Annotated in this window: 59 protein-coding genes (1 of these 59 running past the window's edge); 33 read left to right on the top strand and 26 right to left on the bottom strand. The window is 59.1% G+C overall.

Annotation, left to right across the window (positions count from 1 at the left end; all coding sequences use genetic code 11):
* Positions 1 to 747, top strand: the 3' portion of a protein-coding gene (locus ACRZ95_RS17590) for an SDR family oxidoreductase (protein ID WP_170680325.1). 78 nt of this gene lie to the left of the window's left edge; the window shows 747 of its 825 coding nt (coding positions 79-825); its start codon lies off the left edge, out of view; its stop codon occupies positions 745 to 747.
* 2 nt (positions 748 to 749) lie between these two features.
* Here ACRZ95_RS17590 and ACRZ95_RS17585 read toward each other — a convergent pair whose 3' ends face one another.
* Positions 750 to 1,211 carry an Lrp/AsnC family transcriptional regulator gene (locus ACRZ95_RS17585; protein ID WP_170374590.1) on the bottom strand — a complete coding sequence of 154 codons (462 nt, stop codon included), beginning with the start codon at positions 1,209 to 1,211 and terminating at the stop codon, positions 750 to 752.
* 102 nt (positions 1,212 to 1,313) lie between these two features.
* On the opposite strand from ACRZ95_RS17585, the gene ACRZ95_RS17580 reads away from it, so the two are divergent.
* From ACRZ95_RS17580 to ACRZ95_RS17565, 4 genes are all read left to right on the top strand, one after another.
* Complete coding sequence (locus ACRZ95_RS17580; RefSeq protein ID WP_170680328.1) at positions 1,314 to 2,729, top strand: aminotransferase class V-fold PLP-dependent enzyme; 1,416 nt, start codon at positions 1,314 to 1,316, stop codon at positions 2,727 to 2,729.
* A gap of 64 nt (positions 2,730 to 2,793) precedes the next feature.
* Positions 2,794 to 3,879, top strand: coding sequence for a histidinol-phosphate transaminase (gene hisC / locus ACRZ95_RS17575; RefSeq protein WP_170680330.1), 1,086 nt, complete (start codon positions 2,794 to 2,796; stop codon positions 3,877 to 3,879).
* Positions 3,876 to 4,796 (top strand): prephenate/arogenate dehydrogenase family protein, encoded by a 921-nt coding sequence (locus ACRZ95_RS17570; RefSeq protein WP_170680332.1) that lies wholly within the window; start codon positions 3,876 to 3,878, stop codon positions 4,794 to 4,796. Before hisC ends, ACRZ95_RS17570 begins: the two co-directional genes overlap by 4 nt.
* Positions 4,793 to 5,641, top strand: coding sequence for an extensin family protein (locus tag ACRZ95_RS17565; protein ID WP_170680334.1), 849 nt, complete (start codon positions 4,793 to 4,795; stop codon positions 5,639 to 5,641). Before ACRZ95_RS17570 ends, ACRZ95_RS17565 begins: the two co-directional genes overlap by 4 nt.
* Here ACRZ95_RS17565 and ACRZ95_RS17560 read toward each other — a convergent pair.
* Complete coding sequence (locus ACRZ95_RS17560; RefSeq protein WP_170492539.1) at positions 5,638 to 6,639, bottom strand: DUF2125 domain-containing protein; 1,002 nt, start codon at positions 6,637 to 6,639, stop codon at positions 5,638 to 5,640. The two genes, ACRZ95_RS17565 and ACRZ95_RS17560, sit on opposite strands and share 4 nt — an antisense overlap.
* A gap of 67 nt (positions 6,640 to 6,706) precedes the next feature.
* Here ACRZ95_RS17560 and ACRZ95_RS17555 point away from each other — a divergent pair, with 67 nt between their 5' ends.
* From ACRZ95_RS17555 to ACRZ95_RS17540, 4 genes are all read left to right on the top strand, one after another.
* Positions 6,707 to 7,237 carry a gamma-glutamylcyclotransferase gene (locus ACRZ95_RS17555; RefSeq protein WP_170643156.1) on the top strand — a complete coding sequence of 177 codons (531 nt, stop codon included), beginning with the start codon at positions 6,707 to 6,709 and terminating at the stop codon, positions 7,235 to 7,237.
* A 68-nt stretch (positions 7,238 to 7,305) separates the two neighbouring features.
* Complete coding sequence (locus ACRZ95_RS17550; RefSeq protein WP_170680336.1) at positions 7,306 to 8,484, top strand: biopolymer transporter ExbB; 1,179 nt, start codon at positions 7,306 to 7,308, stop codon at positions 8,482 to 8,484.
* 3 nt (positions 8,485 to 8,487) lie between these two features.
* The gene (locus tag ACRZ95_RS17545; protein WP_170680338.1) at positions 8,488 to 10,167 is read left to right on the top strand and encodes a peptidoglycan -binding protein; all 1,680 of its coding nucleotides are present in this window, start codon (positions 8,488 to 8,490) and stop codon (positions 10,165 to 10,167) included.
* Between the two features lie 111 nt (positions 10,168 to 10,278).
* Positions 10,279 to 10,920 (top strand): phosphotransferase, encoded by a 642-nt coding sequence (locus ACRZ95_RS17540; RefSeq protein WP_170680340.1) that lies wholly within the window; start codon positions 10,279 to 10,281, stop codon positions 10,918 to 10,920.
* Between the two features lie 83 nt (positions 10,921 to 11,003).
* On the opposite strand, the gene clpA is transcribed toward ACRZ95_RS17540, so the two are convergent.
* Together clpA and gloB are read right to left on the bottom strand one after the other, a co-directional pair.
* The gene (gene clpA / locus ACRZ95_RS17535) at positions 11,004 to 13,328 is read right to left on the bottom strand and encodes an ATP-dependent Clp protease ATP-binding subunit ClpA (RefSeq protein WP_170460457.1); all 2,325 of its coding nucleotides are present in this window, start codon (positions 13,326 to 13,328) and stop codon (positions 11,004 to 11,006) included.
* A 174-nt stretch (positions 13,329 to 13,502) separates the two neighbouring features.
* A complete protein-coding gene (gene gloB, locus ACRZ95_RS17530; protein ID WP_170680342.1) occupies positions 13,503 to 14,270 on the bottom strand; it encodes a hydroxyacylglutathione hydrolase in 768 nt (255 codons plus the stop codon).
* Between the two features lie 62 nt (positions 14,271 to 14,332).
* Here gloB and ACRZ95_RS17525 point away from each other — a divergent pair, with 62 nt between their 5' ends.
* From ACRZ95_RS17525 to ACRZ95_RS17495, 7 genes are all read left to right on the top strand, one after another.
* Positions 14,333 to 15,067, top strand: a complete 735-nt coding sequence (locus tag ACRZ95_RS17525) for a methyltransferase domain-containing protein (RefSeq protein WP_170680344.1) — start codon at positions 14,333 to 14,335, stop codon at positions 15,065 to 15,067.
* Between the two features lie 300 nt (positions 15,068 to 15,367).
* Positions 15,368 to 15,928, top strand: coding sequence for a F0F1 ATP synthase subunit delta (locus ACRZ95_RS17520; RefSeq protein ID WP_170374616.1), 561 nt, complete (start codon positions 15,368 to 15,370; stop codon positions 15,926 to 15,928).
* Entirely contained in the window at positions 15,929 to 17,467 is a 1,539-nt protein-coding gene (atpA, locus tag ACRZ95_RS17515; protein ID WP_170680346.1) for a F0F1 ATP synthase subunit alpha, read from the top strand.
* Positions 17,468 to 17,479: 12 nt separating this feature from the next.
* Positions 17,480 to 18,358, top strand: a complete 879-nt coding sequence (locus ACRZ95_RS17510; RefSeq protein ID WP_170374620.1) for a F0F1 ATP synthase subunit gamma — start codon at positions 17,480 to 17,482, stop codon at positions 18,356 to 18,358.
* Between the two features lie 18 nt (positions 18,359 to 18,376).
* Positions 18,377 to 19,801, top strand: a complete 1,425-nt coding sequence (gene atpD, locus ACRZ95_RS17505; protein WP_170460468.1) for a F0F1 ATP synthase subunit beta — start codon at positions 18,377 to 18,379, stop codon at positions 19,799 to 19,801.
* Positions 19,802 to 19,813: 12 nt separating this feature from the next.
* Positions 19,814 to 20,224: a F0F1 ATP synthase subunit epsilon gene (locus ACRZ95_RS17500; RefSeq protein WP_170374624.1), complete on the top strand. Its 411-nt coding sequence runs from the start codon at positions 19,814 to 19,816 to the stop codon at positions 20,222 to 20,224.
* A gap of 116 nt (positions 20,225 to 20,340) precedes the next feature.
* Complete coding sequence (locus tag ACRZ95_RS17495) at positions 20,341 to 20,691, top strand: H-type lectin domain-containing protein (protein WP_170374626.1); 351 nt, start codon at positions 20,341 to 20,343, stop codon at positions 20,689 to 20,691.
* Between the two features lie 43 nt (positions 20,692 to 20,734).
* Here the strand turns inward: ACRZ95_RS17495 and rpiB are convergent, their stop codons facing one another.
* Positions 20,735 to 21,175: a ribose 5-phosphate isomerase B gene (gene rpiB / locus ACRZ95_RS17490; RefSeq protein ID WP_170680348.1), complete on the bottom strand. Its 441-nt coding sequence runs from the start codon at positions 21,173 to 21,175 to the stop codon at positions 20,735 to 20,737.
* Positions 21,176 to 21,277: 102 nt separating this feature from the next.
* A complete protein-coding gene (locus ACRZ95_RS17485) occupies positions 21,278 to 22,297 on the bottom strand; it encodes a ribose-phosphate pyrophosphokinase (RefSeq protein WP_170637503.1) in 1,020 nt (339 codons plus the stop codon).
* 107 nt (positions 22,298 to 22,404) lie between these two features.
* On the opposite strand from ACRZ95_RS17485, the gene ACRZ95_RS17480 reads away from it, so the two are divergent.
* A complete protein-coding gene (locus tag ACRZ95_RS17480) occupies positions 22,405 to 23,007 on the top strand; it encodes a 2-hydroxychromene-2-carboxylate isomerase (RefSeq protein WP_170662254.1) in 603 nt (200 codons plus the stop codon).
* A 2-nt stretch (positions 23,008 to 23,009) separates the two neighbouring features.
* Here ACRZ95_RS17480 and ACRZ95_RS17475 read toward each other — a convergent pair whose 3' ends face one another.
* The 7 genes from ACRZ95_RS17475 to ACRZ95_RS17445 form a co-directional block, all read right to left on the bottom strand.
* Complete coding sequence (locus tag ACRZ95_RS17475; RefSeq protein ID WP_170680350.1) at positions 23,010 to 24,044, bottom strand: threonine aldolase family protein; 1,035 nt, start codon at positions 24,042 to 24,044, stop codon at positions 23,010 to 23,012.
* Positions 24,044 to 24,517 carry a YcgN family cysteine cluster protein gene (locus tag ACRZ95_RS17470; protein ID WP_170680352.1) on the bottom strand — a complete coding sequence of 158 codons (474 nt, stop codon included), beginning with the start codon at positions 24,515 to 24,517 and terminating at the stop codon, positions 24,044 to 24,046. Before ACRZ95_RS17470 ends, ACRZ95_RS17475 begins: the two co-directional genes overlap by 1 nt.
* Positions 24,514 to 25,446: a bifunctional riboflavin kinase/FAD synthetase gene (locus ACRZ95_RS17465; protein WP_170680354.1), complete on the bottom strand. Its 933-nt coding sequence runs from the start codon at positions 25,444 to 25,446 to the stop codon at positions 24,514 to 24,516. The genes ACRZ95_RS17470 and ACRZ95_RS17465 overlap by 4 nt, the downstream gene beginning before the upstream one ends.
* A gap of 181 nt (positions 25,447 to 25,627) precedes the next feature.
* Positions 25,628 to 26,071 (bottom strand): MaoC family dehydratase, encoded by a 444-nt coding sequence (locus tag ACRZ95_RS17460; RefSeq protein WP_074736482.1) that lies wholly within the window; start codon positions 26,069 to 26,071, stop codon positions 25,628 to 25,630.
* Positions 26,072 to 26,172: 101 nt separating this feature from the next.
* Positions 26,173 to 27,048 carry a TIGR01459 family HAD-type hydrolase gene (locus tag ACRZ95_RS17455; RefSeq protein WP_170680356.1) on the bottom strand — a complete coding sequence of 292 codons (876 nt, stop codon included), beginning with the start codon at positions 27,046 to 27,048 and terminating at the stop codon, positions 26,173 to 26,175.
* Positions 27,049 to 27,277: 229 nt separating this feature from the next.
* On the bottom strand, positions 27,278 to 28,198 hold the full coding sequence (locus ACRZ95_RS17450; RefSeq protein ID WP_170680358.1) for a manganese-dependent inorganic pyrophosphatase: 921 nt from the start codon (positions 28,196 to 28,198) through the stop codon (positions 27,278 to 27,280).
* 105 nt (positions 28,199 to 28,303) lie between these two features.
* Positions 28,304 to 29,284: a TraB/GumN family protein gene (locus ACRZ95_RS17445; RefSeq protein ID WP_170680360.1), complete on the bottom strand. Its 981-nt coding sequence runs from the start codon at positions 29,282 to 29,284 to the stop codon at positions 28,304 to 28,306.
* A 113-nt stretch (positions 29,285 to 29,397) separates the two neighbouring features.
* On the opposite strand from ACRZ95_RS17445, the gene ACRZ95_RS17440 reads away from it, so the two are divergent.
* The 6 genes from ACRZ95_RS17440 (at position 29,398) to ACRZ95_RS17415 (ending at position 35,196) form a co-directional block, all read left to right on the top strand.
* Positions 29,398 to 30,072 (top strand): DUF2161 family putative PD-(D/E)XK-type phosphodiesterase, encoded by a 675-nt coding sequence (locus ACRZ95_RS17440; protein ID WP_170680362.1) that lies wholly within the window; start codon positions 29,398 to 29,400, stop codon positions 30,070 to 30,072.
* 154 nt (positions 30,073 to 30,226) lie between these two features.
* Complete coding sequence (groES, locus tag ACRZ95_RS17435; protein WP_170352338.1) at positions 30,227 to 30,514, top strand: co-chaperone GroES; 288 nt, start codon at positions 30,227 to 30,229, stop codon at positions 30,512 to 30,514.
* Positions 30,515 to 30,570: 56 nt separating this feature from the next.
* A complete protein-coding gene (gene groL, locus ACRZ95_RS17430; RefSeq protein ID WP_170374649.1) occupies positions 30,571 to 32,214 on the top strand; it encodes a chaperonin GroEL in 1,644 nt (547 codons plus the stop codon).
* 179 nt (positions 32,215 to 32,393) lie between these two features.
* On the top strand, positions 32,394 to 33,230 hold the full coding sequence (locus ACRZ95_RS17425) for a DMT family transporter (protein ID WP_170680364.1): 837 nt from the start codon (positions 32,394 to 32,396) through the stop codon (positions 33,228 to 33,230).
* A gap of 44 nt (positions 33,231 to 33,274) precedes the next feature.
* Entirely contained in the window at positions 33,275 to 34,048 is a 774-nt protein-coding gene (locus tag ACRZ95_RS17420; RefSeq protein ID WP_170680366.1) for an alpha/beta fold hydrolase, read from the top strand.
* Complete coding sequence (locus tag ACRZ95_RS17415) at positions 34,045 to 35,196, top strand: alpha-D-ribose 1-methylphosphonate 5-triphosphate diphosphatase (protein ID WP_170680368.1); 1,152 nt, start codon at positions 34,045 to 34,047, stop codon at positions 35,194 to 35,196. Before ACRZ95_RS17420 ends, ACRZ95_RS17415 begins: the two co-directional genes overlap by 4 nt.
* 66 nt (positions 35,197 to 35,262) lie before the next feature.
* Here the strand turns inward: ACRZ95_RS17415 and ACRZ95_RS17410 are convergent, their stop codons facing one another.
* From ACRZ95_RS17410 to ACRZ95_RS17400, 3 genes are all read right to left on the bottom strand, one after another.
* Positions 35,263 to 36,330: a 5-(carboxyamino)imidazole ribonucleotide synthase gene (locus tag ACRZ95_RS17410; protein WP_170680369.1), complete on the bottom strand. Its 1,068-nt coding sequence runs from the start codon at positions 36,328 to 36,330 to the stop codon at positions 35,263 to 35,265.
* Positions 36,323 to 36,811, bottom strand: a complete 489-nt coding sequence (gene purE, locus ACRZ95_RS17405; RefSeq protein ID WP_170680370.1) for a 5-(carboxyamino)imidazole ribonucleotide mutase — start codon at positions 36,809 to 36,811, stop codon at positions 36,323 to 36,325. The genes ACRZ95_RS17410 and purE overlap by 8 nt, the downstream gene beginning before the upstream one ends.
* Positions 36,812 to 36,876: 65 nt before the next feature.
* Complete coding sequence (locus ACRZ95_RS17400) at positions 36,877 to 37,101, bottom strand: YdcH family protein (RefSeq protein WP_037308505.1); 225 nt, start codon at positions 37,099 to 37,101, stop codon at positions 36,877 to 36,879.
* A 163-nt stretch (positions 37,102 to 37,264) separates the two neighbouring features.
* Between ACRZ95_RS17400 and ACRZ95_RS17395 the strand changes: the two genes are divergently transcribed.
* The 4 genes from ACRZ95_RS17395 to ACRZ95_RS17380 all read left to right on the top strand — a co-directional run bounded on the left by ACRZ95_RS17395 (position 37,265) and on the right by ACRZ95_RS17380 (position 39,774).
* On the top strand, positions 37,265 to 37,678 hold the full coding sequence (locus ACRZ95_RS17395; protein WP_170374660.1) for an Hsp20 family protein: 414 nt from the start codon (positions 37,265 to 37,267) through the stop codon (positions 37,676 to 37,678).
* A gap of 5 nt (positions 37,679 to 37,683) precedes the next feature.
* Positions 37,684 to 37,908, top strand: coding sequence for a DUF1150 family protein (locus tag ACRZ95_RS17390; RefSeq protein ID WP_170374662.1), 225 nt, complete (start codon positions 37,684 to 37,686; stop codon positions 37,906 to 37,908).
* A gap of 109 nt (positions 37,909 to 38,017) precedes the next feature.
* Positions 38,018 to 38,905 carry a PhzF family phenazine biosynthesis protein gene (locus ACRZ95_RS17385; protein WP_170680371.1) on the top strand — a complete coding sequence of 296 codons (888 nt, stop codon included), beginning with the start codon at positions 38,018 to 38,020 and terminating at the stop codon, positions 38,903 to 38,905.
* Positions 38,902 to 39,774, top strand: coding sequence for a glycosyltransferase family 10 domain-containing protein (locus ACRZ95_RS17380; RefSeq protein ID WP_170680372.1), 873 nt, complete (start codon positions 38,902 to 38,904; stop codon positions 39,772 to 39,774). Before ACRZ95_RS17385 ends, ACRZ95_RS17380 begins: the two co-directional genes overlap by 4 nt.
* On the opposite strand, the gene ACRZ95_RS17375 is transcribed toward ACRZ95_RS17380, so the two are convergent.
* The 4 genes from ACRZ95_RS17375 to trxB form a co-directional block, all read right to left on the bottom strand.
* Positions 39,771 to 40,541 (bottom strand): hypothetical protein, encoded by a 771-nt coding sequence (locus tag ACRZ95_RS17375; protein ID WP_480555306.1) that lies wholly within the window; start codon positions 40,539 to 40,541, stop codon positions 39,771 to 39,773. The genes ACRZ95_RS17380 and ACRZ95_RS17375 overlap by 4 nt on opposite strands.
* A 206-nt stretch (positions 40,542 to 40,747) precedes the next feature.
* Positions 40,748 to 42,466 carry a bifunctional sulfate adenylyltransferase/adenylylsulfate kinase gene (locus ACRZ95_RS17370; protein WP_170680374.1) on the bottom strand — a complete coding sequence of 573 codons (1,719 nt, stop codon included), beginning with the start codon at positions 42,464 to 42,466 and terminating at the stop codon, positions 40,748 to 40,750.
* A 226-nt stretch (positions 42,467 to 42,692) separates the two neighbouring features.
* On the bottom strand, positions 42,693 to 44,363 hold the full coding sequence (locus ACRZ95_RS17365) for an adenylate/guanylate cyclase domain-containing protein (RefSeq protein ID WP_480555304.1): 1,671 nt from the start codon (positions 44,361 to 44,363) through the stop codon (positions 42,693 to 42,695).
* A gap of 79 nt (positions 44,364 to 44,442) precedes the next feature.
* Positions 44,443 to 45,384: a thioredoxin-disulfide reductase gene (gene trxB / locus ACRZ95_RS17360; RefSeq protein WP_170680375.1), complete on the bottom strand. Its 942-nt coding sequence runs from the start codon at positions 45,382 to 45,384 to the stop codon at positions 44,443 to 44,445.
* Between the two features lie 225 nt (positions 45,385 to 45,609).
* On the opposite strand from trxB, the gene ACRZ95_RS17355 reads away from it, so the two are divergent.
* Positions 45,610 to 46,110, top strand: a complete 501-nt coding sequence (locus tag ACRZ95_RS17355; protein ID WP_170637470.1) for an Lrp/AsnC family transcriptional regulator — start codon at positions 45,610 to 45,612, stop codon at positions 46,108 to 46,110.
* 117 nt (positions 46,111 to 46,227) lie between these two features.
* Here the strand turns inward: ACRZ95_RS17355 and ACRZ95_RS17350 are convergent, their stop codons facing one another.
* The 5 genes from ACRZ95_RS17350 to lgt form a co-directional block, all read right to left on the bottom strand.
* Positions 46,228 to 47,010, bottom strand: a complete 783-nt coding sequence (locus ACRZ95_RS17350) for a Hint domain-containing protein (RefSeq protein WP_170468290.1) — start codon at positions 47,008 to 47,010, stop codon at positions 46,228 to 46,230.
* 325 nt (positions 47,011 to 47,335) lie between these two features.
* The gene (locus ACRZ95_RS17345) at positions 47,336 to 47,464 is read right to left on the bottom strand and encodes a hypothetical protein (RefSeq protein WP_256439789.1); all 129 of its coding nucleotides are present in this window, start codon (positions 47,462 to 47,464) and stop codon (positions 47,336 to 47,338) included.
* A gap of 273 nt (positions 47,465 to 47,737) precedes the next feature.
* Complete coding sequence (pgeF, locus tag ACRZ95_RS17340) at positions 47,738 to 48,496, bottom strand: peptidoglycan editing factor PgeF (RefSeq protein WP_170680376.1); 759 nt, start codon at positions 48,494 to 48,496, stop codon at positions 47,738 to 47,740.
* Entirely contained in the window at positions 48,493 to 49,560 is a 1,068-nt protein-coding gene (locus ACRZ95_RS17335; RefSeq protein WP_170680378.1) for an SAM-dependent methyltransferase, read from the bottom strand. The genes pgeF and ACRZ95_RS17335 overlap by 4 nt, the downstream gene beginning before the upstream one ends.
* Positions 49,557 to 50,444: a prolipoprotein diacylglyceryl transferase gene (lgt, locus tag ACRZ95_RS17330; protein ID WP_170680380.1), complete on the bottom strand. Its 888-nt coding sequence runs from the start codon at positions 50,442 to 50,444 to the stop codon at positions 49,557 to 49,559. Before lgt ends, ACRZ95_RS17335 begins: the two co-directional genes overlap by 4 nt.
* A 97-nt stretch (positions 50,445 to 50,541) precedes the next feature.
* Here lgt and ACRZ95_RS17325 point away from each other — a divergent pair, with 97 nt between their 5' ends.
* The 5 genes from ACRZ95_RS17325 to ACRZ95_RS17305 all read left to right on the top strand — a co-directional run bounded on the left by ACRZ95_RS17325 (position 50,542) and on the right by ACRZ95_RS17305 (position 53,736).
* A complete protein-coding gene (locus ACRZ95_RS17325) occupies positions 50,542 to 50,790 on the top strand; it encodes an accessory factor UbiK family protein (protein ID WP_120632035.1) in 249 nt (82 codons plus the stop codon).
* A 310-nt stretch (positions 50,791 to 51,100) separates the two neighbouring features.
* The gene (locus tag ACRZ95_RS17320) at positions 51,101 to 51,601 is read left to right on the top strand and encodes a type III secretion system chaperone family protein (RefSeq protein ID WP_170468281.1); all 501 of its coding nucleotides are present in this window, start codon (positions 51,101 to 51,103) and stop codon (positions 51,599 to 51,601) included.
* 38 nt (positions 51,602 to 51,639) lie between these two features.
* Positions 51,640 to 52,455 carry a pyrroline-5-carboxylate reductase gene (gene proC / locus ACRZ95_RS17315; protein WP_170680382.1) on the top strand — a complete coding sequence of 272 codons (816 nt, stop codon included), beginning with the start codon at positions 51,640 to 51,642 and terminating at the stop codon, positions 52,453 to 52,455.
* Complete coding sequence (locus ACRZ95_RS17310) at positions 52,448 to 52,786, top strand: tRNA-binding protein (RefSeq protein ID WP_170680384.1); 339 nt, start codon at positions 52,448 to 52,450, stop codon at positions 52,784 to 52,786. The genes proC and ACRZ95_RS17310 overlap by 8 nt, the downstream gene beginning before the upstream one ends.
* Positions 52,786 to 53,736, top strand: a complete 951-nt coding sequence (locus tag ACRZ95_RS17305) for a 2-hydroxyacid dehydrogenase (RefSeq protein WP_170680386.1) — start codon at positions 52,786 to 52,788, stop codon at positions 53,734 to 53,736. The genes ACRZ95_RS17310 and ACRZ95_RS17305 overlap by 1 nt, the downstream gene beginning before the upstream one ends.
* Here ACRZ95_RS17305 and ACRZ95_RS17300 read toward each other — a convergent pair.
* On the bottom strand, positions 53,733 to 54,311 hold the full coding sequence (locus ACRZ95_RS17300; RefSeq protein ID WP_170680388.1) for a thymidine kinase: 579 nt from the start codon (positions 54,309 to 54,311) through the stop codon (positions 53,733 to 53,735). The two genes, ACRZ95_RS17305 and ACRZ95_RS17300, sit on opposite strands and share 4 nt — an antisense overlap.
* Between the last annotated feature and the right edge of the window lie 17 nt (positions 54,312 to 54,328).

Below are 54,328 nucleotides of genomic sequence, written 5' to 3'. Positions count from 1 at the left end.
TGGAATGTCATTGCCACCATGCGCAACCCCAGCAAGGAAGCTGAGCTTACGCAATTCGAGAATGTTCTGGTCACACGTCTTGACGTCACCGAGGAGGGTTCAATTGCGGCCGCAGTTGCCGGGGGGATTGAACGGTTTGGTCAGATTGACGTTCTTTTGAACAACGCCGGCTACGGCGCTTACGGCCCGCTAGAAGCCTTCCCGATGGAGCGTATCCGGCGGCAATTCGATACCAATGTCATCGGGTTATTGGCTGTGACAAAAGCCGTTCTACCGCATATGCGCGCAAATGGTTCGGGCTGTGTCGTCAATATCTCGTCCATTGGTGGACAAATTACCTTCCCCCTTGGAACGCTTTATCACGGCACAAAATTCGCGGTTGAAGGCCTGTCAGAGTCTCTGCACTACGAGCTTGCTGCGGCAGGTATCAAGGTCAAGATTGTCGAGCCTGGTCTGATTGCCACCGATTTTGGTGGCCGCTCGTTTGATTTCGTCAATGACGAGAGCATGGCCGAGTATCAACCTGTCGTGCAGGCCTTGTTCAGCGCGTGGGGCTCGGAAGAGATGGCAGCGCGAACGTCGCCGCCGAGTGTTGTCGCCGATGTCATTTTGACCGCCGTGACGGACGACACTGACACTTTGCGCTATCGGGCCGGCGAAGATGCCGTTGAATACCTGGACAACCGCAAGGCTTTGGACGACGCAACTTTTATCGGCGGCATGAAAGCGATGCTTGGTTTGGCATGAGTTCAGATCGGAAGTGGTCGCCCTTCGGCGATCGCTTCCATCGCAAAATAAGAGGTCACGCTGTCCAGCTCGACCTTCTCGATCAGGCGTTGGTAGACTTTGTCATATGAGGCCATATCCTGGGTCACGACTTTCAGTTGATAGTCATAGTCACCGCCGATCCGATGGAAATCCACAACCTCGGGGATGGTCAGAACATGGCGGCGAAACGCCTGCAGCCACTCGGCTGAATGATGTCGGGTGCGCAGCATGACGAAGACAACGAGGTTCAACCCCAAAGTCTCGCGCGCAATGCGCGCAGTTGACCCGATCAGAACCCCGTTTTCGTTCAGCGCTTTCAACCTGCGCCAACACGCGTTCTGGGACAGCCCGACCCGATCGGCCAGCTCGCGCTGCGAAAGGGTGGCGTCTTTTTGAAGCTCTCTCAGGATGTGAGTGTCTATTTGATCTAAGTTTTGACTCATATCTAATCATATGACACAAAATTTTTGATTTCTACGCAAAGAATGATAATGTTTCCACAGTTCGAATGGATCACATTGGACTTACAGTAAGGAGCCAATGCTATGACCCTGTCCAAATTTCGTGCGGATCTTTGTTCCACCACTCACAATTTCCACCTGCGCGACGGGCTGATCGGAGAGAATGTTCTGATCCCGGGTCTGCAGGGGGACGTGCCGCTTGTCTATGCGGATTACGTTGCTTCGGGTCGCGCGTTGCGACAGGTCGAAGGCTTTGTGGCCGATCACGTGTTGCCATTTTATGCCAACAGCCACACCGAAGCCTCCTTCTGCGGGTCCTACATGACCCGCCTGCGTCGCGAAGCGCGCGATGAGATAGCCCGCCTTGTTGGCGCGAGGGGAGAAGACGCGGTGATCTTTACCGGGTCCGGTGCCACGGCGGGGCTCAACCGGTTGGTCAGTCTGCTCGGGGTGGCGGAAGCTGATCAACCGGTTGTCCTAATCGGTCCCTATGAGCATCACTCGAACATCTTGCCATGGCGCGAGAGCAAGGCTCTGGTGGTTGAGATTCCGGAAGCGGCTGAAGGGGGCGTTGATCTGCGCGCGCTGCAGGAGGCGCTGAACACTTACGCCGATGCGGATCTGGTGATCGGGTCATTTTCAGCTGCGTCCAATGTGACGGGGATCATCACCGATCCCGATCCGGTGACGCGTTTGCTCAAGTCTCATGGCGCTTTGGCCGTTTGGGACTATGCCGGGGGCGGGCCTTACCTGCCGATGGACATGGGGCCTGCGGATGCGCGCAAAGATGCGATCGTGGTGTCTCCGCACAAGTTTCCGGGCGGGCCGGGGGCGTCGGGCGTGCTGGTCGTGAACCAGAGCGTTGTACAGCGTCGTTGTCCCAGTTGGCCAGGCGGAGGGACGGTGAGTTTCGTCTCGCCTTGGCGTCACGACTATAGCGAAAACCTGTCAACGCGAGAGGAAGCGGGAACGCCCAACGTGATCGGGGATATCCGCGCGGCACTAGCCTTCATCGTCAAGGATGTCGTCGGAACAGATGAGATCGCCTGCCGCGAAGCGCAATATAACCAAATGGCGCTGGAGGGGTGGAAGGACAACCCGAACCTGACATTGCTTGGGGTGGAAAATGCACATCGACTGCCGATCTTTTCCTTCCTAGTGCGCGACAATGCAGGGCTACCGGTGCACCAGCAACTGTTCACACGTATGCTCAGCGACATATACGGCATTCAGGCGCGCGGAGGGTGCGCCTGTGCTGGGCCATACGCGCATCGGCTTCTGGGTATAGATCGCGCCGCGTCAGAGGAGCTGCACGCCGCTCTGACCGCCGGTGAAGAGATGAAAAAGCCCGGATGGGTGCGTCTGAACTTCTCGTATCTGATGCGCCAGGAAACGGTTCAGTTCATCATCGACAGCGTCAATGACCTGTCCCGCCGGACCGAAGAATTCGCGCCGTTCTACAATGCCGACCCGGCGACTGCGCGCTTCAAAGCCGCATGATGGAATTGCTGCTTTTCTGAAAGCGTTGAGACAGGTATGAGAGGCCCAATAAACGGAGCCTCTCATGACCAAGATTACCCCTCAACCCGGCATTATGGACATTGCGCTGTATCAAGGCGGCCAGTCGCATGTGGCGGGTGTTGAGCATGTGATCAAGCTGAGCTCCAACGAAAACCCGTTTGGTCCAAGCCCCAAAGCGATTGAGGCGGTGCGCGACAGCGCCGCCACCTTGCATCGCTATCCCAGCACCGACCACGCCAGCCTGCGCAAAGCGGTGGGCGCTCGTCACGGTCTGGACCCGGCGCGGATCATATGCGGTGTGGGCAGTGACGAAGTGCTGCAATTCATCGCTCAGGCCTATGCAGGGCCGGGGGATGAGGTGATCTATACGGAACATGGGTTTTCCATGTATCCGATCATCGCACGGATGGCGGGCGCCACGCCGGTCATGGTGGCCGAGCGCGAGCGCAAGGTCGATGTGGATGCCATTTTGGCAGCCATTACAGCGCAGACGCGGATCGTGTTTGTTACCAACCCCGGCAATCCAACCTCAACCATGATCTCGCAGCAGGAACTTGAGCGTTTGGCGCAAGGTCTGCCGGATAGTTGTCTGATGGTAATCGACGGGGCCTATGCCGAGTTTGTCGACGGGTTCGATGGCGGGGCGTCTCTTGTGGATGACCATGAGAACGTCATCATGACCCGGACCTTCTCAAAGGTTTATGGGCTGGGCGGAATGCGCGTGGGCTGGGGTTATGCGCATCAGTCGATCATCGACGTGCTGAACCGGGTGCGCCAACCGTTCAACCTGTCTTTGACCGCGCTGGCTGCGGCCGAAGCGGCTGTGAATGATGTCGAATTCCTGTCCTTCTGTCAGGCTGAAAACGCGCGCCTGAGGGTATGGTTGTCGGATGAGCTGGCCAAGATTGGCGTCCCGTCGGATCCGTCTTTCACCAACTTCATCCTCGCGCGCTTTGCCGATCAGGCCGAGGCTGAGGCTTGCGATGACTACCTAAAATCGCAGGGTTTGATTGTGCGGCGCGTTGCGGGCTACAACCTGCCAAACGCGCTGCGGATCACCGTGGGCGATGAGGAAGCTTGCCGCCGTGTCGTCGCGGCCATCACCACATTCAAAGAGGGTGCAGCATGAGCCAGATTTACGACCGTGTTGCGCTGATCGGGCTGGGCCTGATCGCCTCATCCATGTTCTGGGCCATCAAACGCGCAGGTCTGACTGGTGAAGTTACCGGCTACGCGCGCTCTGAGGCCACCCGAGACACAGCCCGCAGGATCGGCTTGTGTGACCGGGTTTGCGACACCGCGCAAGAGGCGGTAGAGGGCGCGGATCTGGTCGTCCTCTGTGTGCCGGTCGGCGCGATGGGCGCGGTCGCACAGGACATCGCCCCGATGCTGAAGCCGGGGGCAACGGTGACGGATGTCGGCTCTGTCAAACGTAGCGTGATCGAGGCCGTGTCGCCCCATATCCCCGAAGGCGTGCATTTCATCCCGGCGCACCCTTTGGCCGGGACCGAGCATTCGGGGCCTGAGGCCGGGTTCGCCGAGCTTTATGACAATCGCTGGTGTCTGCTGGTGCCGGTCGAAGGATCGGACCCAGACGCAATCGCCCAGTTGCGGGCGTTGTGGGAAGGCATGGGGGCCAATGTCGATGAGATGGACGCGGATCATCATGATCTGGTTCTGGCCGTGACATCTCATGCACCGCACCTGATTGCCTATACGATGGTGGGTGTTGCCGATGATCTGCGTCGGGTGACCGATAGCGAAGTCATCAAATACTCGGCTGCGGGCTTTCGGGATTTCACCCGCATCGCGGCCTCGGACCCAACCATGTGGCGCGACGTGTTCCTGACCAACAAGGACGCGACGCTTGAGATTCTGGGCCGCTTCACCGAAGAGCTTTTCGCCCTGCAGCGTGCGATCCGCACCGGGGACGGAGAGCATCTGTTCGACTATTTCACCCGCACCCGTGCGATCCGGCGTGGGATTATTGATGCGGGTCAGGATACCGACGCACCGGACTTTGGCCGGGGAAAGGCAGGGTCATGAAACAGGTTTTGCGATATGCATTTGTGGCCGCGCTTTGGACCACATCCACCCAAGCCGCAGCACCCGAGCAATCGCTGTATCCAATTGCGCGCCCCAGCGCAGCAGTCGAAACTGCTGGCATCGTCGCGATCTCCAGCCGGGCCGCAGCGCCTCTGACCATCCCGAACCTGCGCCCCGAAACACGGCCCGAGTCGCCTCAGCTGATCGCTGCAGCAGCGCGTCCGGCGGATTTGCCGCTGCTCGGTCCCGATACCTCTTTGATGCCCTATCTCAGACCCAAATCATTGGAGCAGGAGGTGCTGTTCAAAAAGCGCAAACTGCGCAAAGGGTCGGTCTGCGGTGATATAGCGATACAAGGCAAACCTGTCGGGCGTGTCTCCAGCAAAACAAAGGCCTGCGGGGTCAAAGATGCGGTTCAGATCACCTCGGTCTCAGGGGTGACGCTGAGCCGGGCTTCGACGATGGATTGCGGCACGGCCATTGCGTTGAACAAATGGGTCGACAAAACCGTCAAACCGACGTTCAAGCGTCGTGGTCCTGTGGTCCAGCTGCAGGTTGCTGCGCACTATGCTTGCCGGACGCGCAACAACCAAAAAGGCGCGCGAGTCTCTGAGCATGGCAAGGGCCGCGCCATAGATATTTCCGGCTTTGTCATGGCGGATGGAGAGGTCGTGACCGTCCTAAACGGATGGCGCAAGAACCCCTCACAAAAGCAACTCAAGAAGATATGGCGCGGGGCCTGCGGGCCGTTTGGCACCGTGTTGGGACCCAATTCAGACAGGTATCATCGGGACCATTTTCATCTGGATACGGCGCGGTATCGCAAGGGCTCCTACTGCCGCTAGCGCAGGATGAGACGTGGGGCCGGGCCAAGAGGGAGCGGCCCCAGAGCCACGAACCCGTCACGGAAATTTAGTTGCAGGTCCAGCGCGTTCGGGTTGCCGCCCAGTCCGGCCAGAAAGTTGAGCGCGCGGGTCACCGGGTCAACGGCTTGATCGGGCAGGGCGCCAGCTGCATTTGCCATTGCGATCATGTCGCGCCAATTCTCGGCCTTGATCGCAATCTCTCCGGTCGGGATACCCTGTGAGTCTACATCCAACTCACCGGCTGCAAACAGGCGCAACTCACCCCATTTGACCTCGGCCAGGTTCAGGTCGATGGCGACGGGCTGAGGGCGGCTGTCCTCTAGCGCACTCCGGTCCCAAGGCTTGTCGAAGGTGGTCAGCATATCCAACTGCAACGTCTCGAACCGCTGGGGGAGCGAGGTCGCCGATTGCATCAGCGCACGCAAATCCTCACCGGGGGTGAATCCGTCAATTTGCGCCGTGATCGCATAAGCTTCGGGCGCAGTGGTCTGCTCCATGATGACGCTGAGGGTACCACCGCCCGCCAGTGCCTCATTGTCTTCGCTGATCAGCCAGGGGCCAGCGGTCAGGGCCATCTTCTCAAGCACCAATGCGACACCGGGTTGTAGTTCCAACTCGGCCTGCAAAGCCTTGGCCTCGATCGTCGCGGTCTGGTCGAAATAGGATAGGCGCTGAGGCGTATCGGCAAAGCTCAGGGTTTGACGACCGGGCCAGATTGCGGGGCTTTGAAACTCGATCCAATCGGCGCTCCAGGCGGTGCCGTTGACTGGATCGGCCAGCGCCGGGTTGTTTAAGCGGGTGGTGTGATGTGTCGGGTAGCCCGCCGTTTCAACGCCTGAGAATTCGGCTTGCCAGCCGCGCGCCTGCTGGGCATCGAACCAGCTGGTGATCGCATTGCGCAGACCATAGCCCGCGATGAACCAATAGGCGCTCCATGCGATGGCGATAAAAATGAACACTCGTATCAGACGACGCATGAGCATTGGCCCTTTTTCCTGCCTCGGATTTGATGTTTATAGGCCCAAACGGGCAAGGACCAGAGCAATGACGATGTGGGTTTTCGGATATGGATCGCTACTGTGGAACCCGGGCTTTCCCGTGGCACGCACCGAGCTTGCGATGCTGCACGGATATGCGCGCTCTTTCTGCATGAGTTCGATCCACCATCGCGGCACCGAGGACCACCCCGGCCTTGTGCTGGCTTTGGACGAACAGCCTGAGGCGCAGTGCAAAGGTTTGGCGCTGGCCGTGGAAGCTGGGCATGAGGACCGCACCCTACACGAACTGCGTGAGCGCGAGCTGATTTCGTCGGCCTATGTCGAAAAGATGCTGGACGTGCATTTGGACAATGGTGAGGTCGTAAATGCCGTGACCTATGTTATTGATGCAGATCACGTTCAATATTGCGGCGGCATGCCCTTGGAAGAACAGGCGCAGATCATCGCTCATGCCGTTGGCGGGCGCGGTCCCAACACTGAATATCTGTATAACACCACCGAGCATCTGGCCGAGATCGGCCTGCACGATCCCGATCTTGAGTGGTTGTCGCAACGGGTGCGCAGCATCACCGCATAAACCCTTGGCGTCATCGGCGTCTTTTCGCTAGATTCAGGCCAGAGCAGGCAGAACCAGGAATAACGCGCATGGCGCAGGCACAACAGGGCGCGAGACCGCATTTCTCGCAACCGATCAGGCAGATTCTTCTGATGCTGATCGCAATCGGCCTGTCGGGCCTCGGGGTGTTTCTTGCGCTGCCCTATGTGCTGCCGGTCTTCTTTGCGAATCCCTATCTGAACGGCTTCATCTTGCTGGTGTTCATCATCGGCGTGTTTGCCTGTTTCTATCAGGTCGCGCAGCTGATCGGCTCGGTTCGCTGGATCGAGGCCTTTGTGGGCGGCGTGGTGCATGAGGATGCGCGCACCCCTCAATTGCTTGCGCCATTGGCCTCGCTGCTGCGGGAACGCGGTGCGCGGTCGCAGATCAGTTCCACCTCGACCCGGTCCATTCTGGATTCGGTGGCGGAACGGGTAGAAGAAGAGCGTGAGATCACGCGCTACATCACCAACGTTCTGATCTATCTAGGCCTCTTGGGGACGTTCTTTGGCCTCGCTACCACGGTGCCCGCCATTGTCGACACCATCCGCAGCCTGAACCCGCAAGAAGGGGAAGAGGGGCTGGCCGTTTTCAACCGTCTGATGACGGGCCTTGAGGCGCAACTGCAGGGGATGGGCGTTGCGTTTGGCTCCTCCTTGCTGGGCCTTGCCGGGTCATTGATCGTGGGCCTGTTGGAGGTCTTCGCTGGCCACGGACAGAACCGTTTCTACCGCGAGCTTGAGGAATGGCTGTCGGGCATCACCCGGGTCGGATTCGCCTCGGGCGAGGACGGTGGGGCTGAGGTCGCCGTTCTGGCGCCTGTTCTGGACGCCATGTCGGATCAGATGAACGCACTACAGGATCTGTTCTCGGCGCAGGAGGCCGAGCGGGCCGACGTGTCCAATAAGCTTGGTCAATTGGTCACTGTCATAGGGCAAATGAACCAGCGTCAGGCGGATAACGAAGGCGTTGCTGCCGCGTTGGAGCGTGTTGCGTTGGGGCAGGACGCCTTGCTGGATCACATGCGCGAACATGGGGCGGGCGAGGGCGTCGATGCAGAAAGCCGGATGCGCCTGCGGTCGATGGATGTTCAGTTGCTGCGCATCCTCGAAGAGATCTCTGCCGGTCGTCAGGACAGCATGAACGAATTCCGCAAGGATATCGAACTGCTAGTGAAGGCTCTGACCCTGCCACGCGGCGCAGTTCGAACCACGCACGAGGGGGAATAACCAATGGCCCTCTCCCGCCGCACTGGTCAACGGTTCCAGGGCTCTGTCTGGCCCGGTTTCGTCGATGCGATGACGGGTCTGTTGATGGTTCTGACCTTCGTGCTGACCATCTTCATGGTCATCCAATTCGTGCTGCGTGAGACGATCTCGGGTCAGGAGGATGAGCTGACGACCCTCGCGGATGAAGTTGCTGCGCTGGCTGGTGCTTTAGGGTTGGAAGAGCGTGAGAATAGCCGCCTGCAAGCGCGGTTGGGGGCCTTGAATGCCACACTGACCGAAACGGAAGATAGTCTGGCTGAGGCGCAAAGCCAGATTACCGGATTTGAGGCTCAGGTTGCGGCGCTGTTGGCTGACCAGGCGCGGGCGCAAGACGCGATTGCGGCGCTTGAGACGCAACGGGCGGATCTTTTGGGCGAACGCGAAAGTCTGAATCAGGCCTTGGCGCAAAGCCGCGAAGAAATCGACGCCCAAGCCGAAGCCGCCCGCCTTGCTGCAGCCCGCCGTGAGGCGCTGGAGGCTCTGGTCGCAGATTTGGAACAAAGCGGTGAGGAACGCGCGGCGCAGATTGCTCAACTCGAAGATCAGCTAAGTGCAGAAGAGGCTGGCAGGCTGGCAGAGGCCGCCGCTGCCGAAGCTCTTAGGGATCGCCTGCAGAACGCCGATGCGGAACTGACCGCCATGACCCTAGCGCTTGAGGCGCAGCGCAAGGAGGCTGAGGATACCCTGACCCTTTTGGCCGCAGCAAATGCAGCCCGCGCAGAACTGGAACGACAGTTTGGCGAGTTGAATGCGGAAGAGCTGGAGGCCCAGTTGCAGGCCGCTCTGGCAGCGCAGGCCGAGGCGCAGGAAGACGCAGCATCCCAGCGTTCCTTGGCGGAACAGCGCGATGCATTGCTGGCCGTGGCTCGCGAGACGCTTTCGGCGGAACAAGCGGTCTCAGAAAAGGCGCAGCGCGAGGCCGCTTTGTTGAACCAGCAAATCGCAGCATTGCGCGGACAATTGGGATCGCTTCAGGCGCTGCTGGATGACTACGAGGACCGCAATACGGCCGCTGAAATTCAAATCCAGTCTCTGGGGCAGGACCTGAACGCGGCTCTGGCCCGCGCCGCATCCGAGGAACGCCGCCGCCGCCTGCTGGAAGAGGCCGAGCGTCAACGCCTAGAGGCTGAGGCCGAAGCACTGGCCGGACAGAATGAGGAACTCGCGGCGCAGGCCGAGGATTTGCAACGCTACCGGTCGGAATTCTTCGGCCGCCTTCGCGATGTGTTGGGTGATCAGGATGGCGTGCGGATCGAAGGCGACCGGTTCGTGTTCTCCTCTGAGGTGCTGTTCGCCACAGGTTCTGCCGTGTTGTCGCTGGAAGGCCGGCAGGAGGTCGCCAAAGTCGCTGAGATCCTCCGCACAGTTGCTGCCGAAATCCCGGAAGGTCTGAACTGGGTGATCCGGGTGGATGGCCACACCGACAACGTGCCCTTGGCCGGGTCGGGTCGGTATCGCGACAACTGGGAACTGAGCCAGGGGCGGGCGCTCTCCGTCGTGCGCTATATGGTCGAAGCGCTGGGCATTCCACCCAATCGCTTGGCCGCCAACGGGTTCGGAGAGTTCCAGCCTGTCAACCCGGAAGACACGCCCGAGGCGCGGGCACAGAACCGGCGAATTGAGTTGAAACTGACTGAGCGCTAAGGCCCTCGCGTGGCGAAAAACCGCCTTTGCGATCTGGATTTGCCGCCTGCACCCGATGAAACACACCCACCTCAAACCTAGATTACTGTCATAGGTTGAGAGGAGACGCGCGTGGCCCATAGGGTAGCAGACCTGTACCAAACGGTTGAAACGGTTTTGCGAGCTTCATACCGACGGGTGGTGTTGTGCCAGACCGCGGGCGGAGACAAGTTCTGGCTTAAACGGGTTGAGCGCTTTGCACCCCTTCTCTGGCTGGTCAAAGGCTGCCCTCAGGCGGCGTTTGCCAGGGATCGGACGTCGCATCGCTATTTGTGGAACAAAGGCGTGCCGGTGCCGCGCATCTTGGCCGAGGGTTCGGATTTCATCGCCGTCGAGGATGCGGGTCTCAGCCTGACCCGGTTTTGCGGTGATCGTTCCCGTGAGCTTTTCAAAAAACAAACAGCCTGTCGCGCCGCAGGCCGGGCCTTGGCGCGGCTTCATGCGTCAGATATTGCCCATGGCCGCCCTGCCTTTCGCGATATGTGCTGGGACGGGCAGCAGATCAGGTTCATCGATTTTGAGTACTTTAGGCCGACCAAAGCGGGGAGGCTGCGTAAAGCCCGCGATCTGAGCATCGCTGTGCTGTCGGCGTTGTTTCAAGGTCAGCTAGGAATGCGCCATGCGTCCAGCCTGCTATCCGGCTATTGGGCGGTTCGGGGAAAATGGGCCGTCGCCAATACTGCTTCAGCGCGTCAAATCCAAACTGGGCTGTGACAAACGGACTTTGACCACAAGGGTTTTCGACATGAAAAAACCCGCCAAACACTGGCGGGTTTTTCTGATTCGATGATCTGCAATCAATCCGCCGTCAAAAGTGGAGGCTTGTTGCCCGGAATACGCGGCTGATCGGGGCCGAGGATATCCAAGTGTAGATCGCCTTTCTTGACCGAGACACGAACAACACCGCCCTTGGCGAGTTTGCCAAACAGCAACTCTTCGGCCAGAGGCTTCTTGATGTGTTCCTGGATCACGCGGCCCAGAGGACGGGCGCCCATCTTGTCGTCATAGCCTTTGTCGGCCAGCCATGCGGCGGCCTTGGGCGTCAGGTCGATAGTCACGCCGCGATCCAGAAGTTGCGCCTCAAGCTGCAGAACGAACTTCTCGACCACCTGCAGGATGACCTCTTTCGGTAGCGGCGCGAACGAGATCACCGCGTCCAGACGGTTGCGGAATTCCGGCGTAAACGTCCGCTCGATCGCGGCGGTGTCTTCGCCCTCGCGACGGTCACGGCCAAAGCCGATGGCGGCCTTCGCCTGTTCCTGTGCACCCGCGTTCGAAGTCATGATCAGCACCACGTTACGGAAGTTCACTGTGCGGCCATTGTGATCGGTCAGCTCGCCATGGTCCATCACCTGCAACAGGATGTTGAACACGTCCGGATGCGCCTTCTCGATTTCATCGAGCAGCAGTACACAATGCGGATGTTGGTCGACGCCGTCGGTCAGTAGACCGCCCTGGTCGAACCCGACATAGCCCGGAGGCGCCCCGATCAGACGGCTGACCGCGTGTTTCTCCATGTATTCCGACATGTCGAAGCGCAAAAGCTCCACGCCCAGATTGTCGGCCAGCTGTTTGGCCACTTCGGTTTTACCCACACCGGTCGGACCGGCGAACAGGTAGTTGCCGATGGGCTTTTCAGGTTCCCGCAGCCCGGCGCGCGCCAGTTTTATCGCGCTGGCCAAGGCCACAATGGCGTCATCTTGTCCGAAGACCACCCGTTTCAACGAAGCTTCGAGGTCTTTCAGAACCACCGCATCGTCCTTGGTGACGTTCTTCGGCGGGATACGGGCGATCTTGGCGACGACGGCCTCGATTTCCTTCACACCGATTGTCTTGCGACGCTTGCTTTCGGCCAGCAAATGCTGCGCGGCACCCGCTTCGTCGATGACGTCGATCGCCTTGTCCGGCAGTTTACGGTCATTGATATAGCGCGCCGAGAGTTCCACAGCGGTTTTGATCGCATCCGCTGTGTATTTGATGGCGTGATGCTCTTCAAAATAGGGCTTCAGACCGCGCAGGATCTTCACGCTGTCTTCAACCGAAGGCTCGTTCACGTCGATTTTCTGGAACCGACGGCTCAACGCGCGGTCTTTTTCGAAGTGTTGACGGAATTCTTTGTAGGTAGTCGAACCCATAGTGCGCAGCTTGCCCCCCTGAAGCGCAGGCTTCAGCAGGTTGGATGCGTCCATGGCCCCGCCCGAGGTCGCCCCGGCACCAATCACGGTGTGGATTTCGTCAATGAACAGCACCGCATCGGGGTGATCTTCCAACTCGGTCACGACCGCTTTGAGACGCTCTTCGAAATCGCCGCGATAGCGGGTTCCGGCCAACAAAGCGCCCATATCGAGCGAGTAAATGGTGGTGTTCGACAGTACATCAGGGGCTTCGCCCGCAACGATCTTATGCGCCAGACCTTCGGCAATCGCCGTCTTGCCCACGCCGGGGTCGCCTACCAACAGCGGGTTGTTCTTCCGGCGGCGGCACAGCACCTGAATGCAGCGCTCGACCTCATCGGCGCGACCGATCAGCGGGTCCACATCGCCTGCGCGCGATTTGGCGTTCAGATCGACGCAATATTTACCCAAGGCGCTTTCTTTTTGATCTTCGTCGCTGGCAGTGGCTTGCACTTCATCTTCGACCTGATCCGCGCCTGAGACCGAGCGGCTTTCACCATAGGCCGGGTCTTTCGCGACGCCGTGCGCAATGAAATTGACCGCGTCATACCGGGTCATGTCCTGTTCCTGCAGGAAGTAAGCGGCGTTGCTTTCGCGTTCGGCGAAGATGGCGACCAGTACGTTCGCGCCTGTGACCTCGGTCCGACCCGAGCTTTGCACGTGAATGGCCGCGCGTTGGATGACGCGCTGGAATGCTGCCGTTGGCACGGCCTCGGACCCGTCGATATCGGTGACGAGGTTCGACAGATCCTCATCAATGAATTCGACCAATGTGCTGCGCAATTCGTCCAGATCGACGCTGCAGGCTTTCATGACCCGGATTGCGTCAGGCTCTTCCAATAACGCCAGTAGTAGATGCTCTAACGTAGCAAACTCATGTCGCCGTTCATTCGCCGCTGCCAGAGCTGCGTGAATGGCTTGTTCCAAAGTGCTCGAGAATGAAGGCACGCGGGTGCTCCTCTGTCTTGGGTCAGAAGGGGGCAGGCTTGCGGCCGGATCCCCATCCCAACCATGTCCTCATACTATTAGAGTTTGGTTGATCGACGCCCGGCTTCAAGGGTTTTCTTTCACTTGACAGTCACATTTGTCGTGAGAGTGGCCGTGAGGATGGTCAAATAGGCATCAAAATTTGTCTTTTCTACCCCTGATCTCGGCAAAAACAGCAACCGGGTCCGCGCCTTCCATGCCCAAATGGGCCAGAATCGCCGGATCTTCGGCTCGAAGGAACGGGTTGGTTGCTTTTTCCAGACCCAGTTTCGAGGGCACCGTGGGCTGCCCCGCGGCGCGCGCGCGGTCGATATCGACGACGCGCTGTTGTAGCGCCGTGTTGGTTGGGTCGACAGTGACGGCGAATTTGGCGTTAGACTGGGTGTACTCGTGGCCCGAACAGACCAGCGTGTCATCCGGCAGCGCCGCAAGCTTGCTGAGTGATCGCCACATCTGCTCTGGCGTGCCTTCGAATAAGCGCCCGCATCCCAGCGCCATCAGGCTATCCGCAGTGAAGACAGCGGCACTTTGCGGCATGTAATAGGCGACGTGACCCAAAGTGTGCCCCGAGACATCTATTACCTGAACTGGCTCACCTGCGATCTCAAAGTTCTCACCGTCGCTGACTTGTTGGTCGAGCGGGGGCAGGCGGTGTGCATCAGCTGCTGCTCCGATCACCTTGGCCGGGTGTTTTTCAAGAATTCCGGGCAGCCCATCGACGTGATCCCAGTGGTGATGGGTCAGCAAGACATGGCTGAGGGCCCAGCCGCGCGCCTCCAACTCGGCCAGGATGGGCCCGGCTTCGGGTGCGTCGATCAGCGCGGTCGCGCCGCTCTGGGCATCATGCGCAAGAAACGCGTAATTATCGCTGAGACATGGGATGGTTACGATCTCAAGAGGCATGGCCTTTTGCCCTTTCGTTGCTAGACTGCGCCTCAGCTAAGCCGATTGACCGGGTGTCCGCAATGCATCTTGATGTGCAGGATCTGAGGAATTTCTACTATCGCAGCACGCTGGGCCGTGCGGCGCAGGCTGCGATTCGTGGTCGGCTGATCGACCTCTGGCCCGAGGCGAAGGGCCAGACGGTGGCCGGATTTGGCTTTGCGGTCCCTCTTCTGCGGCCCTACCTCGCCGACGCGCGGCGGGTTGTCGGATTGATGCCGGGTCCTCAGGGGGTGATGCCCTGGCCTGCCGGGATGCCCAATGTCTCGGTCCTGACCGAAGAGACGCTTTGGCCGATTGAGACGGGCCACGTGGACAAGCTGGTGGTGATGCACGGGCTTGAGACCTCGGAACAGCCCAGCAAGGTGCTTGAGGAATGCTGGCGCGTGTTGGGGCCGGGGGGCAGAGCGCTTTTTGTAGTGCCGAACCGGGCGGGGCTGTGGTCGCGGTCCGACCGGACACCGTTCGGATTTGGTCACCCATATTCGGCCACGCAACTCGAGAACCTCCTGCGCAGCCATCATTTCGTGCCTGAAAACCACTGTTCCGCGCTGTATCTTCCGCCCTCGTTCCGGCGGTTTTGGCTAAAATCGGGTAGCCTGATCGAAAAAACCGGCCAGCGCATTCCCACCGTAATGGCCGGAGGCGTGCTGATGGTTGAGGTCAGCAAGCTGATCCGCCCGCCAAGCGGTACGGTCACCAAAGACAAGGTGAAACGTCCGATCAAAGCGCTGGACGGTTTGCTGAAGCCGGCGTGACGATTCCGCGCAGTCATCGGGAAAAAATGCGGGAAAAAAGTCACAGGAATCGCAAAAACCTGCAAATCAGTAACATTTTTCAACTGCGCCGAGGGGTCCAAACGGTCGCACTTGGGTTAAGCTTATGAAAACTAACGATTTGTGGATAATTCAGTTACCGCTATCGCGTATTGCTTGGTGGAAGCACCTCTGATACATCCCCGGTGATTTTGATCCCCGCCCTTCAAGGACGGGGTATCTTCACGCCCCCGGGTTGGCTGCGCGCGCGGTTTTCGGGGCCTAAGTATCGGAAGGGTGGACGTGTCCGAACCAGCTTCGATTTCCACAGGCATCGCCGAGCGCTATGCCACCGCGATTTTCGAGATCGCAAAAGAGAACAAAGACCTTGCAGGTCTGGAATCCGGCATCAATGATCTTGCAGCAGCACTGGGCGAAAGCGCCGATCTGCGCGACCTGATCGCATCTCCGCTGGTTTCCCGCGCCGAACAGGAAAACGCCATTGCCGCTGTTGCTGACAAGATGGGGCTGAACGCCATCCTGCGCAACACGCTGGGTCTGATGGCACAGAAGCGTCGCCTGTTCGTCGTGCCGCAGCTGGTGCAGGTCCTTCGCGACATGCTGGCCGAAGAGCGCGGCGAAGTAACCGCCGATGTCGCCTCGGCCAAGGCACTGACCAAGACGCAAATGGAAAAACTGTCCAAAACGCTGTCTGAGCGTGTGGGCAAGACCGTGACTATCAATGCGACCGTGGATGAAAGCCTCATCGGCGGTCTTGTCGTTAAAGTGGGCTCGAAAATGATCGATAGCTCGATCCGTTCGAAGCTCAACTCCCTACAGAATGCAATGAAAGAGGTCGGATAAATGGGAATCCAAGCTGCAGAGATTTCTGCAATCCTGAAGGACCAGATCAAGAATTTTGGTCAGGAAGCCGAAGTGGCCGAGATCGGCCGCGTGCTGAGCGTCGGTGACGGGATTGCCCGTGTATACGGCCTGGACAATGTGCAAGCCGGTGAGATGGTAGAATTCCCCGGTGGCATCATGGGCATGGCTCTGAACCTGGAAAGCGACAACGTTGGTGTCGTTATCTTCGGTTCTGACCGTGACATCAAAGAAGGTGACACTGTTAAGCGCACCAACTCGATCGTGGACGTTCCGATCGGTGATGAACTGCTGGGCCGCGTTGTGGACGGTCTGGGCAATCCGCTGGACGGCAAAGGCCCGATCAATGCTTCCAAGCGTGGCATTGCAGACGTTAAAGCCCCTGGCATCATCCCGCGTAAATCGGTGCACGAGCCGATGGCAACCGGCCTGAAATCGGTCGACGCGATGATCCCGATCGGCCGTGGCCAGCGGGAACTGATCATTGGTGACCGTCAGACCGGCAAAACTGCTGTGGCTCTGGACACCATCCTGAACCAGAAAGTCTATAACGACGCAGCAGGCGACGACGAGTCGAAGAAACTGTACTGCGTTTACGTTGCGGTTGGTCAGAAGCGTTCGACCGTTGCACAGCTGGTGAAGAAGCTGGAAGAGTCTGGCGCGATTGAATACTCGATCGTTGTGGCCGCAACCGCGTCCGACCCGGCGCCGATGCAGTTCTTGGCACCTTACGCTGCGACCGCGATGGCAGAATACTTCCGTGACAATGGCCGCCACGCGCTGATCATCTACGATGACCTGTCGAAACAGGCTGTGTCCTATCGTCAGATGTCCTTGCTTCTGCGCCGCCCGCCGGGCCGCGAAGCGTATCCGGGTGACGTTTTCTACCTCCACTCCCGTCTGCTGGAGCGTTCGGCGAAGCTGAACGAAGATTTCGGTGCAGGCTCGCTGACCGCTCTGCCGGTTATCGAAACTCAGGGTGGTGACGTTTCGGCGTTTATTCCGACCAACGTGATCTCGATCACCGACGGTCAGATCTTCCTGGAAACCGAACTGTTCTACCAGGGCATCCGTCCTGCTGTGAACACCGGTCTGTCGGTTTCGCGTGTGGGCTCCTCGGCTCAGACCAACGCGATGAAATCGGTTGCTGGTCCGGTTAAACTGGAGCTGGCTCAGTACCGCGAAATGGCTGCGTTTGCGCAGTTTGGTTCTGACCTCGACGCCGCAACTCAGCAGCTGCTGAACCGCGGTGCGCGTCTGACCGAGCTGATGAAACAGCCGCAGTACTCGCCGCTGACCAACGCGGAAATCGTCTGCGTCATCTTCGCCGGCACCAATGGTTACCTCGACAAGATCGACGTATCGGATGTTGGCCGCTATGAGGCCGGTCTGCTGGCGCACCTGCGCGGCAAGCATGCTGACCTGCTGACATGGCTCACCGACGAAGATCCGAAGATCAAAGGTGAAGCGTCCGACAAGATCAAGGCAGCGATCGACGAATTTGCCGCGACCTTCGCATAAGAGGAGGTTCCGATGCCTAGTCTGAAGGACCTTAAAAATAGGATCGAGTCGGTCAAATCGACCCGCAAGATCACCAAGGCCATGCAGATGGTCGCGGCTGCAAAACTGCGCCGCGCCCAGGAATCTGCCGAAGCCTCGCGCCCCTATGCCGAGCGGTTCAATGCCGTGATGGCGGGGCTGGCGGCTTCGGTCGGGGGCAGCGATAGCGCCCCCAAGCTGCTCCGTGGTACGGGCAGTGACGATGTCCATCTGCTGGTTGTGATGACAGCTGAACGCGGCCTGTGTGGCGGCTTCAACGCGAACATCGCCAAGCTGGCCCGCGCCAAAGCGGAAGAGCTGCGCGGCAAAGGCAAAACGGTCAAAGTTCTGACCGTTGGCAAAAAAGGCCGCGACGCGCTCAAGCGCGATCTGGGCGATTTGTTCGTAGGTCATGTCGACCTGAGCGAAGTCAAACGTATTGGCTACACCAATGCGCAAGACATCGCGAAGGACGTCCTGTCTCGCTTCGATGCGGGTGAGTTCGATGTTGCCACGATCTTCTATTCGAAGTTCGTCAACGTTGTGACCCAGATCCCGACGGCACAGCAGGTTATCCCCGCCTCGTTCGAAGACGAAGCGGCAGGTGACGACAGCGGTGCCATCTTCGACTACGAGCCCAGCGAAGAAGCCATTCTGGCCGACCTGCTGCCCAAGGGGGTTGCGACCGCGATCTTCTCGGCTCTGCTCGAAAACGGAGCGTCTGAACAGGGTGCACGGATGTCCGCGATGGACAACGCGACACGCAACGCGGGTGAAATGATCGACAAGCTGACGATCCAGTTCAACCGCTCGCGTCAGGCCGTGATCACCAACGAGCTGATTGAAATTATTTCCGGCGCCGAAGCGCTGTAAGAAAACCGGAGACGAAACATGGCGAATGCAAAAGGCAAAGTCACACAGATCATCGGGGCCGTCGTCGACGTGCAGTTCGAAGATCAGTTGCCTGAAATTCTGAACGCGCTGGAAACCACCAACAACGGCAAGCGCCTAGTGTTGGAAGTTGCTCAGCACCTGGGTGAAAACACTGTCCGCACCATCGCGATGGACGCGACCGAAGGTCTGGTCCGTGGCGAAGTTGTAACCGACACCGGCGCACCGATCTCGGTTCCGGTTGGTAACGCAACTCTGGGCCGCATCCTGAACGTTGTCGGCGAGCCGATTGACGAAAAAGGCCCGGTTGAAGCAACTGAAGCCCGCGCGATCCACCAGCCCGCACCTGAGTTCGACGAACAGTCGACCGAGTCGGAAATCCTGGTCACCGGCATCAAGGTTGTTGACCTGCTGGCCCCCTACGCCAAGGGCGGTAAAATTGGCCTGTTCGGCGGTGCCGGCGTTGGTAAAACCGTTCTGATCATGGAACTGATCAACAACATCGCAAAAGTGCACTCGGGCTTCTCGGTGTTCGCGGGTGTTGGTGAACGGACCCGTGAAGGGAACGACCTTTACCACGAGATGATCGAATCGAACGTTATTAAGCCTGACAACCTGTCGGAATCGCAGGTTGCGCTGGTTTACGGTCAGATGAACGAACCTCCGGGTGCGCGTGCACGTGTTGCTCTGACAGGTCTGACCCTGGCCGAGCAGTTCCGCGACCAGTCCGGTACCGACGTTCTGTTCTTCGTCGACAACATCTTCCGCTTCACGCAAGCGGGCTCCGAGGTTTCGGCTCTGCTGGGTCGTATTCCTTCGGCGGTGGGCTACCAGCCGACACTGGCGACCGACATGGGTGCTCTGCAAGAACGCATCACCTCGACCAAGTCGGGCTCGATCACCTCGGTGCAGGCGATCTACGTTCCTGCGGACGACCTTACCGACCCCGCGCCGGCCACCTCGTTTGCTCACTTGGATGCGACCACCGTTCTTAACCGTGCGATCTCGGAAAAGGGTATCTACCCGGCTGTTGACCCGCTCGACTCGTCGTCGCGTCTGCTGGACCCGGCCATCGTTGGTGAAGAGCACTACGCGGTTGCGACCGACGTTCAGCAGATCCTCCAGCGCTACAAGTCGCTGCAGGACATTATCGCCATCCTCGGCATGGACGAACTGTCGGAAGAAGACAAACTGACCGTTGCCCGCGCCCGTAAGATCGAGCGCTTCCTGTCGCAGCCGTTCGACGTTGCCGAAGTCTTCACCGGTTCGCCGGGCGTTCAGGTTCCTCTGGACGTGACCATCGCATCGTTCAAAGCTGTTGTGGCCGGCGAATACGATCACCTGCCCGAAGCGGCCTTCCTGATGGTTGGTGGGATCGACGAAGTGATCGCCAAAGCGGAGAAGATGGCCGCAGAAGCCGCCTAAGGAGTATCCCTGATGGCAAATACAATGCAATTCGACCTCGTCAGCCCCGAGCGGAGCCTCGCTTCGCTCGCGGCCACCGCGGTCCAGCTACCCGGCGCGGACGGGGACATGACGGCAATGCCCGATCATGCCCCTACGATCACGACGCTGCGCCCGGGCATCCTGAAGGTCGACGCGCCCGAAGGCACCAGTGAATATCTGGTGACCGGCGGGTTTGCTCAGATCAACGGTGATGGCCTGTCGGTTCTGGCCGAAAAGGCCATTCCGGTTGCCGAAGTGACCCGGTCGCATCTCGATGACCTGATCGCCGACGCGCGTGCCTCGCATGATGCGGCCAAGGAAGGCGATGATCAGTCCATCGTCGACGAAGCCGCCAAGCTGCTGGCCGATATGGAAGCCCTTGGAACGCATATGAGCCTGTAACAGGTTCACCTGCAGAAGAATTGAACGGCCTCGCTTTTGCGGGGCCGTTTTTTTGTCGTGATTGTGAGATAACTGTGGAATAAGTTCCGGTAATTACGAGTTAAAGACGTAATAATATGAAGACTTTTCGAACCCATCCTATAGGTATTGACCAAGGCGAGACGGTTCTGTTCTCGGACTTTTCGAACGGCGGCGACATGTGGACGGGCAATGGTCCGCGTGAGCGTCGTTCCCCGGTGAAATTCAGCCAGTCGTTCCGGTCAGCTCCGTTGATCCAGATCGGAGTGTCTTTGTGGGATGTGGATACTTCCTCGGCCCTGCGCGCCGAGGTGCAGGCCGAAGAGATCACGGCCGAAGGGTTCACGGCTGTGTTTCGAACTTGGTCCGACACGAAGATCGCGCGTATCCGGGCCTCATGGACGGCTATTGGTGAAGTTGCCCATGAGGATGATTGGGACATCTCATAAGGCCGGTGCCATGGCCCGCAGGTCATGCGGGCCAATGCTTTGATCAGTCTTCGATCATGTCCACGCGTGTTGCATGGCGGCCGCCTTCGAACTCGGCCGTCAGAAACGCGTCTACGATATCGAGGGCCTGACCCTCGCCAATGACGCGCGCACCGATGGACAACATGTTGGCGTTGTTGTGCTGGCGGATCATCCGGGCCGAGAACGAATCCGAGCAGACGCCACAGCGGATACCCGGAACCTTGTTCGCTGCCATCATGATCCCCTGGCCTGTGCCACACAGCAGAATACCCAACGCACAATCGCCCGAGGCGACACGTTCAGCCGCAGCCTTGCCGTGCAGAGGGTAATGCGTGCTTTCAGGCGTGGTGGGGCCGATATCGACGACCTCCCACCCGGCTTGGGCGATATGTGCGGCTAGGGTCTGACGCAGGTCGATGGCGGCGTGGTCGCTGGAAAGAACGACGCGTTTGGTGTCAGTCATAAGAACGCTGTCCCGCTGTATGGTGGTAGAGAAAGGGCAGGGGCGTCCTAATCTGCCGCTGCTAAAAAGAAAAGGGCGGCTATCGCAAGCCGCCCTGTCAGGTCAGTCCATCTGGTACATGGATTCGTAGATCGGGGTCAGGGTCTTGTCCTCGAACAGGGACGAGACGCTGGTACCGTTCCAAATGTTCAGGATGGCCTGGGTAAAGATCGGCGCGGTCGGCACGATGCGGATGTTTTTGGCTTTCAGGATCGCATCTGTCGGCTGGATCGTGTCGGTCAGAACCAGAGATTTCATCACCGAATTCGTCACACGTTCAACCGCGGGTCCGCTCATGACGCCGTGAGTGATGTAGGAGTGGACCTCTTTCGCGCCGTTGTCCAGCAGCACCTGCGCCGCTTTGCACAGGGTGCCAGCAGTGTCGCACATGTCATCGACGATCAGGCAGATCTTGTCTTTGACATCGCCGATGACGGTCATCTCAGCCACTTCACCGGCCTTTTCGCGGCGTTTGTCGACGATCGACAGGGGGGCTTCGATCCGCTTGGCCAGTTCGCGTGCACGGGCCACGCCGCCGACGTCGGGTGAGACCACCATGATCTCATCCATATTGTCTTTGAACTGGTTTTTCACATCCAGGGCAAAGATCGGCGACGCATAAAGGTTGTCCACCGGGATGTCGAAAAAGCCCTGGATCTGGGCCGCGTGCAGGTCCATGGTCAGAACCCGCTCGATCCCTGCGCCGGTCAGCATGTTGGCGACCAGCTTGGCCGAGATCGGTGTGCGCGCTTTGGTGCGGCGGTCCTGACGGGCGTAGCCAAAGTAAGGGATCACGGCGGTGATGCGCTGCGCAGACGAGCGGCGTAACGCGTCGGCGATGATCAGCAGCTCCATCAAGTTGTCATTCGCCGGGTTTGAGGTCGGCTGGATGATGAACATATCCTCGCCACGGACGTTCTCGAATACCTCGACGAAAATCTCGCCGTCGTTGAAGCGCTCGACGCGGGCATCGACCAGGCCCTGATCAACGCCACGATACAGGCTCATGCGGCGTGAAATGGTTTCGGCAAGCGGAAGGTTAGCGTTCCCAGCAATCAGCTTGGGTTCGTGGAGTGTCGGCATCGGCTGGAGTCCCCGGGCAGCGTTGGCAATGTGACAGATTCGTGATGTTGACACCGCTTAGCATGGCCTTACCGTTCCGCAAAGACAACGCAGCGGAGAAAGTGCATATGACCCAGATTGACTACTATTTTGCGACAATTTCACCCTATACCTATCTGGCGGGCACACGGCTGGAGGAGATCGCAGCCAAGCATGGCGCGACGATCAATTACAAACCGCTGGACATCATGGCGCTGTTCGGGCGCACGGGCGGGACGCCACCAAAAGACCGGCATATTTCCCGTATTGAATACCGCGCACAGAATTTGGTGCGGGTCGCGAAAAAGTTAGGCGTACCGTTCAACCTGAAACCGGCGCATTGGCCGACCAATATGGCTCCGTCCTCTTACGCTGTGATTGCGGCGGCCAAAGATGGATCGGGGGATGTGGGTAAACTATGCCAATCCCTGCTGCGGGCCTGTTGGGCTGAAGAGAAAGACGTTGCGCAGGACGACGTGATCCGTGACTGTCTGACGCAAGCCGGGTTCGATGCCAATCTGGCCGATAGCGGTCTTTTGGTGGGGGCCGAGACCTACGCTGCCAATTTGGAAGAGGCTGTGGAGAGCGGCGCTTTCGGCGCTCCGTTCTACATCACGCCGGATGGTCAGCGGTTCTGGGGGCAGGACAGCCTTGACGACCTCGACCAACATTTGGCCGAGTTGAAAGGCTGAGCCTACAGATGGGATAGAAACTGGTCGATCTGTTCATGGCTGATCGACCAGTCGCAGACCAGACGGCAGGGCAGAGGCTCTGACTCATCTTCGCCTTCCAACTGCGCCCCCCACAGGTGATAGACCGCGCCCGCCGCATGAAGCTGGCGGTGTTTGGCGCGCGGGAAGGAGGCGAAGATCATGTTGGCCTGCGGCTCATGCAGGAAATCGGCTCCTTTCGCCCGAAGACCCTCAGCCAGACGAGCACAGTTTGCATTCGCCTGACGGGCAGATGTCAGCCAAAGATCATCGTCCAGATAGGCTGCCATCTGGGCAGACAGATACCGGTGCTTCGAGAACAAATGCGCCCCGCGTTTGCGGCGCAGCTCGAACTCCCAGGCTTTGGATTCGTCGAAGAAGATCACCGCCTCGACCCCCATCAACCCGTTCTTGGTGCCGCCAAAGCTGACCGCATCCACGCCAGCCTTCCATGTCATCTCGGCCGGTGAACATCCCAACGCGACCAGAGCGTTCGTGAACCGCGCCCCATCCAGATGCACCGGCAGGTCATACTCCTTCGCAACCGCACACAGCGCTTGCAATTCGTCCAGCGAATAAACCGACCCTCGCTCGGTCACTTGTGTGATGGACACCGGTCCTCGTTGCGGTCCATGCACACCACGTGTTTCTTCTACCGAAATCGTTCGGTGCAGGGCCTCGGGGGTCATCTTGTCGGAGCCGGGTACTAGGGTCAGCTTCGCTCCGCTATAGAATTCGGGCGCATTGCATTCATCCTCGTGGATATGCGCGACCGGAGAGCAGAAGATCGTCTCCCACGGGTTGGAGAGGGTGGCCAGCGCCAGTGAATTCGCTGCCGTTCCGGTCGCCACCAGATAGACCGCCGCGCCGGGGGCTTCGAAAATGCTGCGAAGGCGGTCTCGGACCTCATTCATCAGCGCGTCAGCCCCATAGGCCATCTGATAGCCCTGATTGGCCTCGGCCAGTTTTGCCAGTACCTGCGGATGGACAGGCCCGGAATTATCGGAAGCGAAATACATCAGGTCGGCTCCTCAATGATATAGTCTTCCCACTCTTCCATGGGGGTCTCGAACTCGGACACGGTACGCCCCTGAACCGAGACGCCGGCGGCATGAACGCTATCGGCTGTGCCAGACAGCAAGGGGTGCCAATCATAGAGAGGCTTACCCTCCCACAGTAGGCGATAGGCGCAGGTTTGGGGTAGCCAGTAGGCGTGCGAGTCGATGTTTTCTGGCGTCATGACGATGCATTCGGGCACGAACTGGTGCCGGATGTCATACTGGGTGCAACGGCAGCTTTCATCGTCCAAAAGACGGCAGGCAACACAGGTCAGCGCGACCTCGCCCGTGTCTTCGTCTTCCAGCTTGTTCAGGCAACATTTGCCGCACCCATCGCAGAGCGCCTCCCACTCGCGCTGGTTCATCCTGCGCAGTGGTTTGCGCTCCCAAAAACGCGGGGGCAGGTCCGCGCGGTTGATCGGATCCACGCTCATCGAGCCGCCAGAATCTCGCGCGACTTCGCGCAATCGGCATCCATCTGGGCGATCAGCCCGTCCAGACCATCGAACTTCATTTCAGGCCGCAGGAACTCGACCAATCCGACCGAGAGGGTTGCACCGTAAAGATCGCCGGAGAAATCAAACAGGAAGGTCTCTATATTGGGGACCTCACCATTGAACATGGGCCGCACGCCAATCGACGCCGCGCCTTGGTAGGAGCCCTTGTTGGGGCCGTCCAAAACATCAACCAGTACCGCATAAACACCGAATTTCGGCGGGTGCAGGCCCTCGATCGACATGTTTGCAGTGGGAAAGCCCAGCTCGCGCCCGCGCTGCTCGCCGCCGATGACCTCGCCTTCGATGCGGTGCCAATGGCCCAGCATCGTCGCCGCATCGCCAGGTCGGCCTTCGCTGAGCGCGGTGCGGATCGCGGTCGAAGAGACGACGTTCTCGGAACGCTCCATCAAGGGGGCGATGGTCACACCGAACCCCATTTGCTCGCCAAAGCGCACCATATCCTGCGCCGTTCCAACCCGCCCTTTGCCAAAGCAGAAATCGGCACCCACAACGATATGAGACAAGCCCAAACCGTCGCAGATCACATTGCGCGCGAATTCCTCGGGGGTCAGCCCGGCCAAAGCGGCATTGAAGGGCAGTTCATAGAGCTTTTGCACACCCAGCTTCTCAAGCCGGTGTGCCCGCGCGTTCCCGCGCATCAATCGAAACGGAGGCGTATCGGGCGCAAAATACTCACGCGGATGCGGTTCAAACGTCAGCACGCCCAGAGGTGCATTCGGAGCCGCATTGCGCGCCAGCTCGATAACCGACTGATGCCCCACATGGACGCCATCAAAGTTCCCGATCGCCACGCTGGCGCCGCGATCTTCTGGCTCGATATACTGGAAGTCCCGGATGATTTGCATGCGCTTTGGGTACTGTTCATCAACAGTATGTTCAAGCGTGACCTTCGAGAATTTCGGACAATTCGTCCCGCTTAGATGGTGAGTGGCAGAGCGTCATTCGGTTCAGCGATGACCGTTTCAGCGCGCTAGTCATCGCTGCAGGGATTAAAACCCTCTGCGACAGGGATGCGTGTCTACTCGTTCAGTCGAACTTACGCGATGGGGCAAGGACCATGGCTTCGCCGACCAGAACCTTCTTGCCATCGACCGCGCAGTGACAATCCAGCTTCACGCGGCGTTTGGCAAAATCAATGTCGATCACCTTGACCTCGGCATAGACCATGTCGCCAGGGCGCACGGGGGCCAGGAACTTCAGCGACTGACCCATGTAGACCGTCCCGTGACCGGGCAATTGCTCGCCAATCACGGCCGAGATCAACCCGGCCGTCAGCATTCCATGCGCAATGCGGCCTTCAAAGATCGTATCGCGGGCGTAGTCATCGTCCAGATGCACAGGGTTCCGGTCTGTCGAGACCTGGGCGAACATCTCGATATCTTCATCCGTCACCACTTTGCGCAGGTGGCGGGACATGCCCATCTCGATGTCTTCAATACAGATCGTTCCGCGTGGAAGATTGTCCAACATGGTGCCCTCACTTGAAATCTGCCGAGTAATAAAAGTCTACCACCGGACATTAGTTGGCAACTTTATTACTTCGCAACTGCAGAAAATCAAGTGAAAAATGACTAACGCAAACGCCCGATTGTATAGGTGGGATTGATCTTTTCCCTTTCTATGTAGTCGTTTAGGGATTCTGCGTGGGGGTGGTGCGACGTTTTCGTCTCGGCCGCGGCTAACCCGCCTGAAATAAAGAGCGTATCGATTCCCTCTCCCATGCCGCCAAGGATGTCGGTATGCGGGCCGTCACCGATAGCCAGAATGTCGCTGTCCGAGACGTCAACATCCATTTCCTGCACACGCCGACGCGCCAGATCGTAGATCGGAGGATGGGGTTTGCCGAAATACAGGCTCTCGCCACCCATCTCGGTGTAAAGCTTCGCCAAAGCGCCCGCGCACCATTCCCGTACTTCGCCTCGATCGACCACGATGTCAGGGTTCGCACATAGCAGCTTCATGCCTTTTTGCTTGGCATAGAGAAAGTCCGGACGATTGACGTCAGGGTCCGCCATCGTGTCGAACGGCCCGCAGCATACGATCCCCTCGGCCTGATCCAGAGGGACGCGCTCGATATGAACAGGATGGTCCAACAGCTTCAGAGGCTCAAAAAACCCCGCATCGCGGTCCCATTCGCCCATGAAGTAGACCTTCTCGCCGACCGTTCCGCGGAACATGGCTGAACGGGCTGAATCTCCGCTTGTGGCGATGGTGTCATAGGCGTCGGCGGGGACGTTGAACTGCGAAAGCTGCGCGGCGACGCCCGCGCGTGGCTTCGGAGAGTTTGTCACCAGAACAACGAAACCGCCTTTCGAGCGGTAGGTCTGCAGCGCGGCAACCGCTTCTGGATACGCAGTGATCCCATTGTGAACACAGCCCCAAAGATCGACAAAAAGTACTTTGTAACGGTCGGAGATCTCGTGGAGGGCGGAGATGATCTGGGTCATGGGATTCCCTTTGGCGTGGTCTGCGGACAGCCAAGCCTATGGCAGAGCTTGGCAGGTTTTGCCAGAGGGGGCGCTGCCCCCGCCGCGGCAAGCCGCGACTCCCCCGAGGTATTTTGAAACAGAAGAAGCAGGGGATCCGCACTTCATCTGGCTAAAAATATCCCGGAGCGCGAGGCAGAGCCTCGCACAAAGAAAAAGGCGCCCGCTTGGGGCGCCTTAGAGTAAGGTCTCAGACCTTGAGGTTCGGAATGATCTGCTTTTTCCGGCTCATGATGCCGGGCAGGACCACAGCGTCGCCGTCGACCGATGCACCGAAGCTTTTCTCGGCAACGGTTTTGACCAATTCATTTGGGACCAGCAGGGTGGCTTCTTCGTTCAGGATGTCGACGACGAACAGCAGCACCTGATCGACGCCGTCTTCTTTTGCTACGTTAACCATCGACGCGGCCAAGCTGCCCTTGCGGTCCAGAACAACGCCCGGAGCAGTGGTTTCCAGAACCGAGACACGGAACTTGGTGCCGTCAACTTCGTATTCCTTGCTATCCATGCGGATCAGTTCGGCATCCGAGAACGAGGACACATCCGATTTTGCCGCGAACATGTCCGCCGCATAGGCCGAGACATCCAGACCCAGTTCTGCGGCCAGTTTCTCGGCCACTTCGCGGTCATGCGCGGTGGTGGTGGGCGAGCGGAATTCCAGCGTATCGGACAGGATGCAGGTCAGCGCTGCGCCTTTGATGGCTTCAGGCATCTTGGCGGCGTCGTCACCCATCAGGTCGACCATGATGGTCGCAGTACAGGCCAGAGGGCGAACGGTGATATCGATAGGGCCTTTGGTTTCCAGACCTCCAACCAGTTTGTGGTGGTCGATGATGGCACGGATGTCGGCGCTGTTGACGCTGGCGGGCAGCTCGGCCGGGTTGTTGGTGTCGACGATAATAACCGGAGCGTCCGCTTCCACGTCTTCGATGATGCGCGGCTTGGGCAGGTCCCAGCGCTGCAGCATGAAAGCGGCTTCGGTGTTGGGCTCGCCCAGCAGCACGGGTTCAGCCTGCTCGCCTTTGACTTCGTTCAGGTACCACGACCACAGGATCGGAGAGCCGGTGGAATCGGTGTCGGGAGATTTGTGACCAAATACTAGGGTTGTCATGTCAGCGTCCTGCGGATTGGAAATTTGCGCGCCTTATAGGGCGCAAGTCATGGCTTGTCACCCGCTTGCTGGCCCATGCGACTGAAGGTCTGACATGCTGAGAATTCAGAACGGCGCCCTCGTCAGTGTGTAGCCTTCCTTTTCCAGAAGCGAGAGCAAACCGTATGTCTGGCTGAGATGCCCGGCACCAACAGCGATCACGGCCGTTTGGTCTTGAATACGCAGGATGTGGTCCATCCAACTGTTATTGCGATCTACCAGCAATTGTTGTTCGAACTGCGCCCATTCGGCGTCGTAATCCTTTTGCGACAGGCCGGAGGCTTCAAAACCCTGAATCCGGGCTAGTTGCAGGATCTGCGCGTGTTTCTCCTCGAGATACGCATTGGCCATCGTGGCGAGGTGGTTTGCATCGGCCTGCATTGCTCCGGACAGGCGGACCAGCGAGTCGACCTGTTGTTCCAGTGAAAGCGTGTCGAACATCGCCATCAGGTCTTCGATCCGCTCCAGCGAGTGTTGCGGAATCCCGTGCGCCTCGGCCACGTCCGTTAGGCGGGCATCCATTCCATGGTTCGCATCCGGGTTCTGCATCAGGCAGGGCGGGATGCCCAGCATCATGCTCAGAAACCAGGGCCGCATTTTGGCTGCCATCCAGCTGGGAATGCCGCGCTCGGCCAAAGAAGTCGAAAGGGCCGCCCAGTCCTCGGCGCTCATCAGGTCGATCAGGGTGGGACCCTCGGTGATCATCACGGGGCTCAGGTCATTGGCCAGGCCTTGCTCGAACGCTTCCATTTTGGCCTCGGTGACCTCGAAATAGATCGCGTCTGCATGGGCTACGATGGGTGTCAGCCGTTCGACGACCGGCCCCATCCGTGCATCGTTTGTGTGCAGTGTTCCGATCAGGTGCAGGGTCGTGTCGCCCTTGGTGGCGATCCAGTGATTGCCCGTGGGGTAAGGGACCGAGGCAAGGGATTGTTGCAGGGCGGCCTGATCCTCTTCCGACATCAAGGGCCGCAGGTCGTGACCTTCGCAGGCGGCATGTGCGGTCAGGGGCAGAAGCAATAGTCCAAAAAGGGCCATCAGGCGCATAGGCGGTCCTTCCTCGGTTGGTCAAACAGACGACATAAGATTTAGGCATCCAAATACAGCATATTCAAGGCGACCCATCTGGTATTTCGACACGAAACGCATAGCATTGGGCCATGGAGCGCGAGCAGGATCTTTATCCCCCCATCAAGGCATTGTTCGAGAGGCAGGGTTATACCGTGAAAGGTGAGGTTGGCGCAGCCGACATCATGGCGGTGCGCGACGGGTCTGAGCCGGTGATTGTCGAGTTGAAGCTGCGCTTTTCGCTGGCTTTGTTCCATCAGGCCGTCGCGCGACTCAGGATCACGGATCAGGTCTATCTAGGGGTGAGCAAGCCAATCGGACGCACCGCGCGTCGTGCGTTGCGGGACAATCTGGCGCTCTGCCGCAGGTTGGGCTTGGGCCTGATCACCGTGCGCGCGGACGGAGCGGTCGAGGTGCAATGCGATCCCGGCTCCTATGCGCCGCGCAAGAACAAGGCCAAAGCGGGTCGGATGCTGCGAGAGTTTGATCGGCTGCAAGGCGACCCGAACTCTGGCGGCGCGACGCGGCACGGCATTGTCACCGCCTATCGCCAGGATGCTTTGAAATGCGCGGCCCATCTTGCCGAACATGGCGCCTGCAAAGGGGCCGAGGTCGCGAAGTCGACAGGCGTAGCCGAGGCCACTCGGCTGATGCGCACCAATCACTACGGGTGGTTCGACAAGGTCGAAAAAGGTGTTTATGCCCTGACGGATGCGGGGCGGGAGGGCTTGAAGCACTGGGCCTATAGTTGGGACCAGCCTGATTGAGGGTCTTGGTCGAAAAAAATCCATCACAGCTTGTTGACTCGGGGAATTGCACCCCCTAGCTATGCGTCGTTATCACTCTCTACCCTTGAGTGCTAACGCCTCGCCAGTCGGCGGGGGGAGGATAGATAAACTTTGAGCCCAAGGAGCTGCAAAGATGGCATTGAAACCGCTTCATGACCGTGTGCTGGTTCGCCGTACAGAAAGCGAAGAGAAAACCGCAGGCGGCCTGATCATTCCTGACAGCGCAAAAGAAAAGCCCAGCGAAGGCGAAGTCGTCGCAACCGGCGAAGGCGCACGCAAGGACAGCGGCGAGCTGATCGCGATGGCGGTCAAAGCTGGCGACAAGATCCTGTTCGGCAAATGGTCGGGCACCGAGGTTCAGGTCGACGGCGAAGAGCTGCTGATGATGAAAGAAAGCGACATCATGGGGATCATCGAGTAAGCCGCCGCGCTTCACTCTGATCTTCATTTACAACTTATTTCTCAAGGAGAAACGACATGGCTGCAAAGGACGTCAAGTTCGACACCGATGCCCGTAACCGCATGCTGGCAGGTGTGAACATCCTGGCCGACGCTGTTAAAGTGACCCTGGGCCCCAAAGGCCGCAACGTGGTTCTGGACAAATCCTTCGGCGCACCGCGCATCACCAAAGACGGTGTATCGGTTGCCAAGGAAATCGAACTGGAAGACAAGTTCGAAAACATGGGCGCGCAGATGGTGAAAGAAGTCGCCAGCCGCACCAATGACGAAGCCGGTGACGGCACCACCACCGCAACCGTTCTGGCCCAAGCCATCGTTCGCGAAGGTCTGAAGCAGGTTGCTGCTGGCCTGAACCCGATGGACCTGAAGCGCGGCATCGACCTGGCGACTGCCAAAGTTGTTGCAGGCATCAAAGACGCGTCGCGTGAAGTCAAAGACTCGGCCGAAGTTGCTCAGGTTGGCACCATCTCGGCCAACGGCGAAGCTGAAATCGGCCAGCAGATCGCAGACGCGATGCAGAAGGTTGGCAATGAAGGCGTTATCACCGTCGAAGAAAACAAAGGTCTGGAAACCGAGACCGATGTTGTCGAAGGTATGCAGTTCGACCGTGGCTACCTGTCGCCTTACTTCGTCACCAATGCAGACAAGATGATCGCAGAACTCGACGACTGCATGATCCTGCTGCACGAAAAGAAACTGTCCTCGCTGCAGCCGATGGTTCCGCTGCTCGAGCAAGTCATCCAGTCGCAAAAGCCGCTGCTGATCATTGCCGAGGATGTTGAAGGTGAAGCGCTGGCAACTCTGGTTGTCAACAAACTGCGCGGCGGTCTGAAAATTGCTGCTGTCAAGGCACCGGGCTTCGGCGATCGCCGTAAAGCCATGCTGCAGGACATCGCAATCCTGACCGGCGGTCAGGTCATCTCGGAAGATCTGGGCATGAAGCTCGAGTCCGTCACAATGGATATGCTGGGCACCGCCAAGAAGATCGAGATCACCAAAGACGAAACAACCATCGTTGACGGTGCTGGCGAAAAAGCCGAGATCGAAGCACGTGTTGCTCAGATCCGCACTCAGATCGAAGAAACCTCGTCGGACTACGACCGTGAGAAGCTGCAAGAGCGCGTTGCCAAACTGGCAGGCGGTGTTGCTGTTATCCGCGTCGGCGGCATGACCGAAGTTGAAGTGAAAGAGCGTAAGGACCGTGTGGACGATGCTCTGAACGCGACCCGCGCTGCTGTGCAGGAAGGCGTTGTCGTCGGCGGTGGTGTTGCTCTGGTTCAGGCCGGCAAAGCACTGGAAACTCTGGAAGGTGCAAACGCTGACCAGAACGCCGGTATCAACATCGTTCGCAAAGCGATCGAAGCGCCGCTGCGCCAGATCGCCGAGAACGCAGGTGTTGACGGTGCGGTCGTTGCGGGCAAAGTCCGTGAATCCGGCGATGTATCGTTCGGCTTCAACGCGCAGACCGAAGAATATGGCGACATGTTCTCGTTCGGCGTGATTGACCCTGCCAAAGTTGTCCGTACCGCTCTGGAAGATGCGGCGTCGGTTGCTGGTCTGCTGGTCACCACCGAAGCAATGGTTGCTGACAAGCCCGCCAAAGAAGGCGCGGCACCTGCTGGCGGCATGCCCGACATGGGCGGCATGGGCGGCATGATGTAAGCTGCTTAGGCCATAGTGCTTACGAGCGGGGTCGCCTTTTGGCGGCCCCGTTTGCGTTTGGAATGCCCGCTGCGCGGTCATGCCTCCGGCGGAGGTATTGTTGAACAGAAGAAGGGTGAGCTTTGCACTTAGCTGGAAAGTGAGTGTGCAAAGCGTGGCCAACGCGCTATGCGGGATTCATGAGACTTTTTCTTCTGACCTCACTGACCATGTGCGCCTTTGCGGCCAATTCGATTCTGAACCGGCTGGCGATTGAGAGCGAGGCGAGTGATCCTGCGGGGTTCGCCGTCGTCCGTGTTCTTGCGGGGGCGGTGGTTCTGGCCGTGTTGGTTCTTTTGAAAGGCGCGGTTCTGCCCCTTCGCTCACCACGTCGGATCATTGGGGCGGGTTCACTGTCTCTCTATATGATTGGCTTTTCTGTGGCTTACCTGACGTTGGACGCTGGGTTAGGGGCGTTGATTCTGTTTGGTGTCGTTCAGATCACCATGTTCGCAGTCGGGGCTATGACCGGAGCGACCCCGACGGTGCGCCAATTGGCAGGCGCAGCGGTTGCGCTGGGAGGGTTGGCCTATGTGCTTTGGCCATCGGGGACCGTTCAGGTGGACGCCTTGGGGGCTGCTCTGATGGTCGCGGCGGGGATTGGCTGGGCCGCTTATTCATTGGCCGGGCGGTCTGAGCCGAACGCCTTGGAGGGCACCGCGGCCAATTTTGTTGTCGCATTGCCCGTCACGGCTATGGCCTTGCTGGTGACAGGTGGTACTTGGCAGATGACCGGATTTGGCTATTTTCTGGCGGCTCTGTCCGGGGGCGTGACCTCGGGCCTTGGCTACGCGCTTTGGTATCGCGTGTTGCCGCAGCTTGCCCCTTCGGTCGCGGCAGTCGTACAGTTGAGCGTCCCTGTCATCGCAATCGTGGCGGGTATTTTGCTATTGGGTGAGGTGGCAAGCATGCGCTTGATCATCGGCGCGGCACTGGTTTTGGGCGGGATCGCGCTGGCAGTACAGCGTAGAACCTGAGGTCACATCTTTCCCCGAACCAAAATAGGCCTTATCTGGCGGGTATGAGAGTTCTGCTTGCCATATTTATTCTCCTTCTCCCGGCTGCGGCCCAGGCGAAATGCGTGATCCTGCTGCACGGGCTGGCTCGGACCGAGGCGTCCTTTTCGGTGATGGAGCAATTGTTCGAGGTGCATGGCTACACGGTCATTCGCCCAGGTTATCCGTCGACCGATTTGGGCATTCCGGAACTGGCCGAGCAAACTCTGCCCGATGCGTTCGCCGAATGCGGGGACGACACCGCAAATGTCGTGGCGCATTCCATGGGGGGCATCCTGTTGCGCTATTGGCTGCAGGATCACGAACCAGAGAATTTGGGTCGCGTTGTCATGCTTGGGCCGCCTAATCAGGGCAGCCAGTTGGTAGATGAATTGGGTGCATGGGAGGTGTTCGGCTACCTCAACGGTCCGGCAGGATTGCAGTTGGGCACAGGCCCCGAGGGGATCCCGCGCCAATTGCCTCCGGTAGAGTTCGAGCTTGGGGTGATCGCGGGTGAAAACTCTCTGAACCCGGTCTTTTCGTCGATGATTGATGGGCCAGACGATGGCAAAGTGTCGATCCTGACGACCCGGGTCGAAGGTATGGCGGATCACATCGTTCTGCCTGTGACGCATACTTTCATGATGAACAATCCCCGCGTGATGGCCCAGGCACTGCACTTTATCGAATTCGGAAAGTTCGACCCGCAAATCACTTGGCTTGACGGGGTGATGGACGCAATTGACGAGATCTGTATCGGGCAGGATTGCTCGGAGCCGGACTCGGAGCGCACGGAATGACCGCATTGGAACTGACGTTGACCGGAGCAGAGGTTCTGCTGCCGGAGGCCGGGTTGTCGCGTGCCGATTTGTCAATTGCCGAAGGGGAGGTGCAGGGCGACCGGACGGGCCGGCAGGTTGATCTGTCTGGCTATTTGGTTCTACCCGGCATCATCGACCTGCATGGGGACGGGTTTGAACGTCACATCGCCCCACGCCGCGGTGCCATGAAGCAGATGAACGAAGGCATCCTGTCGGTCGAGGCCGAGCTTGCAGCCAACGGGATCACCACCGGCGTTCTGGCCCAGTTTTACAGCTGGGAGGGCGGGGTCCGCGGGCCAGACTTCGCCTCGCAGGTGTTCAAGGCGATTACCGAGGTCAAGGACCGCACCGTCACGGATCTGATCCCGCAATTGCGGTTCGAGACGCATATGCTGGACGATTATGACGGGCTGGCCGAAAAGATCGCGGATTGGCAAGTACCTTATGTCGTCTTCAATGACCACTTGCCGCATGACCGCCTGGCCGAAGGGCGTAAACCTCCGCGTCTGACGGGGCAGGCCCTGAAAGCGGGGCGTAACCCCGATGCGCATTTTGAGATGCTGCTATCCATGCATGCCCGCAGCGATGAAGTCCCTGACGCACTTGACTTGCTTTGCGCTCAGTTGACCCAAAGCGGCGTGCGCTTGGGCAGCCATGATGATGCCACGCCTGAGACCCGTGCAGGATGGCTTAAACGTGGTGTTTCGATCGCTGAATTCCCCGAAACCCTCGCCGCAGCAGAAGCCGCTCACGCGGCCGGAGATCACATCATCCTTGGTTCACCGAACGTGGTGCGCGGAGGCTCCCATAAGGGCAACGCCAGCGCGCTGGACCTGATCGCGATGGGGTTGTGTGATGCTCTGGCCTCGGACTACCATTACCCCAGCCCGCGCCGCGCCGCGTTGATGTTGGCAAAAAGCGGGTTGCTGGATTTTGCGGCGGCCTGGGCGCTGGTCTCGTCCGGCCCCGCGCGGGTTCTCGACCTGAAAGATCGCGGCACGCTGCTGCCGGGTCAACGCGCCGATATCGTCATCCTGGACGCAAAAACCCACCGCGTCGCCGCCACCTTTGCGGGCGGGCGTGTCAGCCATATGTCCGGCGATATCGCGGCCAGATTTTTCGCCTGACCGCCCCATCTTCTTCTGTTCAAAAATACCTCCGCCGGAGGCATCGCGCAGACTGCGCGATCTCCCTCAGCGCGCGATGCGGTTGAAGTGACCCATCTTCCGGCCCGGCTTGACCTCGGCCTTGCCATACAGGTGTAGGGCAACGTCCCGCTCCTGCGCCAGTTCCGGCACGCGGTCCATATCGTCGCCAATCAGGTTCTCCATCACCACGTCCGAATGCCGCTGCCCGTCTCCCAAAGGCCATCCGACCACGGCGCGAATATGCTGCTCGAACTGGTCGACGGCGCAGCCATTCTGCGTCCAGTGGCCCGAGTTATGCACCCGAGGCGCGATTTCGTTAACGATCAGGCCCGAAGGTGTGACGAACAGCTCAACCCCCATCACGCCCACATAGTCCAGAGCATTCAGGATATTGGCCGCGAGCAGAACGGCATCCGTCCGCTGCGCCGGGCGCAAGCTGGCAGGGACCGTTGTGGTGTGCAGGATGCCGTTGCGGTGGACATTCTCACCGGGGTCAAAGCAAGCGACCTGACCATCAAGCCCGCGGGCCGCGATGATCGAGACTTCGTGTGAGAAGTCCACAAACCCCTCAAGGATCGCAGGCGCGCGCGCCATATCGGCCAGAGCAGCCTCGGCATCCTCAGGCGCGCGCAGGCGGGCCTGACCTTTGCCGTCATAGCCGAACCTGCGCGTTTTCAGGATCGCGGGTGTCCCGATGTCCTCAATGGCCGTATTCAGGCTTGCCAGATCGGTGACGTCTGCAAAAGGCGCGGTGTTGAGGCCCAGACCTTGCAGGAAATTCTTCTCGGTCAACCGGTCCTGACTGACCCGCAGCGCCTCGCGTCCCGGACGGATCGGGCGGTGGGCTTCTAGCAGGTCCAGCGCCTCGGTCGGGATGTTCTCGAACTCGTAGGTGATGACATCGACCGAGTCGGCGAAGGCGCGCAGCGCGTCGGCGTCGTCATAGGGCGCGGTTGTCACGCGGTCGGCGACTTGAGCGGCGGGAGGGTTGGCGCCCGGCTCATAGATATGCGTCACAAACCCCAAGCGGGAGGCAGCGACCGACAGCATCCGGCCCAATTGGCCTCCGCCCAGAATACCGATCCGGGCGCCGGGTTTCAGAGCGTCACTCATCAACTGGCTCCTCCGGGATCGAGGCGGACAGAGCCTCACGCCACGTGTCCAGCCGTTCAGCCAGTGCGCTGTCTTGTAAGGCCAGAATACCGGCCGCCATCAGACCCGCATTGGCCCCACCGGCCGAGCCGATTGCCATGGTCGCCACAGGAAATCCTTTCGGCATCTGAACGATCGAGTACAGGGAGTCGACACCCGACAAAGCCCGCGTCTGAACCGGAACACCAACAACGGGCACGCGAGTTTTCGACGCCATCATGCCGGGCAAATGCGCAGCTCCGCCAGCGCCTGCGATGATCACATGCAAACCGCGCGACGCGGCGGTCTTGCCGTAATCCCATAGACGGTCAGGGGTGCGGTGGGCCGAAACGATGCGTTTTTCATACGCGATGCCCAATTCATCCAAGATATTGGCGGCTTCTTTCATCGTGGGCCAATCCGATTGGCTGCCCATGATGATCCCCACTTTCACATCGCTCATCCGCTTGCGTCCCTGCCGTTCGAAAGAGCGCGCACTATAGCCAAATCCGCATGCGTGGCAATGCGTCAGGCGATGATGTCGGGGGTCAGGCGATCCTCGATCAGGCGGATGATGTCTTTCAGCCGCAGTTTCTGCTTTTTCAAGCGTTTGATCGTCAATTGATCGGATGTGCCGGTGGCCTGCAACGCCTCAATTGCCTCATCAAGATCACGGTGCTGACGGCGAAAAACCTCCAGCTCAACCCGCAGAACTTCGTCGGTTTTCATGGAAAGGTCAGTGGGCGCGTTCATTGGCGACTCGGGCTTGTTGTGGTGCGTCCCCAACAAGATAGTGTGCAAGACGTTATCGCGCCAGACCTTGTGGACTTCCCGGTTTCTTCCCATATTCTATCTTGTGCGGTTGCCGAAATGGGGCCGCCCAAAACGTCGCTTTGACATAAAAGGACGAGAACACGTGTCAAAACTTACCTTGGGCTCATACCCGCATCTGTTGGGGTTCGAGCAATTGGAACGCCTTCTGGAACGGTCTGCAAAGGCTGGCAATGAAGGATATCCGCCCTACAACATCGAACAGACCTCGGACTATTCCTACCGCATCACTCTGGCGGTGGCCGGGTTCGCGGAAGAGGATCTGTCGATCACCATCGAGGACCGCCAACTGGTGATCCGGGGCCGTCAACGCGACGACAGCGAGGGGCGCATCTTTCTGCATCGCGGCATCGCGGCGCGTCAATTCCAGCGCATGTTCGTGCTGGCCGACGGTGTCGAGGTGGGCGAGGCGATTATGGAGAACGGTCTGCTGCATGTGGATCTGACCCGCGCCGTGCCGGAAACCGTGGTGCAGACAATCAACATACGGAAGGGGTAAGAGCAATGAACACACCGATTGAAATCAACACCGAAGGCGATCGTATCGTCTATGTCAAAACGGTTGAGGTTGCCGATCTGCCCAGCGATCTGCGCGATCAGGCGGGTGATCTGGATCAGCTTTACGCCGTTCATGACTCAGACGGGCAGCAACTGGCGCTTGTCGCCGACCGCAAGCTGGCCTTTGTGCTGGCCCGCGAGCATGACCTCTCGCCGGTGGCCGTTCACTGAACGGCCCCAGCCACACGCGTTTGCGCGTGACATTCCGCCCGACACCAGCGAAACATGCACAAGCTCCGGATCGCATCCGGGATGACATGTTCATGTAAGGAAACGGTGGATGAGCTGGTTCGATTTTGACTGGGTGGATGCCTTTACTGACAAAGCCTTTGGTGGAAATGGCTGCGCCGTAGTCCATGGCGCGGCCCACCTGTCGGATGAGGTCTGCATGGCCTATGTGCGCGAAACCTCTCTGGTCGAGTGTACTTTTGCAGGCCAGTCGGATGTTGCCGATATCCGGGTGCGGTATTTTCTGGCCAGCCGTGAAATCCCCTTTGCCGGTCATCCGACCATCGCAACGGTCGCGGCACTTCGGTCGCGCGGTCTGGTTGAAGGCGACTCTCTGACATTGGAAACCGGGGCGGGGCTTGTTGCCATTCGTCTGAACGGTGATGAGATCGAGATGACGCAGGTTGCGCCGGAATTCGGAGCCTATGTGCCTGCTGATCTAGTCGCCAGTGCGATATCGTTGCCCGAGGACGCGATTGTTTCTCCGCCGCGATTTGTCTCTACCGGGTTGCCGTTCTGTATCACCGTGCTGCGGGATCACGACGCCTTGCGCGCAGCGCGGCTGGTCGAAGGTCCTTTGCGCGAGGTGGCAGCATTAGCGGGATTTTCTGGTTCCGATATGGCAGAGCCGTTTTTGGTCACCTTGCAGGGAGCGACGACACAAGGGGATACGTTCTCACGCCTGCTGCTGGCACCGCCCAGCCCACCCGAGGACCCTTTCACAGGTTCTGCGACGGGCGCGATGGCGGCCTATCTTTGGAAATACGGGCTTATGGAGAAAGACCAATTCATCGCTGAACAGGGTCACGACATGGGGCGTCCGGGGCAAGCAACGGTGACGCGCGTCGGCCCAAGCGATGCCATGACCGGGATCAAGGTGGCGGGGCAAGGCTATGTTCTGATGCGCGGACAGGTCGACTTGCCTGAGACGGATCAATGACCCAAGCGATTGCTGTTTTACCCTACGGCCACCGTCTGGGCCCGAAACTGGCCGAGGTGCCTTTGTCCGAGCTGATCTGGCACGAGGGCTGCCCGGATCGTTTGCTGGGCAAAACAGTTGGCGACCTCGCGCCGACGGATCATCTGATCATATATCCCAATTCGACGGTTCACTGGCGGTTGCGGCGGGGCACAAAGGCGCGGATTTCGCTGATGATGGGTGAGCCTTCGGCCATCCACGCCAAACATGACCGACAGTTGCGCCTGACATGGCGGCGGTTCTTTCGGGTGTTCACGTTTCACGATGTTCTGCTGGAAAACCTGCCCAATGCTGTGTTTCTGCCCTATGGCGTGACCATGGTGCCAGATTGGCAGGAGCTACAGGCTGAGAAAGTAAAATCCTGTTCGCTGATTGCCTCGGCCAAGCGGGACCTCGTAGGCCACCAGCTGCGGCATGACGTGATAGATTGGATCCGCGAAACCGGGGCAGATGTGGATATCATGGGGCGCGGATACACGCCTTTCGACCAGAAGTCGGATGGTCTGGCCCCTTACCGCTATTCGGTCGTGATCGAGAACGTGCGAGAGCGGAACTACTTTTCAGAGAAACTGATCGACTCGATCCTGTGCGCGACAGTTCCGATCTATTGGGGCTGCCCAAATATCGAGGATTTCATGGACACTTCGGGGATGATCCTCTGCGAGACACAGGCAGATATACAGGAAGCGATTCAATCTGCATCCGAAGAAGACTATGCCCGGCGTCTGCCCCATCTGAAGGCGATTCAGGGCACAGCTGCAGATTACGGTCAGTTCGAAGAACGCGCCGTGCGGGCTTTGCGGCATGAGCTATCGGGCGCGTCCGGTTAAAACCCCATCCAAGCCATCTGTGCGATCGGGTTGTCTTGTGGGTCAATCCCGTGACGCGCGCATAGCGTGCTGAGAAACGATCCCCGCACCGGCAGGCCCGCAGTCTGTTGGGCCATAAATTTCTTCTGATGCCCAAATACATGCACGGAATTCACCCCGTCCCGTTCTATTGCATTTAGCGGAATCCTTGGGTCGTGCAGCTTCCAAAACGCCTCGTTTGCTAGGGGGTAGAACGTATCAGCAGGCATAGCGTGGATGTCCTCTCCGGTCTCACACAGAAAATGCCCCAGCGCCTTGGGGCCGGAGCATCCCCATGGCAGCGCCTCGATCCCCCAGGACTCACCCGCCGCGATACGCTTCTCGTTGTGCCTGCGCAGCTTGGCCCCGCGCCATGGTTGGGTCGGGTTGGCCGAGGTGACAAATGCCAGCATCTGCGCAAGCGTTTGGGATTCTCGGGGCAGGCGGAGCACCCCATTGGGAAATTTGCCGGATTGAGAAGGGGCAAAGACATACGGGGACGCAAAATCAAAGGGCTTCAGACAGAGCGCATCCAGATCAACCCAGATGAAATCTGTACGTTCCAATAGTCTCAGCCTGAAGATGTCGGAAAAAACCGCGACGCCCAGCCGGTCTTCGGGCCGTAACGCGAAAGGGGCGGGCCACAGTATCTCGGACGCGTGCCGCAGGTCGACGCCATTTGGGATATTCGCGATGTCATGAGCCGCATAGAGGGTGAAGGAATGGCCGTGGTCTAGGTACGATTGCATGCATAACGCCTCAAGCCAGCTGAGATCGGAACCAAACCAGAAGCTGGCGATGTGAGGAAGAGAGCGCATCTTGTATTGACTGTAGCGAACTTGACTGGGCCGACTGCATCAATGCCACGCATCTTTGTCAATCTCGGTCGTTGTTTTGCACGAAAAACGGCCCCCGGTGACCGGAGGCCGTTTCCAATCTGGTTTAGCTCAACCGCCTAGTTCGCAGCGATCAGGCCCATGCTCTCGAGCTTCAGCAGAACCTGATGCGCGCAGTTGTCGACCTCGACATTCTCGGTCTCGACGCTCAGTTCAGGATTCTGGGGCACGTCGTAAGGGTCCGAGATGCCGGTGAACTCTTTGATCTTGCCTTCACGGGCCAGCTTATAGAGGCCCTTGCGGTCGCGGCGTTCGCATTCCTCGATGCTGGTGGCCACGTGAACCTCGCAGAAGGCACCGAACTGTTCGATCTCTTCGCGCACGGCCCGACGGGTGGCGGCATAGGGCGCAATCGGCGCACAGATGGCGATACCGCCGTTCTTGGTGATCTCGGAGGCCACGTAACCAATGCGGCGGATGTTCAGATCGCGGTGTTCCTTCGAGAACCCCAACTCGGACGACAGGTTCTTACGCACAATGTCGCCATCCAGCAGCGTCACGGGGCGGCCGCCCATCTCCATCAGCTTGACCATAAGCGCGTTGGCGATGGTGGATTTTCCCGAACCCGAAAAGCCGGTGAAGAACACGGTAAAGCCCTGCTGGCTGCGCGGCGGTTTGGTTTTGCGCAGCTCGGCCACGACCTCGGGGAAGCTGAACCATTCAGGGATTTCCAGACCTTCGGCCAGACGGCGGCGCAGTTCGGTGCCCGAGATGTTCAGAATCGTTACATTGTCTTTGTCGAGGATCTCGTCATTCGGCTCGTACTGGGCGCGTTCCTGCACATAGACCATGTGCTTGAAGTCGACCATCTCAACGCCGATTTCATCTTGGTATTTGCGGAACAGATCCTGCGCGTCATAGGGGCCGTAGAAATCTTCACCTTGGCTGTTCTTGCCGGGGCCAGCATGGTCGCGGCCAACGATGAAATGAGTGCAGCCGTGGTTGGCGCGGATCAGACCATGCCAAACGGCCTCACGCGGGCCTGCCATGCGCATCGCCAGGTTAATCAGCGACATCGAGGTGGTTGAGGCCGGGTACTTGTCCAGAACCGCCTCATAGCAGCGCACGCGGGTAAAGTGGTCCACGTCGCCCGGTTTGGTCATGCCGACAACCGGGTGGATCAGCAGGTTGGCCTGCGCCTCTTTCGCGGCGCGGAAGGTCAGTTCCTGGTGGGCGCGGTGCAGTGGGTTGCGGGTTTGGAACGCAACAATGCGGCGCCAGCCCAGTTTGCGGAAGTAGGCGCGCAGCTCGTTCGGAGTATCCCTGCGGCCACGGAAATCATAGTGAACGGGCTGCTGAATGCCGACAACGGGACCGCCCAGATAGACCTTGCCTGCCACGTTATGCAGGTAGTTGACGGCCGGGTGCTCATCGTCATCCGCGCCAAAGACCTTCTCGGCTTCGCGCGATTTGTCGGGGGTCCAGCGGTCGGTCACAGTCATGGTGCCGAGGATCACGCCCTCTTGGTCTCGTAGGGCAATGTCTTGGCCCAGTTCGATGCTTTCGGCGAATTCTTCGCTGACATCCAGCGTGATCGGCATCGGCCACAGCGTGCCGTCAGCCAGACGCATGTTCTCGACCACACTGTCATAGTCGGCTTCGCTCAGAAACCCTTTCAGCGGATTGAAGCCGCCATTCATCAGCAGTTCCAGATCGCAGATCTGGCGCGGAGACAGGTCATGGCTGGTCAGATCCGCAGCCTCAACCTTCAGCTTCTGGGCCGAGTCATAAGATACGTAGAGTTCGGGAATGGGGGCGAGGTTGCTTAACATTGTCATCGGAATTCTCTTGTCGATGTGATGATGCGCCAGTGTGATCTTGGCATTTGAAACGGCATGTGCCCCGCCACTGAGTCAGAGTCCACAGGGTCAGATAAAACTAAGGAGGATATGAGCGGTTTTTCTTGTGATTGGAAGAATTTTCCAATTGGGTGGGAAACCGGCGATCAAAGTTCCGGTAATCTAGCGCAAATGTGCCACAGTAAGTATGCGTGTTCCTGTTGTCTTAGGCCTTTTCAAATTCCGAGGCGCGGGGCACCGGCAGGGCTGGAACGGGCTTGGATACGCCGCGCAGCTCGAAGTTTTGGATGCGGTCGCGCGAGATATCCATCTCGGCGGCCTGTAGCAGCTCGGCCGAAACCAGAAGCTCAACCCCCAGCGGTTTTGTTTCGGCCTCAAGGCGGCTGGCGACATTCACCGCGTCGCCGATGATGGTTTGCGCGGCATGTCCGGCCGCGCCAATTTCCCCAAGCACCAGATCGCCCAGATGCAGCCCCATGCCGATACGGATATGCGGGCTGTCTTCGGATGAGAGCTGTCGGTTGAACTGTTCCAGCGCATGGCTGATCTCAATTGCCGCTTGCAGACCGGATCGGGCGGATTGCTGGGGGTCGGGTTTGTCAAAAACCGCCAGCAACCCATCCCCCATATATTTGTCGACGACCCCGCCCTGGGAGGTGATCGAAGGCACAATCGCGTCAAAGAACCGGTTTAACAGGAAGACGATGTCATAAGGCAATTGCCCAGCGGTACGGGCGGTAAAGCCGCGCATGTCCAGAAAGAGAACGGCCAGCTGACGTTCCTGCCCCTGACTGGCATGAGCCCGGTCGTGCTTGCCGTCGGGACGGAAAACACGAAAGACCTTTACCGGCTCGGTCGGGCGCATCTGACAGGCCAGGCGCGTCTGGGCCGAGGCCCCAACAGCGGCCAGACTGCGGGCTTCGATCTCGCTGGGCGGGGACAGGTGATCTCCGCCATCTTCGACGATCACGCGGCAGGTGGTGCAGCGGCCCTTGCCGCCACATAGGGCGGCATGCGGAATTCCGTTGGCCTGAGACATCTCAAGCAGCGTCATGCCTTTCTCGGCAAAAACCTCGGGCCCTCGGGCATAGGTGACCTGCACGGAATGCCGACGTCTCCACAGCTTGCGGCCAAGATAGAAGGCCGCCGTGGCACCAAGCGCGGCCCAAAAACCCGTCATGGCGTTGTCTTCGACGCGGAACATGGCCTCAAAGGCCTCGGCCGAGGGCCAGTTATAGTGTTCGATATACTGTGCGCGCAGGAAGTCATCGGCAAAATCGGCCCAAATCCGGCGCCCCTCGGTCAGCACACCAGCCAGGGCGAAACAGGGGACAAAGACCGCAATACCGATCAGGTAGGGCAGGGTCTTGCCCCACCACCGGGTCAGCCGCAGCCACATGTGCAACCCGATGCAGCCATGTACCCACACGATCAGCAACAGAAGGCTTTGCATCCAAATCGCAGAGCTTGGCCACATCAGGATGATGATATAGCCCATTTCGTCATTCACATCGTAGATCTCATGCGCGTATCGCGTGTGAATGATGTGGACAATCAGCTGGATCGGGATCAGCAGCCCCAGCACGACCTGCAGGGCCGAGCTGAACGGCATGCGCAAAGTCCGTCGTTGTATGATCGACGTTAGCGCAAGGCCCGAATGCACGATCAGCGCAAGGTAGAGAAGCGCGCTCATGGCGTCGTGGCGCGTGACGGCCTTTCGACCATCTTGCATGCCATGCAGATAGTCGGTGTGAAACAGGCCCAGGCCGATGTTCAGAAAATGGAAGAAGGCAAAGACAAAAAGGACCAGCCCGCTGCCGATCCTAAGGCGGGTTGACCACCCGCCACGCCAAAGAGCGTTGTCCGTTGTGACCACGCGCGACCCTCATGTTTTGCCCCAGTGTGAGGCCGCGCGGGGACAGGGTCAAGCCGGTCTGGCCTGACCCTGTGGCCCCTCAGTCTTGTTCGGCCAGGAAGCGTTCGGCATCCAAGGCGGCCATGCAGCCCATGCCTGCGCTGGTGACGGCCTGACGGTAGATGTGATCTGTCAGGTCTCCGGCTGCGAAAACGCCCGGAACCGAGGTCTCGGTTGATCCCGGCTTGGTTACGACATAGCCGCCCATATGGGTTTCCAGCGTGTCCTTGACCAACTCGTTGGCCGGGGCATGGCCGATGGCGACAAAAACGCCCTTGCACGGGATTTCTGAGATTTCACCCGTTTTCACGTTCTTGACGCGCACGCCTTCGACGCCCAAGGGCGCGTCGGTCCCGATGACTTCGTCCAGTTCATGGAACCAGAGAGGTTCGATCTTTTCATTCTTCATCAGGCGATCCTGCAGGATCTTTTCGGCCCGCAACTCGTCGCGGCGGTGGATCAAGGTCACCTTGCTGGCGAAATTGGTGAGGAATAGCGCTTCTTCCACGGCGGTGTTGCCGCCACCGATCACAACGATCTCCTGCCCGCGATAAAAGAACCCGTCGCAGGTCGCGCAGGCCGAGACGCCGAAGCCTTTGAATTTCTCTTCGGACGGCAGGCCAAGCCATTTGGCCCGTGCGCCGGTCGCCAGAATGACCGCGTCAGCAGTGTAAACCGTGCCGCTGTCGCCTTTTGCGGTGAACGGACGTGTTGAGACATCCAGATCACTGATGATGTCGCCGATGACCTCACAGCCCATCGCCTTGGCGTGGTCCTGCATGCGGACCATCAGATCGGGGCCTTGTACCTCGGTGTCGCCGGGCCAGTTTTCGACCTCGGTGGTGGTTGTCAGCTGGCCGCCGGGCTCGATCCCTTGCACCAGAATGGGTTCCAGCATCGCGCGGCTTGCATAAACCCCGGCTGTATAGCCTGCGGGCCCCGACCCGATGATCAGAACCTTGGTGTGTCGTGTTTCGGCCATGGTACCCCCGCTCGAACTGCCTGAATTGGGCCTTTTGCCCGTCGCAAGGATATAGCGATGGCCGGGCAGGGCTTAAAGCCCCTTCATGAAGGGAAGCTGATATGCCTTATTGGAATGACTCTGCGCAAATGAGCGATTTGAAAACAAAGAAAATTGCGCAGCTACGAAACATTATTGCGCGTGGGCTGGGTGCTGATATAAGAACCGAAAAATCAGGAGCGTTTTATGGTCACGACCCGGCTGGATGAAATTGATCGCAAGATTCTGGCGGAATTGCAGGCGGACGGTCGCATGACCAATGTGGAGCTGGCCAAAAGGGTCGGTATCTCGGCCCCTCCGTGCCTGCGCCGCGTCCGTACATTGGAGGAATCGGGTTATATCACCGGCTACCACGCCGAAGTGAACGCTCGCGAGCTTGGTTTCGAGGTTCAGGTCTTTGCGATGGTTGGATTGGATAGCCAAGCTGAATCGGAACTCAGCGCGTTCGAGGCGCAGTGCGGGCTATGGCCGCTGGTCCGTGAGTGTCACATGCTGAACGGCGAGGTCGACTTCATCCTGAAATGCGTCGCGCCCGACCTCAGCAGTTTTCAGCAGTTCCTGACCGGAGAACTACTGACCACGCCAAACGTGGCCAGCGTCAAGACATCGCTTGTTATCCGCGGCGCAAAAGACGACCCAGGCGTCCCGTTCGATGTGCTGGAAGACCGAATGAACCGCTCGGCCTAAACCACATCCGTCGTGTTTCTGTTGGGCAAGGTGGCAGCATAGCCACCACCGCCAGGGTCAAAGCCCATCCTATCAAAATCTGCATAAAGCCCCCACTCTGCAGTACTCGTTAACACGTCACGCCGATATCGCGTCGATCTCTCCGTCTCCGGCGCGTGGCATAAGCAACGGGCCGAAATCGTTCAACGATTCGATATGCGCGAACAGGTTCAGATAGATCGACCGTAACGAATGGCTGATCATGCGAACCGCATTAGCACCTGGATGATAGGTTTCAAAGGGCAGGCCGTCTACACGTATGACAGAGTGTTTTTTCAGGCATATGTGAAACAATTCCACCGGAGTGGGCGGCATTGTTTCCACAACGCCCATTCCGTCCTGAAATTCGGCGACAGGCGTCAGAATCGGTGACCCCCCGTGCAGGCGTCGCAAATGGGCGGGCGTGCCAAGCAGGCGCGCGGCAGGCCCGGCTATCACACCGGACATTGGCTTCTGCATGCCAAATGTATCGGCCATGATGCGGGTCAGCGGGCGGGTGCGCCCGCGGGAGTCCTCGCGGCCCGGTATCAGCGTCACCGAGCCCTTCCACAAAACGGTCTCAGAGGTCCCGTCCTGCGTAAGTACCGTGTCGCCGGGCAGCAGATCCTCGATTGCCATTGGCCCCTGTTCGGTTTCCACAAGCGACCCCCGTGAGAAGGCGCAAAAGGCGTCCTCGAACATCGGCAGGGCCGGTGCGATATGCCGGGTTTGCGCGATGTCTCCGTTTTTGAGCAAAGCGCTCACTTCGTAACGGCGCAGCTGGGCTTTCTGTTTTGTAGTCGGCCGCGGAGTGTCGCGGAGCAAAGCCGAGGTTTCGACAGCATTTCTGGCAGCAATGGCCAGTGATTTTGGAATAGTCATAAATATTCCGTTCCTTTTAGAACCGGATCAGACGGGGCATACCCCCATGCAGGCCCATCTGTCGGTTCGGTTCTTTGTCTTGAAATAAATGGGTAACCCCTGGGCACCGGCGATGGCCGTAGCGCACAGCGAAGCAATTTCGCATTCCATTGGTCAATCCATTGACCCCCCAGACAAACTCGTACAGCGCGGGCGAAAATGCCCACAAACACGCTCCGAACTCAGGATGCAGTTTTCGTTGCATCCCACGCTCACCGGACCGGAGCACTACCCGGTGCGCGTTGACCAAATGGAACCGGCAGCTTGGTTCCGTTGGCTTTCTGTTTCAGCGTCGCGTCGCGAGACGGCGGGCAACCCTGACAGAATGGCTTGAAACTCGCTTCCACGGCATGTCCAGTTTCGGATCCTGTGCGGCCTGAATGACCGCGCTTAGAAAGCGAGATTTCTGTTTCATTTTCTGGTCCTGCTCGATCGGAGGTCTGAGCCTCATTCCGTGTGTGTAGACTTAACGTGCCGCGTGTTTGCGGCAGGGATAAGGCTTAACCGGGATCAAAAACGGACAAAGAATAAAGGTTGGCGGTTCCTCTGTTTGAGGTGCCAGCATTCATTTGTCGGCAAAGACAGATAACCTTCTGAGTACTGGCACAAAATTCACTACGATTCTGTGTCAGATAAACACAATAAATGTGGCGGAAAGGTGGCGGTTTTGCCTTAATCGGGGCCTAATCTACAATCTGATCGCCGAAATCAAACGCCCGTAATCCGCCTCTTTGGCGTGTGTTGTCCGGCGGTATGAATAAAAACGATCTGGATCGGAATAAGTGCAGTGCCGGGTCCATTCTGCCTGCCCAACACCTGCTTGGCGCAGTTTATGTAGGCCAAAGGCGGGCAGGTCGAATTGCATCCGGTCGTCGGTGCCATTGGCGAAGAATCGGCTGTTCTCAGAGGACTCCGCCATAAACGCATCCAGAAACTCGGGGCCGACCTCATAGGCCGCCTGCGAAATGGATGGCCCGATCACGGCACGCGTGTTTTCGCGTCTGGCACCCAGTGCCTCCATCGCGTCCAATGTGGCCTCTAGTACTCCGTCCAAAGCTCCGCGCCAGCCAGCATGGGCGGCGCCGATCACGTTCGTGTCAGGGTCGCAGAAAAGCACAGGCTGGCAGTCCGCGGTCAGAATTGTCAGCGCCAACCCGGGCGTGGCGGTCACAAGCGCATCCGCCTTGGGTTTGTCACCCGTAAGGGGCGCATCTACCGTCAGCACATCGGGCGAATGCACCTGATGAATGCCAACCAGCGCCTCGGGCGTGACATCCATCGCGTCAGCAACTCGTCGGCGATTCAAGGCGACGATCTCAGTCTGATCGGACGAGCCATAGCCGCAGTTCAATCCCGCAAAGACACCCGAGGATGCGCCGCCTCTACGGCTGAAAAAGCCGTGTTTTACGGGGGCCAGCATATCCGACGTGAGAATTTCCAAAGTCATGGTTCCAGTCCCGGTGGAGGCGCAGCTTGGGGCGGGTAGAGGCCCAGCACTTTGAACAGATTTCCCATTTCATCGGGATGCGTCAACCGGCGATGTGCGGCCACCAGTTCATCAAGCTTGGAGCCGCCTATACCCTTGGCCAGAGCCTGTGCACGGGCGGTGATTCCCAGACGTTCCAGAAAAATGCCCTGTGGTGTCAGGCGGGTATGAGCACAGCCTGCGGCCTTTGCTGCCAGCGCCAGGGGTTCAAAATCCACATGCGCGGTCAGGTCTGCCTGACCGGGAGTTTGCAGAGGGTCCACACGCTCATGCGCCTTTAGGGCCTGAAGCGTATCGCCAAGCGAGCGCCAGTCACCATAGTCCACGATCAGAGCTGCCCCTCCGTTCTGCGCGATTCGGCTGGCGAGGATGGTCAGAATCGGAATGGCAGGTGCGCAGAGTTCGACGAGATCCCCGTCTCGCGTATCGGACAGCCTGTCCTGCAGCGCAGTATGCGGCGCAGCGGGGCCAAGGCCAAAACTCAGCGCGCCATCGGCCTCTCCGATCAATCGTTCGCGCCAAGCAGGGCCGTCGCGCAGGAACTGGCGGATGGGGAGGGCGTCAAAGAACTCATTCGCCACCAGAAACATCGGCAAGTCCGGCAGTTCTGCCACGTCGCTGATCCACTGCGGGTTGTGATCTTTCAGGGTTGCCTTTTGTACGTCGCGGAGCGTTTCTGAGGCTTCCAGCAGAACAACCTTGGCCGTATCATGAAAACCTGGAACCGAGCGGGTCGACCGTAGGATATCCGCCATCAGCGTGCCGCGACCCGGTCCAAGTTCGGCCAGAGCAAACGGGGATGGCTGCCCTTGATCTATCCAGCTTTGCGCCAGCGACAGCCCGATCAACTCGCCGAACATCTGACTGATTTCAGGCGAGGTGATAAAATCTCCCTGCGCACCGAATGGATCGCGCGTGGAATAGTAGCCCCAAGTTGGGTGTAGCAGGCATTCGGTCATGTAATCGGCCAGCGTCATCGGGCCGTCTTGCCGGATTCGGGCGATCAGAAGTTCGTGCAGTCTCATACCGTTCGCCGGGCGCGCAGGGCGAACCATAGGCCCAAGGCGATCATCGGCAGGGACAGGATTTGCCCCATTGTCAGGCCGTAGCCGCCGATATGCCACGCCAGCCCAAGCGGGTTACCGGGCGAGATGAACTGCGCGTCGGGCTGCCGGACAAACTCGACCACGAAGCGGGATGCCCCGTAGCCTGCGAGGAAAACGCCCATAATCAGGCCGGGTTTCCGGAACGCGCCGCGCCGGTAGGCCAGCCATAAAAGGACTGCGCCCAATAAGACACCCTCAAGCGCCGCCTCGTATAGTTGCGAGGGGTGACGGGCGCACATACCGGCCACGACGCCTGGGCAGTCCTGCGCTGCGAAGCCGGGAAAGATCACGGCCCATGGCAGCTCGCTTGGTCGGCCCCAAAGCTCGGCGTTGATGAAATTGGCAAGCCGCCCCAGCAACAGACCGGGCGGGACGGTGTAGGCCACCAGATCGCCCAACGACAGGGCCGGAATGTTGTGACGGCGACCATAGAGGTATGAGGCGACGATCACCCCCAGCAGCCCGCCGTGAAAGGCCATGCCGCCTTGCCAGACCTTCAGGATATCTGCCGGGTGCGACAGGTAGTAGGCCGGTTGATAGAAGAGCACAAAACCCAGCCGCCCACCGAGAATGACGCCAATAATGATCCAAGTCAGAAGGTCGTCCAACTGCTCGGGCTTCATGGGTGGCGTCTGATTGCGCCACAGAGCCGGACGCCGCAAGGCCATCACGGCCAGACGCCAAGCAATCAGGATGCCGACAATATATGCCAGCGCGTACCACCTGAGCGCGAACTCCATCCCGAACAGTGAGATCGAGAACAGCTCGGGCGACAGATCGGGGAAATTCAGAACAGCCTGCATGTGCGTCTCATTGCCCGGGGTTTGCAGGGCAAGTCAACCTTGAGCCTGCGCCAATCCTTCCCCATATAGGGAACAACCGCGATTTCGGAGAAAAGCCATGCAAACCCGCAACAAGATCCTCGACGACGTTTCCCAGCTGATGACCAACGCCATGGGTGTGGCGCAGGGCGCACGCGAAGAGGCCGAGAATGCGATGAAGTCGATGGTCGACCGTTGGCTGGCCGACCGCGATTTCGTCACGCGTGAAGAATTCGACGCTGTGCGCGCAATGGCCCAAAAGGCCCGTGAAGAGAACGCCGCGCTTGAGGCGCGCATCGCCGCGCTTGAGGCGAAACTGGACAAGTAACGCCCATATCCAGATTTTGAAGAAAAGATTAGAGCCGCGCAATCCAAGGTAGGATTGTGCGGTGTTGTGTATCATGCCGCCTTGCAGAAATTAATCAAGACAAAGCTGCGCGAGACGCCAATATTTTGATCGTCGTTGCCGACTGTCCACAACTTATTGCTGTTATCCCCAAGAAATGGGGTTGCCAGACCACCTCTTGCGGCGCACCATATTTGGTACAGGCCTACGGGGGAAGCCCGGCTTGTAGAGCAGGCAACTAGCGCTGGGGCGCTGCCAGCCCCGAAATGCTAGAGAGTAGTGAGGTGGCATTATGGCCCTTTCCGAGCAGTTTCTCGAAGAAGACCTTCATCCAATCGATATTGTTGAACATCTGGCCGAGCATCACGACTGGGATTTTGACCGCATCGGTGACGATCAGATCGCCATGGCTGTCGAAGGGCAGTGGCGGACCTATTCGATCACGCTGGCCTGGTCCAACTATGACGAAACGCTGCGCATGGTTTGCTCATTCGAGATGGAGCCTCCGGCGGAGCGTGAGAGTGAGCTGTATGAGCTGCTCAACAAGATGAATGATCAGTGTTGGGCGGGCGCGTTTACCTATTGGGCGAACCAGAAGCTGATGGTCTATCGCTACGGTCTGGTTCTGGCCGGTGGTCAGACCGCAAGCCCCGATCAGATCGACACGATGATCAACGCTGCGGTGCTGAGCGCCGAGCGCTACTACCCGGCGATTCAGCTGGTCACCTGGGGCAATCGCGATCCGGAAGAAGCGATGCAAGTCGCCATTGCAGAGGCCTACGGCCGAGCGTAAACCTTTGCCCTGAACCGTTGAATAGGGGAGGGGCACAGATGGACATGTCGCGCGTGGCCGAGCAGGGCCTTGTGTTATTGGGTTGCGGAAAGATGGGGTCCGCGATGTTGGCGGGTTGGCTGGATCACGGCCTGCCCGCCGCTTCCGTTTGGGTGATTGATCCTTACCCCTCGGACTGGCTGAAAACGCAGGGCGTAAACATCAACACGCCACTGCCCGAATCCCCCGCAGTCGTGCTGGTGGCCGTCAAACCGCAAATGATGGGTGAGGCTCTGCCGGCGATCCAGGCCCTCGGTGGTGGAGGCAGCCTGTTCGTTTCCGTCGCAGCGGGCACCTCGATTGCGACATTTGAGGACGTGCTGGGTGAGGGCACACCGATTGTGCGGGCAATGCCGAACACACCGGCGGCGATCCGTCAGGGTATCACGGCGATGATCGGCAACGCACATGTGTCCGGTGACGATTTGGACCTCGCGGAAAACTTGCTTTCGGCGATAGGCGAGACCGTGCGTCTGTCGGACGAGGCTCAGATAGATGCGGTCACTGGCGTCAGCGGCTCAGGCCCAGCCTATGTGTTCCACCTGATCGAAACGCTGGCCGCCGCAGGGCAGGCGCAGGGTCTGCCGCATGAGCTGGCCATGAGACTGGCGAAATCCACGGTCGCCGGCGCCGGTGCCTTGGCCATGGCCGCCGAGGAAGACCCCTCGCAGCTGCGGGTCAACGTGACCTCGCCCAATGGCACGACACAGGCCGCGCTGGAGGTTCTGATGCACGAAGCAGAGGGTTTCCCAAATCTATTGCACCGCGCCGTCAAGGCCGCGACCGACCGTTCAAAGGAGTTGGGTCGTGAGTGAGATTTCCTTCGACGACTTCCTGAAAGTCGACATCCGCGTCGGTGAGGTCATCCGCGCCGAGCCCTATCCCGAAGCCCGCAAGCCCGCGATCAAGATGTGGATCGATTTCGGCGACGAAATTGGTGAGCGCAAAACCTCGGCCCAGATCACCGCGCATTACGATCCGTCGACACTGATCGGCAAGCAGGTGATGGCTGTGGTCAACTTCCCGCCACGCCAGATCGGGAGATTCATGTCCGAGGTTCTGGTCCTTGGCCTGCCGGATGAAAAAGGTGAGATCGTGTTGATCGGCCCGGATGGCAAAGTCCCCGTTGGCGGAAGGATGCACTGATGAAACTCTGGATCACGCGCCCGATGACACCGGCGGTCGAAGCACGGGCCGCTACCGAGTTCGATGTTGAGATCCGCCCTGCAACCACTCCGCTTTCCAAGGATGAGATGGTGGGGGCGTTGCAGGACTATGACGTGGTTGTGCCCACTCTGGGCGACCTGTTCTCGGCCGATGTCTTCGCCAAAGTGCCCGAGCCGCGCTGCAAGCTGTTGGCCAATTTCGGCGTCGGCTACAATCACATCGATGTCGAGGCCGCGCGCGCCTTAGGCATCGCCGTCACCAACACGCCCGGAGCGGTCACAGATGCGACCGCCGATATCGCCATGACCTTGCTACTCTCGACCGCGCGCCGCGCGGGTGAGGGGGAGCGTTTGGTGCGGGCTGACAACTGGCAGGGTTGGCATCCCACGCAAATGCTGGGGCATCATGTGACGGGCAAGCGCGTGGGCATCGTCGGCATGGGTCGCATCGGGCAGGCCATCGCGCGGCGCTGTCACTTCGGGTTCGGCATGCATGTCGCTTATCAATCCCGTAGTGCCAAGCAGCTTGATTTTGAGGCCGAGTACATCCCCGATCTCTTGGCACTTGCGGCCTCGGTCGATTTCCTGGTTCTGGCGGTTCCGGGCGGGGCTGAGACACGCCATCTGATCAATGCCGCAGTGCTTGAGGCCATGAACTCCTCGGCCATTCTGGTAAACATCGCGCGGGGTGAGGTGGTAGATGAGACCGCTCTGATCAGCGCGCTGCAAGCAGGGCTGATCGCCGGGGCCGGGCTGGACGTTTACGAGTTCGAGCCGGCTGTGCCGCAGGCACTACGCGAGATGCAGAACGTCACCTTGCTGCCGCATCTGGGTACCGCCACCGAAGAGGTGCGAACCGGCATGGGACATATGGCGTTGGACAATGTGGCCGCCTTTGTCGAAGGGCGCGACTTGCCAAACCCGGTCTAGTCGCCGACCGCCTCGCGCCAGTGTTTGCGGCAGAGCGAGACATAGGTCTCGTTCCCGCCAATCTGAACCTGAGCACCCTCGGTGATCGCGCGGCCATTGACGTCCTGCCGAATCACCATCGTGGCCTTGCGTCCGCATTCGCAAATGGTGCGGACCTCGCGCATCTCATCGGCCAAGGCCAGTAAGGCTGCTGAGCCGGGGAAGAGTTTGCCCTGGAAATCTACCCTTAAGCCATAAGCCAGCACCGGGAGCTTCAGGTCATCCACGGCGCGGGCAAGTTGCCAGACCTGATCCTCGGACAGGAACTGGGCCTCATCCACGAAGACACAGGCGATCGGATTGGCCTTCTGGCGCGTTTCGATCATGGCAAAAACGTCATCGTCCGGCCGGAAGGTATCGGCTTCTTCGGAAATCCCGATACGCGAGGCGATCCGCCCCACACCAGCGCGCCCGTCCACGGCAGCGGTCATCAGATAGGTCTTCATGCCGCGCTCACGGTAATTGTGCGAGGCCTGCAGCAATACGGTCGATTTGCCCGCATTCATGGTCGAGTAGTTGAAATACAGTTTAGCCATGCGGCGGGTCTAAAGCG

Source organism: Ruegeria sp. AI3 (genome assembly GCF_056541245.1).
The sequence above is the reverse complement of the archived record's forward strand: the minus strand, read 5'-3'. Positions and strand labels throughout refer to the sequence as shown.

What these genes read in the sequence shown, in the direction of transcription:
- ACRZ95_RS17585 (WP_170374590.1), bottom strand. Translation starts at nt 1,211, where the DNA reads ATGAGTCAAAACTTAGATCAAATAGACACTCACATCCTGAGAGAGCTT.
- ACRZ95_RS17580 (WP_170680328.1), top strand. Translation starts at nt 1,314, where the DNA reads ATGACCCTGTCCAAATTTCGTGCGGATCTTTGTTCCACCACTCACAAT.
- hisC (WP_170680330.1), top strand. Translation starts at nt 2,794, where the DNA reads ATGACCAAGATTACCCCTCAACCCGGCATTATGGACATTGCGCTGTAT.
- ACRZ95_RS17570 (WP_170680332.1), top strand. Translation starts at nt 3,876, where the DNA reads ATGAGCCAGATTTACGACCGTGTTGCGCTGATCGGGCTGGGCCTGATC.
- ACRZ95_RS17565 (WP_170680334.1), top strand. Translation starts at nt 4,793, where the DNA reads ATGAAACAGGTTTTGCGATATGCATTTGTGGCCGCGCTTTGGACCACA.
- ACRZ95_RS17560 (WP_170492539.1), bottom strand. Translation starts at nt 6,639, where the DNA reads ATGCGTCGTCTGATACGAGTGTTCATTTTTATCGCCATCGCATGGAGC.
- ACRZ95_RS17555 (WP_170643156.1), top strand. Translation starts at nt 6,707, where the DNA reads ATGACGATGTGGGTTTTCGGATATGGATCGCTACTGTGGAACCCGGGC.
- ACRZ95_RS17550 (WP_170680336.1), top strand. Translation starts at nt 7,306, where the DNA reads ATGGCGCAGGCACAACAGGGCGCGAGACCGCATTTCTCGCAACCGATC.
- ACRZ95_RS17545 (WP_170680338.1), top strand. Translation starts at nt 8,488, where the DNA reads ATGGCCCTCTCCCGCCGCACTGGTCAACGGTTCCAGGGCTCTGTCTGG.
- gloB (WP_170680342.1), bottom strand. Translation starts at nt 14,270, where the DNA reads ATGCCTCTTGAGATCGTAACCATCCCATGTCTCAGCGATAATTACGCG.
- ACRZ95_RS17525 (WP_170680344.1), top strand. Translation starts at nt 14,333, where the DNA reads ATGCATCTTGATGTGCAGGATCTGAGGAATTTCTACTATCGCAGCACG.
- atpA (WP_170680346.1), top strand. Translation starts at nt 15,929, where the DNA reads ATGGGAATCCAAGCTGCAGAGATTTCTGCAATCCTGAAGGACCAGATC.
- ACRZ95_RS17510 (WP_170374620.1), top strand. Translation starts at nt 17,480, where the DNA reads ATGCCTAGTCTGAAGGACCTTAAAAATAGGATCGAGTCGGTCAAATCG.
- atpD (WP_170460468.1), top strand. Translation starts at nt 18,377, where the DNA reads ATGGCGAATGCAAAAGGCAAAGTCACACAGATCATCGGGGCCGTCGTC.
- ACRZ95_RS17500 (WP_170374624.1), top strand. Translation starts at nt 19,814, where the DNA reads ATGGCAAATACAATGCAATTCGACCTCGTCAGCCCCGAGCGGAGCCTC.
- ACRZ95_RS17495 (WP_170374626.1), top strand. Translation starts at nt 20,341, where the DNA reads ATGAAGACTTTTCGAACCCATCCTATAGGTATTGACCAAGGCGAGACG.
- rpiB (WP_170680348.1), bottom strand. Translation starts at nt 21,175, where the DNA reads ATGACTGACACCAAACGCGTCGTTCTTTCCAGCGACCACGCCGCCATC.
- ACRZ95_RS17485 (WP_170637503.1), bottom strand. Translation starts at nt 22,297, where the DNA reads ATGCCGACACTCCACGAACCCAAGCTGATTGCTGGGAACGCTAACCTT.
- ACRZ95_RS17480 (WP_170662254.1), top strand. Translation starts at nt 22,405, where the DNA reads ATGACCCAGATTGACTACTATTTTGCGACAATTTCACCCTATACCTAT.
- ACRZ95_RS17475 (WP_170680350.1), bottom strand. Translation starts at nt 24,044, where the DNA reads ATGTATTTCGCTTCCGATAATTCCGGGCCTGTCCATCCGCAGGTACTG.
- ACRZ95_RS17470 (WP_170680352.1), bottom strand. Translation starts at nt 24,517, where the DNA reads ATGAGCGTGGATCCGATCAACCGCGCGGACCTGCCCCCGCGTTTTTGG.
- ACRZ95_RS17465 (WP_170680354.1), bottom strand. Translation starts at nt 25,446, where the DNA reads ATGCAAATCATCCGGGACTTCCAGTATATCGAGCCAGAAGATCGCGGC.
- ACRZ95_RS17460 (WP_074736482.1), bottom strand. Translation starts at nt 26,071, where the DNA reads ATGTTGGACAATCTTCCACGCGGAACGATCTGTATTGAAGACATCGAG.
- ACRZ95_RS17455 (WP_170680356.1), bottom strand. Translation starts at nt 27,048, where the DNA reads ATGACCCAGATCATCTCCGCCCTCCACGAGATCTCCGACCGTTACAAA.
- ACRZ95_RS17450 (WP_170680358.1), bottom strand. Translation starts at nt 28,198, where the DNA reads ATGACAACCCTAGTATTTGGTCACAAATCTCCCGACACCGATTCCACC.
- ACRZ95_RS17445 (WP_170680360.1), bottom strand. Translation starts at nt 29,284, where the DNA reads ATGCGCCTGATGGCCCTTTTTGGACTATTGCTTCTGCCCCTGACCGCA.
- ACRZ95_RS17440 (WP_170680362.1), top strand. Translation starts at nt 29,398, where the DNA reads ATGGAGCGCGAGCAGGATCTTTATCCCCCCATCAAGGCATTGTTCGAG.
- groES (WP_170352338.1), top strand. Translation starts at nt 30,227, where the DNA reads ATGGCATTGAAACCGCTTCATGACCGTGTGCTGGTTCGCCGTACAGAA.
- groL (WP_170374649.1), top strand. Translation starts at nt 30,571, where the DNA reads ATGGCTGCAAAGGACGTCAAGTTCGACACCGATGCCCGTAACCGCATG.
- ACRZ95_RS17425 (WP_170680364.1), top strand. Translation starts at nt 32,394, where the DNA reads ATGAGACTTTTTCTTCTGACCTCACTGACCATGTGCGCCTTTGCGGCC.
- ACRZ95_RS17420 (WP_170680366.1), top strand. Translation starts at nt 33,275, where the DNA reads ATGAGAGTTCTGCTTGCCATATTTATTCTCCTTCTCCCGGCTGCGGCC.
- ACRZ95_RS17415 (WP_170680368.1), top strand. Translation starts at nt 34,045, where the DNA reads ATGACCGCATTGGAACTGACGTTGACCGGAGCAGAGGTTCTGCTGCCG.
- ACRZ95_RS17410 (WP_170680369.1), bottom strand. Translation starts at nt 36,330, where the DNA reads ATGAGTGACGCTCTGAAACCCGGCGCCCGGATCGGTATTCTGGGCGGA.
- purE (WP_170680370.1), bottom strand. Translation starts at nt 36,811, where the DNA reads ATGAGCGATGTGAAAGTGGGGATCATCATGGGCAGCCAATCGGATTGG.
- ACRZ95_RS17400 (WP_037308505.1), bottom strand. Translation starts at nt 37,101, where the DNA reads ATGAACGCGCCCACTGACCTTTCCATGAAAACCGACGAAGTTCTGCGG.
- ACRZ95_RS17390 (WP_170374662.1), top strand. Translation starts at nt 37,684, where the DNA reads ATGAACACACCGATTGAAATCAACACCGAAGGCGATCGTATCGTCTAT.
- ACRZ95_RS17385 (WP_170680371.1), top strand. Translation starts at nt 38,018, where the DNA reads ATGAGCTGGTTCGATTTTGACTGGGTGGATGCCTTTACTGACAAAGCC.
- ACRZ95_RS17380 (WP_170680372.1), top strand. Translation starts at nt 38,902, where the DNA reads ATGACCCAAGCGATTGCTGTTTTACCCTACGGCCACCGTCTGGGCCCG.
- ACRZ95_RS17375 (WP_480555306.1), bottom strand. Translation starts at nt 40,541, where the DNA reads ATGCAATCGTACCTAGACCACGGCCATTCCTTCACCCTCTATGCGGCT.
- ACRZ95_RS17370 (WP_170680374.1), bottom strand. Translation starts at nt 42,466, where the DNA reads ATGACAATGTTAAGCAACCTCGCCCCCATTCCCGAACTCTACGTATCT.
- trxB (WP_170680375.1), bottom strand. Translation starts at nt 45,384, where the DNA reads ATGGCCGAAACACGACACACCAAGGTTCTGATCATCGGGTCGGGGCCC.
- ACRZ95_RS17355 (WP_170637470.1), top strand. Translation starts at nt 45,610, where the DNA reads ATGGTCACGACCCGGCTGGATGAAATTGATCGCAAGATTCTGGCGGAA.
- ACRZ95_RS17350 (WP_170468290.1), bottom strand. Translation starts at nt 47,010, where the DNA reads ATGACTATTCCAAAATCACTGGCCATTGCTGCCAGAAATGCTGTCGAA.
- ACRZ95_RS17345 (WP_256439789.1), bottom strand. Translation starts at nt 47,464, where the DNA reads ATGAAACAGAAATCTCGCTTTCTAAGCGCGGTCATTCAGGCCGCACAG.
- pgeF (WP_170680376.1), bottom strand. Translation starts at nt 48,496, where the DNA reads ATGACTTTGGAAATTCTCACGTCGGATATGCTGGCCCCCGTAAAACAC.
- ACRZ95_RS17335 (WP_170680378.1), bottom strand. Translation starts at nt 49,560, where the DNA reads ATGAGACTGCACGAACTTCTGATCGCCCGAATCCGGCAAGACGGCCCG.
- lgt (WP_170680380.1), bottom strand. Translation starts at nt 50,444, where the DNA reads ATGCAGGCTGTTCTGAATTTCCCCGATCTGTCGCCCGAGCTGTTCTCG.
- ACRZ95_RS17325 (WP_120632035.1), top strand. Translation starts at nt 50,542, where the DNA reads ATGCAAACCCGCAACAAGATCCTCGACGACGTTTCCCAGCTGATGACC.
- ACRZ95_RS17320 (WP_170468281.1), top strand. Translation starts at nt 51,101, where the DNA reads ATGGCCCTTTCCGAGCAGTTTCTCGAAGAAGACCTTCATCCAATCGAT.
- proC (WP_170680382.1), top strand. Translation starts at nt 51,640, where the DNA reads ATGGACATGTCGCGCGTGGCCGAGCAGGGCCTTGTGTTATTGGGTTGC.
- ACRZ95_RS17305 (WP_170680386.1), top strand. Translation starts at nt 52,786, where the DNA reads ATGAAACTCTGGATCACGCGCCCGATGACACCGGCGGTCGAAGCACGG.
- ACRZ95_RS17300 (WP_170680388.1), bottom strand. Translation starts at nt 54,311, where the DNA reads ATGGCTAAACTGTATTTCAACTACTCGACCATGAATGCGGGCAAATCG.